This is a genomic window from Streptomyces sp. NPDC057694, assembly GCF_042799415.1.
Classification (GTDB): Bacteria; Actinomycetota; Actinomycetes; order Streptomycetales; family Streptomycetaceae; genus Streptomyces.
Genome location: NZ_JBHVIX010000042.1, coordinates 1 through 44703 on the forward strand (window position 1 = coordinate 1; position 44703 = coordinate 44703).

Here is a 44703-nt window from a genome sequence, read left to right on the forward strand (position 1 = left end):
CACTGGCCTCTGCTGCTCTCTTTTTTTCCCCCCCCCCAGCAGGAAAAACCAGGAAAAAAACAGGGGGGGAACAGAGGGGCGGGACCCGGCAGACCCCCCCCCCCTTCGCACGCAGCCTCTTACTTGCGCAGGACCAGTTCGGTGTTGCGGTCCCCCGGTGTGCCGGACAGCGCGGCCCGGGATCCCGGGGCGTTGAAGGCGAGTTCGCGGTAGAGGGCGGCCAGGCCGGTCTGGCTGAGGTCGGAGAAGTCGGTGCGGTGCGGGGCCGAGGACTCGATGAGCGTGGTGAACAGGGAGAGCGTGCCGTCGTGGTTGTCGGTGATCTCGATGATGCGGGCCAGTTGCGGGAAGTCGACGTGGGAGGCGGTGGAGATCTCCCAGAAGCCGGCCGCGCCGCCGGTGCCCTGGTGCGGGGTGATGGCGTTCTTGTGGCTGTGGCCGTTGACCCAGGCGAGGACGGGGCGGTGGGCGGCCAGCAGGGCGGCGAGTTCCTGGCCGTCGTGGCGCTTCTCGCCGCGGTGGCCCGGGTCCTCGTTCAGGTTCCGCATCGTCTTGCTGGTGTGGTGGGAGAAGACGACGACGTGGTCGCCGTCGGTCGCCGCGGCCTTCAGCTGACGGGTGAGCCAGTCGAGTTGCGTGGTGCCCACCGAGCCCTCGTAGTGGCCGCCGGGGTCGGTGGTGTCGAGGCTGATGCCGATGACGTCGTCCGAGACGCGGAACGTGTAGTACTGGGTCTTCGCGGCGAGGTTGGCCTGCGTGTAGCCGTGGCCGACCGGGCCCGGGCCGGCATGCGCCGGGTCGAGGTGTGCGGCGACGTACTCGGCGGGGGTGAAGGGGGCGCGGGACTCGTCCGGGGTGACCGGGCGCATGTGCCGGGCCTGCGAGCGCAGCAGTTCCTCGAACGCCTTTCCGCGCGGGTCGCCGCCGTTCTTGACGTTGTCCCAGATCGCTTTGCCCGAGGCCGCGGGGAGGTCCATCAGCTTGCGGCCGCCGACGGCGAGTTCGGCGAAGTAGGAGTCGCCGGGGGCGTAGCAGCCGCCGGGCAGCGCGTCGTGGTTGCCGACCGTGGAGTACCAGGGCAGCTTCAGGCCCGGGCTGCGCAGTTCGGAGATCGCGGCGGCCAGGAAACCGTCGAGGCGGGGGAAGTGGTGGTCCCGCTTGTCGGTGTCGCGCAGGGCCGATTCGGGGTGCCAGTAGAGCGGGATGCCGCTGTTCTGGACGCCTTCGTAGTGGCGCGGGTCGCCGGTGTTGGGGGTGATGCGGCCGCCGCTCATCGCGGTGAGGAACCAGTCGAGTTCGCAGCGGGCGTTGTTGTCGGTGTTGTCGCCGGTCGTCATCACGAAGTGCAGCGGCGCCGCGGTGACGGGCGCGCCGCGCAGGGCGTTGACCCGCTCGACGAGCGCCACGGCGCCCGCGACCGACAGCGACTCCTGCGGACGCCAGGCGCTCGACGTCTGGGAGCGCAGGTACTCGTAGCGCAGCGGGTGCTGCACGTCGACCAGGTGCAGGTCGGTGAACTGGACGAAGGCGGCGAGCGCGGTGCGGCGGGCGGCGCGGCCGGAGCGGGCGGCCCGGAGGTCGGAGCGGACCACGCGCGGCCAGGCCGGGCCGTCACCGAGGCGCCGGTAGCCGGAGCCGTGCCCGGTGGCGACCGAGGCGAGGGTGGTGCCGCGGGTGTAGGGGGCGAGGGGCACCTCGGAGGGCGCGGGGACCTTGCGGGTCAGCGCCTGCGCGGGTGCGGGACGGGCGGCGGCCTCGTGCCCGCCCGGGCCGAGGACGTAGCCGAGGCCGGCCACCGCCGCCGTCCCGGTGAGCGCGCCGGTCGCGGCCAGCACGGTACGGCGGTCGATGTCTGCGGCGGCCTTGGTGACAGAGCGTGTGCGCGGCATGGCGCGGTCTCCCCGAGTGCGAACGCGTCGACAGTGGCGGCCGGGCAGTACCGCGAGGCACTGCCCTTCCGTACTGGATCGTTGGCATCGGGGATGACCTGCGCGTGAACGGCGACGCAACGCGCAACACCGATCACCGTACGTGGATCACCGCACTCCGCGCCGGGGCGCGCGTCAGGTCCGTGTTGTCATGCACGGGAGGGCGACGCGCTCTCTCGCGGTCACTCTGTGTTCACCTCGCGGGGAAGCGTGGGCCCGCCGCCGGGTTTCTCCGGCAGGTGCCCGGCGCGCGGGCGCTCGCGCCACAGGGCGAGGCCGACGTCGACGAGTTCGACCCGGGTCAGGTCGGGGACGGCGTCCAGGTCGTGCCAGGCGGCCATGTCCGTGGAGCCGTTCTCCTCGTGCCGCAGGGTGCCGCCGGTGATCGTGCCCTCGTAGACGATCCGCAGGCCGTGGAAGTCGGCGATCTTGCCGAGCTTGCGGGGGTAGCGGCGCAGCACCGAGTGGACGCCGAGCAGGGCGCCGGGCGCGAGGATGTAGCCCGTCTCCTCGTCGACCTCGCGGATCACCGTGTCGTACGGGTCCTCGCCGTGGTCCATGCCGCCGCCGGGCAGCGTCCAGCGCCGGCTGCCGTCGCCCGCGACCCAGCGGGCGAGGAGCACCTGTCCGTCCCGCACGCACACCGCGTACGCGGCCACCCTCAGCTCTTTGTGCATTCCCGAACGCTAGAGGCATCCGGGCCGATGCGCAGGGGGATGGGCGGGTTTCGCCCGGTGCCGGGGCCGGGCTCTACGCCCGTAGCGGGGAGAGCTGAACCACGAGGAATTCAAAAGCGTTCAAGGGACTGGCCAATTAAGTCCGTATGAGGGGGGTTTGGGCGCTGTGGCGTATGGCGGAATGCCGCCATGGCCGCTACCCGTCTCGGGCAACTCTCCCCAAACTGTGGTCACTTACGTAAAGCTGAGCGGTCATCCGGCACCGAAATCCGGAGTCGTTCCGATCATCTCGATCGTCCGTCTTCACCTTTACGTAGCAGGGATGCTGATGACCCCCGATCCCCAGCGCGCACCCATATCCGGTGCGAGACGCGCGGCCCGCCTCGCGGCCGCCGCGGGCCTGGTGGCCGCGCTCACCGCGGCCGGGCCGATACCCATGGCCGCCGCGGCCGGCTCGGACTCCGCGCCGACCGCCGACCCCGCCGTCAAGTCCGCCAGCGACAAACTCGGCGCGCACGACGCCGAGCTGCTCGCCGCCGCCAAGGCGGACCGCGACAAGAACGTGACCGTCATGGTCGCCACCGCCCCCGGGAAGACCGAGGCCGTGGCGAAGCAGTTCGACTCGGTCAAGGGCGGCTCCGTCGGCCGCACCTACGACAAGCTCGGCTATGTCCGGGCGACGCTGCCCACCGGCAGGGCCGAGGCGGCCATCAAGTCCGCCGAGAAGCTCGACTCCGTGCTCGGCATCGATCTGCGCCAGGAGATCGCGCTCGACGACCCGACGCCGTCCGCCGACACCACCAAGGACGCGGCCAAGAGCGCTTCGCACAAGGGCGGCACGAGTTCGTACAGCGGCCCGGGGAAGAACACCCCCGCCAAGAACCCGTACAACCCGTCGTTCGAGACGGGCGCCGTCGACTTCGTGAAGGACAACCCGAAGGCCGACGGGCGCGGTGTCACCATCGGCATCCTCGACTCCGGTGTCGATCTCGGTCACCCGGCGCTCCAGAAGACCACGACCGGCGAGCGCAAGATCGTCGACTGGGTCACCTCGACCGACCCGATCGTGGACGGCGACGCGACCTGGCGGCCGATGGTCACCCAGGTGTCGGGACCGACGTTCACGTACGGCGGCCGCACCTGGAAGGCGAAGGCCGGTTCGTACGGCGTCTCCACCTTCGCGGAGTCGGTGACCGCCGGCGGCGACGCCAAGGGCGACGCGAACCGTGACGGCGACACCACCGACAAGTGGGGCGTGCTGTACGACGCCGCCGCGGGCACGGTGACCGTCGACCTGAACGACAACGGCGACTTCACCGACGACACCCCGATGAAGCCGTACAAGGACGGGTACCAGATCGGCTACTTCGGCAAGGACGACCCGTCCACCGACGTCGTCGAGCGCCAGCCGTTCGTCGTGGAGATCCGCAAGGACGTCCCGATGGACCCCTACGGCGGTGACTGGGTCGGCCAGAAGCGCGACTTCGTCAACATCGGCGTCATCGAGTCCGAGCACGGCACGCACGTCGCCGGCATCACCTCGGCCAACTCGCTGTTCGGCAACAAGAACATGAACGGTGCCGCGCCCGGCGCGAAGATCGTCTCCTCGCGTGCCTGCACGTGGAGCGGCGGCTGCACCAACGTCGCGCTCACCGAGGGCATGATCGACCTCGTCGCCAACCGCGGCGTCGACATCGTGAACATGTCGATCGGCGGTCTGCCGGCGCTGAACGACGGCAACAACGCGCGCTCGCTGCTGTACACCCGCCTCATCGACCAGTACGGCGTGCAGCTGGTGATCTCGGCGGGCAACTCCGGCCCCGGCGCGAACACCATCGGCGACCCCGGCCTGGCCGACAAGGTCCTCTCGGTCGGCGCCTCGATCTCCAAGGAGACCTGGGCCTCCAACTACGGCTCGCAGGTGAGCAAGTCGTACGCGATGATGCCCTTCTCCTCGCGCGGCCCGCGTGAGGACGGCGGCTTCACGCCGGCCATCACCGCGCCCGGCGCGTCGATCAACACCACCCAGACCTGGCTGCCCGGTTCGCCGGTCGCCGAGGCGGGCTACTCGCTGCCGGCCGGCTACTCGATGCTCCAGGGCACCTCGATGGCCTCGCCGCAGGCCGCGGGCGCGAGCGCGCTGCTGCTCAGCGCCGCCAAGCAGAAGCACATCGGGCTGGCCCCGGCGGAGCTGCGCACCGCGCTCACCTCGACCGCGGACCACATCAAGGGCGAGCAGGCGTACGCCGAGGGCTCCGGCCTCATCGACATCGAGGACGCCTGGAAGTCGATCCGCCGCGGGGCGAGCGCGCACACGTACACCGTGAAGGCGCCCGTCGACACCGCGATCGACTACGCGCTGGCGACGCCGGGCTTCGGCACCGGCATCTACGACCGCGAGGGCGGCCTGAAGGCCGGGCAGAAGAAGACCTACGACGTCACGGTCACCCGTACGTCCGGTTCGTCGAAGCCGGTGCGCCACAAGCTGTCGCTGAAGAACAACTCCGGTGACACCTTCCGGATCGCCGGTTCCAGCTCGGTGTACCTGCCGCTGAACAAGCCGGTCACCGTGAAGGTGCAGGCCAAGGCGAAGTCGGCCGGGCTGCGCAGCGCCATCCTCCAGGTCGACGACACGAAGACCGAGGGCGTGGACCAGCAGATCATGGCGACCGTCGTCGTCTCGACGCCGGTGGCCAAGCCGTCGTACACCTTCACCGGCAAGGGCTCGGTGCAGCGCAACAGCACCACGTCGTACTTCCTGACGGTCCCCGAGGGCGCCAAGTCGCTCCAGGTGCGCATGAGCGGGCTGAAGGACAAGAGCCAGACCCGGTTCATCTCCATCCACCCGTACGGCGTCCCGGTCGACGACACCTCGACGCCGAGCTGCTACCCGAACTACGGCGACGGATCGGGCAACGGCTGCCGCCCCGACCTGCGTTCGTACGCGGACCCGCAGGCCGGTGTCTGGGAGGTCGAGGTCGAGGCGCGCCGCACCTCGCCGCTGCTCGACAACCCGTACCAGCTCGACGTCGCCGTCCTCGGCGCCGCGTTCGACCCGGCCGTGCAGACGGTGACCGAGGCGAAGGTCGGCGTTCCGGCCGACGTGTCGTGGAAGGTCACGAACAACTTCGCGGCCATCAACGGCGGCAAGCTCCAGGGCGGTTCGCTCGGTTCGTCGAAGACGGACCGGCCCACCATCGCCAACGGTGACACCGCGACCTCCGAGGTCGTCGTGCCCGAGGGCGCGGAGAAGCTCACGGTCGCCATCGGCAACACGTCCGACAAGTCCGCCGACCTGGACCTGACGGTCTACGACGCGGCCGGCAACCAGGTCGCGCAGTCCGCGGACGGCGACTCCGAGGAGGCGGTGACGATCACCAAGCCGGCCGCCGGCACGTACACGGTGGAGGTCGCCGGGTACTCGGTGCCCGCGGGGACGACCGAGTACGACTACTCGGACGTCTTCTTCTCGTCGGCGCTCGGCACGGTCACGGTGGACGGCTCGAAGCCGGTCACGCTGGCCAACGGCGCGTCCACCTCGGTGGCCGCGCAGGTCACGGCCGCCGCCCCGGCTCCGGAAGGACGCGAGTTCTTCGGGCAGGTGCAGCTCCTGAACGAGCGCGGTGTCGTCACCGGCACCGGCAGCGTGCAGATCGAGAAGGTCACCCAGTAACCCCGCGGTGATCCACGAGGGGCGGACGCCGACGGTGTCCGCCCCTTCTCGCTGTCAGTACCCGGGCCCCGGGCACTGAGTCCCGCGGGCCCGCGGCAGCGCGTCGAGGATGTCGCCGCGCGCGTCCTTCACCCCGGGGCCGGTCTCCCAGTCCTGGCGGTCCTCGGGGAAGACGGGGGTCCTGATCAGGGTGTACGTGCCCGGCTTCAGGTCCGCCCTCGCCGATCCGTCCAGGGTCACGGTGAGCGTCGGATGGTCCTCGACCGAGCGCTCGGGGCGGTAGTAGCGGGCGACGTCGATCACGACGCGTACGTCTCCGTCCTTGCGCGGGGTGATGCTGACGACCCGGCCCTCGACGAGGATCTTGGAGCAGGCGATGTGCAGGCCGGGCGAGTGGCCGTCCTCGTCGCCCTGCCCCCGTTTCGCGCCGGCCGCGGACTTGTTGCTCGCGTCGGAGTCGCTGCTGATCCCCGCGGGCGCGTTCGCGCCGAGCCACACCAGGCCGCCCATGACCCCGGCCGCGCAGGCGACCACGAGCGCGCCGAACGCGATCCGCACGGGACGGCGACGGCGACGGACCGGTACGGGCGTGGGCGCGGGCTTCGGGGCGGGGCGGGCCGCCAGGGCGTCACCGAGGCCGCGCACCTGTTCCCGCAGCAGCGCGACGTCGGCCGCGACGTCCGCCGCGTCCGGGTCGTCGTCCGGCAGCGGTTCGCCGCAGACCGCCAGCATCAGGAGCCGGTCCTCACGGTTCAGGCCGTCCGCAGCGTCGATGTCCTCCATGTCACACCACCTCCCCTTCGCGCAGGCGCGCCCGCAGGATCCGTACCGCCGTGTGCAGCCGGCTCTTGACGGTGCCCTCGGGCACCCCCAGCTCCGCCGCGATGTCGCGCACCGGCAGATCCGCGTAGAACCGCAGCACGACCACCTGCCGCTGCTGGTCGGGCAGCTGGTCCAGGCCCTCGGCGACGGCGAGGGAGAGCACCCGCGACTCGGCGGCGTCCCGGGCGTCCTCCTGACGCAGGGCGGCAAGCCGCTCGCCGAGCCGCTCCTGGCGGCGCTTGGCCCGGTGCCAGTCCATGGCGAGGTTGGAGGCGACGACCGCCGCCCAGGCGGAGACGTCGCGCGGCGCCTCCTCCCCCTTGGCGGTCCGCTCCAGGAGCCGCAGCCGCACCTGCTGCACCCCGTCCGGCAGCTCCGCGTACGGCATCCCGCCCAGTGACAGGACGGCCCGCACCCGGTCCTCGACGGCCGCGTCCAGGGGGTCGTCCGGGCGACCCCCCGCTCTTCTCGGCTTGCCGCGCAGCAATGCCCCTCCCCTCCCCGCGTGTGCCCTACGACGCCACGGGCGCGCGAAACGTTCACGACAGCCGCGAAAAGGCTGTGTCGAACCCCACGCGTCCCGTACCTCGGACAATGGATTGGACAAGGCGGGCCAGGACAGACGCATCATGGATCGCATCCGCCAGGCCGTCACGGCCGCAGCAAGCACGGAGGAACCCTGTGAAGGTCGGAATCGTCGGAGCCACCGGTCAGGTCGGCACGGTCATGCGCAAGATCCTGGTCGAGCGGGACTTCCCGGTCGACGAGCTGCGGCTGTTCGCCTCGGCGCGCAGCGCGGGCAAGACCCTGGACGGCGTGACGATCGAGGACGCCTCGACGGCCGACTACACCGGCCTGGACATCGTGCTGTTCTCGGCGGGCGGCGCGACGTCGAAGGCGCTGGCCGAGAAGGTCGCCGCCCAGGGCCCCGTCGTCATCGACAACTCGTCCGCCTGGCGCAAGGACCCCGAGGTGCCGCTCGTGGTCTCCGAGGTGAACCCGCACGCGATCACGGACCGCCCCAAGGGCATCATCGCCAACCCGAACTGCACGACGATGGCCGCGATGCCGGTCCTTCGCCCCCTGCACGACGAGGCGGGCCTCGAAGCGCTGGTCGTCGCCACCTACCAGGCGGTCTCCGGTTCGGGTCTCGCGGGCGTCGCCGAGCTGCACGGCCAGGCGCAGAAGGTCGTCGCGGAGGCCGACAAGCTGACCCACGACGGCGAGGCGGTCGACTTCCCCGAGCCGGACGTCTACAAGCGGCCCATCGCCTTCAACGTGCTGCCGTACGCCGGCGCCCTCGTCGACGACGGCCTGCACGAGACGGACGAGGAGCAGAAGCTCCGCAACGAGTCCCGCAAGATCCTGGAGATCCCGGCGCTCAAGGTCTCCGGCACCTGCGTGCGCGTCCCGGTCTTCTCCGGCCACTCCCTCCAGATCAACGCCCGATTCGCGCGCCCGCTCTCGGTGGAGCGCGCCACGGAGCTGCTGGCCGGCGCCCCGGGCGTCGTGCTCTCCGAGATCCCGACGCCGCTGGAGGCCGCGGGCAAGGACGCGTCCTTCGTGGGCCGCATCCGCCCGGACGAGACGGCCGAGAACGGCCTGGCGCTGTTCGTCTCCAACGACAACCTCCGCAAGGGCGCCGCGCTGAACGCGGTGCAGATCGCGGAGCTGGTGGCGGCCGAGCTCAAGAGCTGACCCCGAGCCGGCCCCGTTTCGCGCTGTTGTGCGAAACCGGCCACACAATCGTGGAGCTTGTGTGAAGATCCCGCCATGACCGAGATGGCCAAGGGCGGAAACCTTCCTGTTCCCTCAGCAGCTCTGCATGTGGCGGTGGTCTGGCAGCAGGGCCCCGGGATTCCCGACGTGGATGTCTCGGCCCTGCTGCTCGACGCGGCGGGCAAGGTCCGCTCGGACGCCGACCTCGTCTTCTACAACCAGCCCGAGCACCACTCGAAGTCCGTCCGGCACCTGGGCAAGGGGCAGGACGCCGGACCCTCGGGCACCGACTGGATCGGCCTCGACCTGAGCGCCGTGGAACCCGCGGTGGACCGGATCGTGGTCGCCGCCTCCGCCGACGACGAGGCGTTCGGCCGGATACCCGGCCTCGCCGTCCACGTCGCCACCCCCGAGGGCGCGCAGGTCGCCTCCTTCGCCATCGGCGACGCGAGCACGGAGACCGCCTTCGTCTTCGGGGAGTTCTACCGCAGGAACGGCGGCTGGAAGTTCCGCGCCGTCGGCCAGGGCTACGCCTCCGGGCTCGCCGGGCTCGCGGCGGACTTCGGGATCAGCGTCCAGGACACCGCGCCCGCGGCCCCCGTCCCCGCGGCGCCCGTCCCCGTCGAGTCCGGATGGGCGGGCCCCGGCGGTCCGGACGAACTCACCGTCGACTTCCCGCCCTTCGTCCACCAGGGCCGGGCCAAGCAGCGGGTCACCTGCCCGCCGAACCTGCCCGCCGGGCGCCGGGTCGTCGTCGAGATCGAGTGCCGCGACAGCATCTCGGTCACCCTCTACACGTGCGACGTGTACGGCCGCAGCGACGAACTGCTGCTGGACGCCTACGAGGACGAGGTGCTCGGCCGGACCGTCGCCACCGTCCCCGACGACCGGCCGCTGGCCCTGCTGGTCGAGGCCGACTCCCCGTGGACGCTCCGGGTGCTGCCGCTCGGCCGGGCCCGGCGCCTCGACGTCCCCGTGCACGGCGCCGGTCCCGACCTGCTGGTGTACGAAGGCGGCCCCGGCGTCCTGTCCTTCGCACACCAGGGCGAGAGCAACTTCGCGGTCTGGCACTACTACCGCTCCACCGATCCCGAGTGGCCTTACGAGGATCAGGACCTGCTGGTCAACGAGGTGGGCCGGCTCGATGTGCTGGCCCCGGTCCAGGGCCCGGGGCTGCTGCGGATCGGCGCGGACGGCCCGTGGCAGATCTCGGTGGGCGGCTGACGCGGCCCGCGCTCAGGCCGGCCGTCGCACCGCGAAGTGCAGACAGCCGTACTCCACGGCCCTGACGTGCACGAGGACGACGGCCGGGTCGGCGAACGCCTCGTCGAGGGCCGCGTCGAACCCGGCCGTGGCGTCGGCCGGGATCTCCAGGAGCCGGCCGCCCGCGATGTGCCCGCGGGCGTCGTAGCGGCGCAGGGTGCGCAGGGCGCCGGGCCGGTCGAAGGGGTAGCGCTCCGGGTCCGGGTCCGGGCCGGGGCAGTCGTCGGCGAAGGCGTGCAGGAAGACCGGGCCCTGTTCGTCGTACGCGCCCGGGGCCGCTCCGGTCTCCGCGGCCCAGCGGCGCAGGGGCGCGTAGCTGACCAGCGCGATGCGGTCGCACTCCCGGACCGGGCGCAGACAGCAGCGCAGCGGGGAGCCCGCGTCGTCCGCGCTCGCGGTGTATGGGACGCAGGCGCGGCCCGCGTCGTCGACGTCGCGCAGTTCCTTCAGGGCGGTGGGGTCGATGGGCTGTGCGGTGTACCTCGTCATGCCGTCCACGGTCGCGCGGGACGGCCGTGTTCACCGGCGGAAAACGGACATCGCGTTCGCGTACCCCGCGTGGAAGGATGGCCTGAATCGTCACGAACGTAGACCGCTATAGGAGATGACCGCGTGCCTGGCACCAATCTGACCCGAGAAGAGGCGCAGCAGCGGGCGAAGCTGCTCACCGTTGACTCGTACGAGATCGATCTCGACCTCTCCGGCGCGCAGGAGGGCGGCACGTTCCGGTCCGCGACCACCGTGCGCTTCGACAGCGCGGAGGCGGGCGCCGAGTCCTTCATCGACCTGATCGCGGACGCGGTGCACGAGGTGGTGCTCAACGGGCGCTCGCTCGACGTCGCCGCCGTCTTCCGTGACTCGCGGATCGCGCTCGCGCACCTGGAGCAGGGGCAGAACGAGCTGCGGATCGTCGCCGACTGCGCGTACACGAACACCGGTGAGGGCCTGCACCGCTTCGTCGACCCCGTCGACCAGCAGGCGTACCTGTACACGCAGTTCGAGGTGCCGGACGCGCGGCGCGTGTTCGCGAACTTCGAGCAGCCCGACCTCAAGGGCACGTTCCGGTTCACGGTGAAGGCGCCGACGGGGTGGACGGTCATCTCGAACTCCGCCACCCCGGAGCCCAAGGACGACGTCTGGCACTTCGAGCCGACGCCGCGCATCTCCTCGTACATCACGGCCCTGATCGTCGGCCCGTACCACTCGGTGCACTCCTCGTACGAGGGTCCGGGCGGGCAGAGCGTGCCGCTGGGCATCTACTGCCGTCCTTCGCTCGCCGAGTTCCTCGACTCGGACGCGATCTTCGAGGTGACGCGGCAGGGCTTCGCCTGGTTCCAGGAGAAGTTCGACTACGCGTACCCCTTCGCCAAGTACGACCAGCTCTTCGTGCCGGAGTTCAACGCGGGCGCGATGGAGAACGCGGGCGCGGTGACCATCCGCGACCAGTACGTCTTCCGGTCCAAGGTGACGGACGCGGCGTACGAGGTGCGGGCCGAGACGATCCTGCACGAGCTGGCCCACATGTGGTTCGGCGACCTCGTCACCATGGAGTGGTGGAACGACCTGTGGCTGAACGAGTCGTTCGCCACCTACACCTCGATCGCCTGCCAGGCGTACGCGCCGGACTCGAAGTGGCCGCACTCGTGGACGACGTTCGCCAACTCCATGAAGACGTGGGCGTACCGGCAGGACCAGCTGCCGTCCACGCACCCGATCATGGCGGAGATCAACGACCTCGACGACGTGCTCGTCAACTTCGACGGCATCACGTACGCGAAGGGCGCCTCCGTCCTCAAGCAGCTCGTCGCCTACGTCGGCATGGACGAGTTCTTCCAGGGCGTGCAGGCGTACTTCAAGCGGCACGCGTTCGGGAACACGCGGCTCAGCGATCTGCTGGGCGCCCTGGAGGAGACCAGCGGGCGTGACCTGAAGGCCTGGTCGAAGGCGTGGCTGGAGACGGCCGGCATCAACATCCTGCGCCCCGAGATCGAGACCGACGAGCATGGTGTCATCACCGCGTTCGCCATCCGGCAGGAGGCCCCGGCGCTGCCCGCCGGCGCGAAGGGCGAGCCGACGCTGCGCCCGCACCGGATCGCGGTGGGCTTCTACGACCTCGACGACGACAGCGGCAAGCTGCTGCGCGGCGAGCGTGTCGAACTCGACGTCACCGCCGGGGAGTCGACTCAGGTGCCGCAGTTGGTCGGCAAGCGCCGCCCGGCCGTCGTGCTGCTCAACGACGACGACCTGTCGTACGCGAAGGTGCGGCTCGACGAGGAGTCGCTGGCCTTCGTCACGCAGCACCTCGGCGACTTCGAGGCGTCCCTGCCGCGCGCCCTGTGCTGGGCGTCCGCGTGGGACATGACCCGCGACGCCGAGCTGTCCGCCAGCGCCTATCTCGACCTGGTGCTCAGCGGAGTGGCCAAGGAGTCCGACATCGGCGTGGTCCAGTCGCTCCAGCGGCAGGTGAAGCTGGCCCTCGACCTGTACGCGGCCCCGGCGCACCGGGACGCGCTGCTGACCCGCTGGACCGAGGCGGCCCTGACCCATCTGCGGACCTCGGAGGCGGGCAGCGACCACCAGCTGGCGTGGGCCCGCGCCTTCGCGGCGACGGCCCGCACGCCCGAGCAGCTCGATGTGCTCGACTCCCTGCTCGAAGGCACGCAGACCATCGAGGGTCTGGCCGTCGACACCGAGCTGCGCTGGGCGTTCGTGCAGCGGCTCGCCGCCGTGGGGCGGTTCGACGAGACGGAGATCGCCGCCGAGTACGAGCTGGACAAGACCGCCGCCGGTGAGCGGCACGCGGCCACGGCGCGGGCCGCCCGGCCGACTCCCGAGGCCAAGGAGGAGGCCTGGGCCTCGGTCGTGGAGTCGGATCAGCTGCCGAACTCCTTGCAGGAAGCGGTGATCGGCGGGTTCGTCCAGACCGATCAGCGGGAGCTGCTGGCTCCGTACACCGAGAAGTACTTCTCGGCGCTGAAGAGTGTCTGGGACTCCCGGTCCCACGAGATGGCGCAGCAGATCGCGATCGGGCTGTACCCGTCGATCCAGGTGTCCGCCGAGACCCTGGCCACGACGGACTCCTGGCTGGAGTCGGCCGAGCCCGGCGCCGCGCTGCGGCGCCTCGTCTCCGAGTCCCGCGCCGGTGTGGACCGCGCCTTGAAGGCCCAGTCGGCCGACGTGTAGCCCTTTCCCGGGGCCGCGGGGCACTGCCGATCGCGCAGTTCCCCGCGCCCCTGGGTCGTCGCCCGGGTGCCGGCCGGTGGCCGCTTCTCGCGCAGTTCCCCGCGCCCCTGAGATGCGCACTTCGTGCGCCATCTCATCGGGAGGCTGCGCGAAGCGCATGCCTCAGGGGCGCGGGGAACTGCGCGACCAGCCCCCACCGGGCCGCACTCGGAGACGAGACCCGTCAGGACCGGGCGGAGCGGGTCTCCAGGGTCGAGCGGCCCGCGTCCGTCAGGACGCCGTGTACGCGCATCCGGGCCACACCCCCGTCAGGGAACGCGTCCAGCCGGACATGCGTGGCGACGACCCGCTCCCCCAGCGGGAACCGGTGCAGCGTGTCGGGCTGCAGCTTCGTGCGCGGGATGATCTCGAACCACTCGCCGGTCTCCCCGTCGCGCCCGCTGAGCGCGATCCACCCGGCGGAGTTCCCCTTGAGGTACGCGGTGTCGATCTCCACGGCCCGGATCTCCCCCTGCGCGGCGAGCCGGAAGCGGACCCAGTCGTTGGTGCCGTGGACGCGGCGCCGCCGGTTCTCCCAGCCGTCGTCCATCTTCCGCGACGTGCCCGGCAGGATGATCTGTGTCGGCGACGAGTAGAACTTGTCGGACGCGTCCTCGTACACACCCCCGTTGAGTACGGAGACCAGATCGAAGGTCCCGAGCAGACCGAGCCACTCGGGGTCGGGCACCACCTCGCCGTGCACCCGCAGCCGCGCTATCCCGCCGTCGGGGTGCTGGCAGACGCGGACGTGCGTGAAGCGGCGTTCCGAGGTGACGGTGAAGTGGTTCGCGGCGTGCCCGCGCACCTGGCTGACGGGCACGATCTCCTCCCACTTCACGTCGTCGGCGAGGAGTTCGTCGGGGCCGGGCGCACCGGCGACGCTGGTGGCCTGGACGCTGACGCGCTGCGGGTAGTTGCCGCGGAAGTGGGCGGTGTCGACGACGATGCCGCGTACGACGCCGGGCGCGCCGAGCCGGACGATCGCCCAGTCGTGGTCCTCGGGCTCCGGGAACGGCGAGTCCGAGGTGCCGCGACGACGGCGCGTCTCCCAGCCGTCCATGACCTTGCCCTTGTGCCCGAAGTGCTCGGGGTCGAAGACGGCGCGCTCGCGCACCAGGAGGTTCTCTCGCTGGGCGAAGAACTCGTCGTTGGCGGCGATGACTCCGGCGCCGAGCCGCCGGTCGGCGAGGTCGACGAGCTCGGCGAAGGCGGCGGGGTCACCGAAGGTGCGGTAGTCGGCGTACGGGTCACCGCCCGCGTAGGGGGCGGCGTCGTTGGCGTGCGGGTCCTGTGCGGGCGTTGTCGTCATGGACCCACTGTCGCGGGCGCCGAGCCGACAGGTCCATCGAAAGTTTTCGGGGTGGTCGTTCAGTTCTGCTGAACGGTCAGGGCGTCGAGGACCCGCCGCACGGCCGCCCCCTCCTCCGCGCCCCTGCGCACGGCCGCCACCACGTGCCGTACGGGACGGTCGGCGCCCAGCGCGCACATGACGACGCCGTCGCGGCGCGCGGCGGCCATGCGCGGGACGAGGGCGACGCCCATGCCCGCCTCGACCATGGCGAGGATGGCGGTCCAGCCGGCGGCGCTGTGTGCCTGCTCGGGCACGAACCCGGCGGCCTCGCAGGCGGCGGTGGTGATCTCGGACCAGGGGCCCGAGCCGCCGAAGATCCAGGGCTCGCCCGCGAGATCGGCGAGCCTGAGGTCCGGCTCACCGGCGAGAGCGTGCCCGGCCGGCAGGGCGACGTCCAGCGGGTCGGCGAGCAGCTGGACCCGGGTGAACTTGGGGTCGCGGGCGGTCGGTGCGTGCGCTGCCAGCGAGAGGGCCAGGTCGACCTCGCCGGCCGCGAGCAGTTCGTAGGCCTGCGCGGCCTCGGCCTCGCGCACGCGGACGGTGATGCCGGGGCGGTCGGCGCGCAGCGCCCGCACGGCGGGCACGACGAGCGCGGGCACGGCCGTGGAGAAGGCGGCGACCCGCACGACGCCCGACTCCCCGCGCAGATAGGCGGACAACTCCGCGTCAGCGCGCTCCAGTTGGGCGAAGACGGCCTCGCCGTGCCGGAGCACGAGGTGGGCGGCGTCGGTGAGCCGCACCCGGCGCCCCTGCGCCTCCAGGAGCGGCACCCCGAGCTGCTTGGCGAAGTTGGTGAGCTGCTGCGAGACCGCCGACGGGGTCATCAGCAGGGCCTGCGCGGCGGCGGTGACGGTGCCGCGCTCGCGCAGGGTGCGCAGGATCACCAGCTTCTTGACGTCCCAGCGGTCGGGGTGCGGGGTGCGCGGCGCGTCGTCGGTCATGGCGTCAAGGTACGGGCCGTCCTCCTCGGCGCTCCAGCAGCGCGCACCCCCGGTCCGGCCCCCTCCACGAAAAACCTTGACATCAAGAATCTTGATGACGAGACTCTTGCCGGTGGGCGGAGATCACCGTCCGGTGAACGGGGAGGCGGGGCTCGGTGCGGCAACGGCGGTGCGGGGACGGGCTGTTGGCGGGGCTGCGGCGGCCACCGGGCGGACGCGACGCCCGGCTGATGCTGTGCGGGCAGTTCCTCGACCGGGCCGGGACGGGCGTGTGGGCGGCCGCCGCGGTGCTGTACTTCACCTTCGTCACCGGCCTGGACGGCGGGCAGGTGGGGCTGCTGCTCGGCGTGGCCGGGGTCGCGGGTATCGCCGGTTCACCGGTGGGCGGACGGCTCGCCCAGCGGTTCCCGGTCCGGACGCTGCTGATCTGGTGCCACGCGCTGCGGCTCGGGGCGGTCCTCGCCCTGCTGGCGCTGCACAGCTTCTGGGCGCTGCTGCCCGCCGTCGCGGTGATCTGCGCCGGGGACCGGACGGCGAAGACCCTGGAGATGATCTTCGCGACGGAGGCGGCCGGGGACCGCCGGGCCGTCTACCAGGCGCTGTCGCGCAGTGTCGCCAACGCCGCGTACGGGGCCGGTGCCGGGGTCGCCGCGATCGGGCTCGCCGTGGGCACGCTCGGCGCCTACCACGCGCTGATCCTGGCGGACGCCGCGTCGTTCGTCGCCGCGGCGGCGCTCGTGGCCCGCACCTCGGCGCGCCGCCCGCCCGCCGCCCGCGCCCACCGGCAAGCACCCACGGGCGGCCCCTGGCGCGACCGGGGCTATCTGCTCTTCGTGCTGCTCGACATCCCGCTGACCCTGGACGGCGCCGTCCTCGACGTGGGGCTGCCGCTGTGGCTGGTCCACCGCACCGACGCGCCGCACGCCCTCGTCCCCGCGTTCCTCGTGCTCAACACAGCGCTGGTCGTGCTGCTCCAGCTCCGCGTCACCGCGCGCCACCCGGGCCCGGACGGCGCCCTGCGCGCGCTGCCCCGGTACGGCCTGCTGATCGCGCTCGCCTGCGTCCTGCTCCCTCTGTCCGGCGCGGTCGGCGCCTGGCCGGCGTCCGTGCTGCTTCTCGCCTGTACGGCGCTGATCACGCTGGCCGAACTGATGCGCTCCGTCAGCTCCTGGGAACTGGCCGTCTGCCTGGCCCCGGAGCGGGAGCGTCCCGCCTATCTGGGCGTGGCCGGGATGTCGCAGTCCATCGAGAAGTCGGTCGGCCCGCCCGTACTGACGTCGGGGGTGATGGCGGCGGGCCCGGCCGGCTGGCTCGTCCTCGGCGCGGGCATCCTGGGCCTCTCGCTGCTCCAACGCCGTTGGTGCGCGGACCGGTTGGCGTCCCTGCCCGCGCCCGGCGCCGCACCTGTGCCGGCGGCCTCCTGACCGCTCCCCGTCAGGACGGGCGCCGGCGCACCGCCGTGGTGAGGCCCACGATGAAGAGGGTGGCGAACATCCAGGCGGTGACCTGGGCGACCCAGGTCGCGAGGATGAAGGCCAGGCCCGCCGTGCCGTCGTCGGCCGAGCAGCCTTCGAGCTGCTGCACGCGGATCAGCGGCAGGCTCGCCTCCACGGCGCGGCCGATCCGCTGCACCGCGTGGCAGTCGGCGCCGGTCAGCCCACCGGCCCACAGGGCCAGCATGCCCATGACGACGAAGATCGCGACGAGCCCGAACACCGCCCGCCAGGGCTGGTGCCCGAAGCCGATGGTCAGGCCCGCGGTCTTCTGCCAGGCGCGCACGAAGAAGCCCTGCCCGTCGGAGCGGGTCAGCTGGTCCCGGTACTGCGCCATGAGGACCTGCCGCGCGTCGCGCTCGTCGCCCTGGTCCCGGTACAGGCCCGCGAGGTGCTGATAGGGCTGCGAGGTGTACGCGGGGGTGTCGTGGGCCAGGACGTGGATCCAGTCCTTCACGGAGATCCGCGGGTCCAGGACGCCGAAGACCATGTCGTCGAGGGCGATGAGCTTGCGCCGGACGGCGGCCCGGTTGTCGGCGATGGTCTGCGGTGACATCGCGAGCCGCCCGCGGACGCTGGTGTCGCGCAGGTCGATCATGGGCGGCAGCGCGGTCGCCCCGGCCGCGCCCCGCGATCTGACGGTGACGGCGTCGGCCCTCAGGTCGGCGAGGACCTCCATCGACCGGGCGGACAGGGCCGGCCCCCGGGTCGCGGTGAGCCGGGCCGTCCGGATGTCGAGGACGCCGCCGATCCGGGACGCGTGCAGCCGCACCGCGCCGTCGGTGCCGCCTCCCGCCGCCCTGAACCCCTGATCGAGCCGCAGGTCGCCGGAGACCTTGAGCTGGACGGCGAACAGGGCGGTCCCCAGCTGGTTGACGATCCGGGCCCTGGACAGGGACATGTAGCCGCCGACCTGGGCGTTGAACACGTTGACGGCGGCGGCCCGGTCGGTGCGGCTCCTGAACCGGGACCTGTCGAGCCGTACGTCGCCGTCGACGACGGCCCGCTGGGCGTTGAGCGCGCAGCCGCTGCTGTTGGTGTGGCGGGCGCCCGTCATGGACAGCGTGCCCGCCACAAAGGTGTTGAACAGGTTCACAGTGGGCCGCTCGCCGGTGCCGGTGACGCGGCTCTCGTCGAGGTTCAGGTCGCCCTCGACCTTCAGCCTGCTCGCGACGAGGGCCGGGCCCGCGGTGTTGTCGATCCTGGTCTGGCGCAGGTCGACCTTGCCGCCGACGACCGCGTCGACCAGCGACACGATGGCGTACTTGTCGTCGGTCCCGGTCGCGATGGCGCCGCGCATGCGCAGCCCGGTGGTGACCCGCATCCGGTCGGCCTGGACGGCCGGGCCCCGGTCGTTGCGCAGGACGGTCCCCGCGAGCTGCACCCGGCCGCCGACGCTGGCCCCGCGCAGGGTCAGCGCGGCGGTGCGGTGGTGCCCGGCGATCGTGCCCCGGTTGAGGTGCAGATCGCCCTTGACCACGAGGTTGGTGGCGTCCACGGCCGGGCCCCGCGCATGGCCGATGACGATGCCGGTGGCGAACAGGCAGCCGGATATGTGCGCCCCGTGCAGGGACAGGGCGACATCGTGGGCGTTGCCGAGCACGTGGGCGCGCTCCATCCGCAGGTCGAAGCGGAGGACGAGGTTGTCGGCCCAGACGCACGGCCCGGCCCCGTCCTCGAAGAGGCTGCCGCTGAGGTCGAGCGACGACAGGCGCGCGTTGCGCAGCGAGAGGCCGTCGCGGAAGTGGCAGTCGACCAGGCGCACGTTGGCCTCGGTGGTCAGGCAGTCGAGGTCGAGGTGCCCGTCGATCACCAGACCTTGCAGGTGCACGCCGTGCGAGCCGTCCCGCCCGGCGACCCGGCGGCGCAGCGCGTCCCGGACGACCGTCGCGGCGACGACGCGCTCGGCACCCCAGGACCGCATCGCCTCGGGCAGCTTGGACTCGGAGCGCAGCACGACGGCGGCGCCTTCGTCGCAGATGTGCGTCTGAACCCTTTCCTCCAGGCTCAGGGCATCGTCTCCCGTTTCCCCCGTCATCTCCTCACCATACGAACCCGGCCGCGCGCGGCACAGAGTCGTGCACATGACGCGTCAACTACCTTGCTGCGACGCCCTGTTGATGCTCCGATCGGCTGCGCTCACGGTCAGCCGGACCGGGCGGTCGCGCGGGGCGCTGCCCCAGCACCGTCGCCCCCAGCGCCAGCACCATTCCCACCAGTTGGAGCGCCGTGAGCTGCTGCCCGAGAGCCGCCCAGCCGATCACCGCCGCCGTCAGCGGCGACAGCGGGCCGAGCAGCGTGACCTGGGTGGCGGTGAGCCGGCCGATGCCGCGGAACCAGAGCCAGTACGCGACCGCCGTGTTGGCCAGGGCCAGGTAGGCGTAGCCGGTCAGCGCCCGGCCGTCGAGCGCGGGCGGCGGGCCCTCGACGAGCAGGGCGAGCGGGGCGATCAGCAGACCGCCGGCCGTCAGCTGCCAGCCGGTGAGCGCCAGCGGACCGACACCCTCCGGGCGCCCCCACCGCTTCGTCAGGACCGTGCCGGCCGACATCGAGGCGGTGGACGCCACGGCCGCCGCCACCCCGAGCGCGTCGAGGGCGCCCGCCGCCCGCAGCACGACCAGACCCACCCCGAGCGCCGCCGTCACCCCCGCCACCAGGTGTCGCCGGGTGGGGAGTTGCCCGAGCAGCGGCACCGCGAGTCCCGCCACGAACAGCGGCCCCGTCGCGCCGACCACCGCCGCGAGCCCGCCCGGCAGCCGGTACGCGGCGAGGAACAGCAGCGGGAAGAACGCCCCGATGTTCAGCGCCCCGAGCACGGCGGAGCGCCACCACCACTCCCCCTTCGGCAGGCGCCGCGCCAGCAGCAGGAGCAGCAGCCCGGCGGGCAGCGCGCGCATCGCCGCGGTGAACAACGGGCGGTCCGGGGGCAGGAGTTCGGTCGTCACCGCGTACGTGGATCCCCAGGAGACCGGGGCGAGCGCGGTCAGCAGGACCGTCGGCGCGCGCCTCATGCCGCCCTCACCACGGCGGCGGCCTGCGGGGACCGGGCCACGACCACCGAGTCCACCGGGAGCCGCCGTTCGACCCGCAGCAGCATCCCGGCCGCGAGCAGCGACGTACCGATCAGGAACAGCCACGGCACCCGGCCGTCGACCGCGAGCAGCGTGGTGAACAGGGACGGCGCGAGCGCCTTCGCCAGTGACCAGGAGAGCTGGTACGTCGCCATGTACCGGCCGCGCACCGCCTCCGGCGCCGCCGAGACGGCGAGGACCTCGGCGGCCGGGCTGTGGATCAGCTCGCCGAGCGTGTAGAGGACGACCAGCGCGACCAGGAGCGCCCCGATCAGCCATCCGGAGGCCGACCGGGCGGAGCCGACCACGGCGAGGCCCGCGAACGACGCCGCGAACAGCGTCCCGCCGAGCGCCGCCGCCCGCGTCCGCCGCGCGCCCGCGCCGCGCACCCGGCCGGCGACGAGCACCCCGACGGCCCCGCACAGCACCGTGTTGACCGTGAAGGCGGTGCCGGTGAGGACACCCGGGGCGTGCAGCCACTGCACGACGAAGAGCGGGAAGAGCACCGAAAGGGCCGAGTAGGACAGGGCGTTGAGGAAGTTCGCCGAGGTCAGGATGAGGAAGGGCCGGTCGGCGGCGACCAGTCGGTAGCCCGCTCTGCGGCGGGCGCCCGGCGCGGCGCGGACCGGACGCAGGGGGCGCAGCAGCAGGGCCGCCACCGCGAAGCTCAGCGCGTTCCCCCAGGCCGCGTACGTGTAGGCGCCGCTGCCCGCGACCCCGATCACCAGCGTCGCGAGGAGCGAGCCCGCGCCGAGGCCGCCGTTGGTCAGCGCGCGCAGCGCCGCCTGGAGCCGGTCCCGGTCGGCGCCCCGCGCCACTTCACCGATCAGCGCGGACTGCACCGCGGGGAACGCCCGGTCGGCGGCCGCCGTCACCAGGACCACCGCCGCGAAGGCGGGCAGCGCGTGGGCGGCCGGGTAGAGGACGAAGCCGAGCGCGCGGGCCGCGTAGAGGACGTACTGGACGGGGCGCGCCCCGAACCGGTCCACCGCCGCGCCCGCGACCGGCAGCGCGCCCATCCCGATCAGGCCCGTGACGGTGAGGACCGCGCCGACGACCGGGAAGGACAGGCCCGTCACGTGGTGGAAGAAGACCAGCGTGAACGGGATGTACATGCCGTTGCCGACGCCGTTCACCGCGGCGGCGAAGGTCATCGATCTTTCGCCGGGTACGCGTCGCACTTCCCGCTTGTTCCGCACAGGACCCCACCCCTCAAGTAGCTCGATGGAAAGTAGCTTAGTCGTAAGCTACTTTCCGTCAAGCTACTTTCTTGCCGGGAAGCGACCGGGTGCCGATACTGGGGAGATGACCGACAAGGACGCCGTCGACGCGATCATCGAGCAGTGGGCGGCGGTCCGCCCCGACCTGGACACCACCGCCATGGAGGTCTTCGGCCGCGTCTACCGGCTGTCCCGCGCCATGGGCGGCCGCGTCGAGGCGGCGTACGCGCGTTTCGGCATCGCGCGCGGCGAGTTCGACGTGCTCGCGACGCTGCGCCGCGCGGACGCCCCGTTCAGCCTCTCGCCGCGCCGGCTGTCGGAGACGCTGATGCTGACGACGGGCGGGATGACGGGGCGGCTCGACAAGCTGGAGCGGCGCGGCCTGGTGCGCCGCTCACCGGATCCGCACGACCGGCGCGGCCTCCAGGTCACCCTCACCGAGGAGGGCCTCGCACTCGTGGACGAGGCGGTGGGCGCCGGGCTCGCCGTGCAGAAGCAGGCACTGGAAGGCGCGCTCGACGCGGACCAGGCCGAGCAACTCACCTCGTTGCTCCGCCAGTTGCTCACCACAGCGGCGTCGGTCGACTAGCCCTCCAGGTAGGCGAGGACGGCGAGCACGCGCCGGTTGTCGCTCTCACCCGGGTACAGGCCGAGCTTGGTGAAGATGTTGCCGATGTGCTTGGCGACGGCCTTCTCGGTGACGAACAGGGACTCCGCGACGCCCGCGTTGGACCGGCCCTGTGCCAGCAGTCCCAGCACCTCGCGCTCGCGCGCCGTCAGGGAGCCGAGGCGCCGGTCGCGCACCTTGCGGGCGAGCAGCTTGGAGACGACCTCGGGGTCCATCACCGTGCCGCCGTCGGCGACCTGGCCGATGGTGGCCAGGAACGCGGCGCCGTCCGTCACCCGGTCCTTCAGCACATAGCCGACGGCGCCCGCGCCGTCGGCCAGCAACTCCCGCGCGTACAGGGGCTCCACGTACTGGGAGAGCAGCAGCACCGGCAGGCCCGGCACACGTGCGCGGGCCGCGAGCGCCGCGCGCAGGCCCTCGTCGCCGAAGTCCGGCGGCAGGCGTACGTCGACGATCGCGACGTCCGGTTTCTCGGCGACGAGGGCGCCCAGCAGGTCGGGCCCGTTGTCCACGGCAGCGGCGACCTCGTGGCCGTACGCCGCCAGGAGCCGGATGAGACCGTCCCTCAGCAGGAAGTGGTCTTCGGCGACGACAACGCGCACGGCACCTCCATCGAGATCTGGGTCGGCCCGCCCGCCGGGCTGTGGACGGCGAGGATCCCGTCGAAGGTGGCCAGGCGCCGCTCGATGCCCGCGAGGCCGCTGCCGCGCGCCGGGTCGGCGCCGCCGCGGCCGTCGTCGGTGACCCCGACCCGCAGCAGCCCGCCCACCGCGTCGTAGGAGATGTCGATCCACAGGCGGGCGGCGTCCGCGTGCTTGGCGGCGTTGGTGACCGTCTCGGCGACCGCGAAGTACACGGCGGACTCCACGGGCGGCTCCGGGCGGGCCGGCAGCTCGACCGTGACCTCCGTCTCCAGCGGGCTGAGCAGCGCCAACGACCGTACGGCGTCGGCGAGTCCGCGGTCGGCGAGGACCGGCGGGTGGATGCCGCGGACCAGGTCGCGCAGTTCCTTCAGCGCGGCCGACGACGACGCCCTGGCCTCGGCGAGCAGCACACCCGCGGCCTCCGGGTCGTCCTTGAGGCGGTGCTCGGCGGCGTCCAGGGTCATGCCCATCGCCACCAGGCGGGCCTGCGCGCCGTCGTGCAGGTCGCGCTCGATGCGGCGCAGTTCGGCCGCCGAGGTGTCCACGGCGTCGGAGCGGGTCGCGGCGAGGTGGGCGATGCGGGCGGTCATCATCTCCTGCGAGCTGGGGGTCAGGGTGGCGCGGACGAAGCGGCTGTGCAGGGCGACGGCGGCGGGCGCCGTCGCCAGGCCCGTCAGCACGAGGACCGCCCCGCAGACGGCCGCCAGCGCGGCGGCCGTACCGTCCGTCACCTCGAACCCCGTGTACCAGAGGCTGCCCCTCAGGTTCGCGTTGCGCGCCGTGAGCGACGGCCCGAACGCGGCCAGGAAGAAGCCGTAGAGGCCGTACAGGACGAGCGAGAGGGGGGCGCAGACCAGCAGGCCGGCGGGGCAGGAGTGCAGCGCGGTCCACCGCCAGCCGCGCACGTCGCGCGGGTCGCTCATCAGCCACTTCCAGCGGGCCGCGAGTTCCAGGGGCGGCCTGCCGCGCGGCGCCGGGGGCCGGGGCGGCGATGCGACGGGGGTGCCGGACCAGGCACCGGCGAGGGAGCGCTGCCGGTCGGTGAGGCGGTGCATGCCCGCGACGGACCAGCGCAGCAGCCCCGGCAGCGGGAGGAGCGCGGCCGTCACGGCCGTGGTCGTCCAGTGCATGGCCGCCACCCAGAGCCACGCCTGCTGATGGCAGCGCCTGATCCCCGTGAACGCCTTCATGATCCCCAACTCCCCGTCTCGTTCCGGCTAGCGCAACGAGTATCCGGCGAACTCCCCGGGGAAGTCGGTGGACTTAACTCCCCCTTCCGCCAGCGCGTCCGTCGCCCAGGCCGCGTATCCGTCGGGCCGCACGAGCAGTGCCGTGCGCCGCCCGCTCGCCCAGTGCGCGACCCGCACGGCGCCGCTCTTGTACGTCTCCCCCTGGGGCAGGATCAGCACGAACTCGCCTGCGCGCAAGGCCTCGTAGAGCCTGGTGCCGCCGTCGAGCGCGATGTCGGGGACCCGCCTGCCGACCAGCGCGTGGGCCCCCCTGGGCGCCGGATAGCGGACGCCGATGCCGGTGACCTGGCCGACGGCGCGGGTACGGGCCGGGCCGATCCGGCCGATGACCCCCGTGAGCACGGCGCGGCCGGCGCGCGTCCACGGGCGCTTGGCCATCGCCATCCGTACGATGCCGCCGCTGCTGCGCAGCACGGCCCGGCCGACGGGGTGGCGCTCGGCCTCGTAGGTGTCCAACAGGGTTTCCGAAGCGCGGCCGTTGAGGACGGCGGCCAGCTTCCAGCCCAGGTTCGCCGCGTCCTGGAGCCCGGTGTTCATGCCCTGGCCGCCGGCCGGTGTGTGCACGTGCGCGGCGTCCCCGGCGAGCAGGACCCGGCCCACCCGGTAGTGCGGTGCCTGGCGTTCGTCGCTGTGGAAGCGGGACATCCAGCGGGCGTCGTGCATGCCGAAGTCGCGGCCGAGGGCGAGCCGGACGATCTCCCTGATCTCGTCGAGGCCGAGGGGTTCGTCGTCGGGGACGTCGTGGGCGCGGTTCCAGCCGATGACGCGGTGGTAGCCGTCGCCGAAGGGCGCGATGAAGGCGAAGGCGTCGCCGACGGTGTTCACCGTGAGCAGGTCCTGCGGCTGCTCGGCGAGCCGTACGTCGGCGAGGACGACCGAGCGGATGACGGACCGGCCGGGGAAGGGCAGCCCCACGGCCCCGCGCACGGAGCTGCGCATGCCGTCGGCGCCGACGACGTACGCGGCGCTCAGCTCGCCGGGTTCGCCGTCGCCGCGCCGGACCTGGAGGGTGACGCCGTCCGCGCCCTGGACCAGGCCCGTCACCTCGGTCTCGTACGCGAAGGAGACCCCGGCCTCGACGGCCCGCCGCTCCAGGGCCTTCTCGACCTCGTACTGGGGCAGGACGAGCAGGTGGTTGAAGCGGGAGGGCAGGACGGTGAGGTCGATGGTGAGCCCGCCGAAGAGGCGGAGCCGGCCGAGCGGCTTGCCGAGGGACTCGATCTCGTCGGCGAGGCCGCGCGCGTCGAGCTGTTCCAGGGTGCGGGCGTGCACGACGAAGGCGCGGGAGAGGTTGCTGATCCCGTGCGGGCGCTTCTCTACGAGGGTCACGTGGACGCCGGCGGCTGCCAGGTCCCCGGCGAGCAGCAGGCCCGTGGGGCCGGAGCCGACGACGATCACGGAGTGCGCGGTGCCGTTCATGGGGCCTCCCAGGGCCGGAGTCAGCACAGGTGGGTCGACGCTTGTCGGCACCGTAGAACCGCCGTGCCGTCGCGCGCGACGCACGGATCGGTCCGCCCATGATGATGCGCCACTTCGGCGGCGAGGAGGGCCCGCTCCCCAAAAGGTCTGCCCATGGAACGCGTCGAGGGCACCCGCCGCGGCTGAGCCGTGGCGGGCGCCCTCGTCGGGAGTGTGCGGGTCAGCCCTGCTTGGGCTGCTTGCGGGACTTGTCGCCGAGGATCACCAGACCGGCGATGATCGCGAAGATGGCGAGCGGAGCCACGACGAACAGGCCGATCGTGTCGATCGCGCTCAGGCCGGGTCCCGGGTCGTCACCGTCGTCGCGCGTGAGCGCGAGCGCGGGGGACGACATGAGCAGCATCATCAGCGTCGTACCGGAAGCCAGGGCGCCGGCGCGCAGGGCGTTCTTCTTGTCCACGGTGCCAACGTAGCGAACGCCTAAACGGTCCGCGCGTCCGGGGGGCCTGTAAGAGGCACATCGGGCGCCCGGAACACGCTGAGCAGGGCGTGTGCGCGCGGGGAAGCGGCGATGTCCTCCAGGGTGACGGGGCGGCCGTCGGCGTCGGCGACGGGAAGCCGCCAGTTGGGGTACTCGTCCCACGTCCCGGGCAGATTCTGCGGGCGCCGGTCGCCGACCAGGTCGGGCAGCCAGATCCCCGTCATCCGGGCCGGGGTGCGCAGCAGGAAGCGGTGGACGGCGCGGACCGACTCCTCCTCGTCGCCGGGCGCGCCCGCGAGGAGGCCGAGCCGGGCGAACAGGCCGAGCCATTCGGCGACCTCCGCCGCCGCCTCGGCCGGGGTGGCCGTGGAGAGGCCGAGTCGTTCACGCAGGCGCACGTCGTCGCCGGTGAGCCGGGCCGCGGTGGACGGCAGGTCGTGGGTGGTGGCGGTGGCCACGCAGTCCGTGCGCCACCGCTCGGCGGGCACGGGCGGCGCCCCCGGGGCGTCCCAGTCCCGCTCGAACCAGAGCACGGAGGTGCCGAGCACCCCGCGCGCGTGCAGCGTCTCGCGGACGCCGGGCTCGACCGTGCCGAGGTCCTCCCCGATGACGTACGTGCCCGTGCGCGACGCCTCCAGGAGCAGCACCGCGAGCATGGCCTCGGCGTCGTAGTGGACGTAACAGCCCCCGGTGGGCGCCTCGCCCTCGGGGATCCACCAGAGCCGGAACAGGCCCATGACGTGGTCGATGCGGACGGCGCCCGCGTGCCGCATCAGGTCGTGCAGGAGGGCGCGGAAGGGGGCGTAGCCGGTCTCGGCGAGGCGGTCGGGGCGCCAGGGCGGCAGGCCCCAGTCCTGGCCCCGCGCGTTGAACGCGTCGGGCGGGGCGCCCACGCTCATGCCCTGCGCGAAGACGTCGCGCTGCGCCCAGGCGTCGGCGCCGCCGGGGTGCACGCCGACGGCGAGGTCGTGCACGAGCCCGATCGGCATGCCCGCCTCGCGGGCGGTGTGCTGGGCGGCGGCGAGCTGGGTGTCGGTGAGCCAGGCGAGCCGGCTGTGGAAGTCGACGCGGTCCATGGCGTCCCGCCGGGCGCGGGCGGTCTCCGGCGAGCGCGGGTCCCGGAGCGCGGCGGGCCAGGTGTGCCAGTCGGGGCCGTGCCGCTCGGCGAGCGCCTGATAAGTGGCGTGGTCCTCCAGGGCGGTGCCCTGCTCGGCGAGGTAGTCGCAGTAGGCGGCGCGGCGGCCGGGGGTGAGCGGGACGTCCCGGACGAGCGTCTCAAGGACCGCGCGCTTCAGCGCCCAGACCGCGTCCCGGTCGATCAACTCCCCCTTGCGGAGGACCGCTTCGCGCAGGGCCGCGGCCTCGCGGTCCCGGCCGGGCACGTGCGCGTACTCGGGGATGTCCTCGATCCGCAGGTGCACGGGGTCGGGGAAGCGGCGGGAGGAGGGTCGGTACGGGGAGGGGTCCATGGCGCCGTCGGGCGCGGCGGGGACGGCCGCGTGCAGCGGGTTGACCTGGAGGAAGCCGACGCCGTGGGTGCGGGCCGACCAGGACGCCAGATCGGCGAGGTCGGCGAGGTCGCCCATGCCCCAGGAGCGGGTGGAGAGCAGGGAGTACAGCTGGACCAGCAGGCCGTGGCTGCGGCCCGCCGGGAGCGGGGCGGCGGGCGGGGCCACGACGAGGTGGGCCTCGGTGCCGCTGCCGTCGGGGTCCTCGACCCGTAACCGGTGCACGCCGGGCGGTGGCGGCACCGCCGGGTCCCAGGCGGTGAACTCCCGCGCGCCTTCGGGGCGGAGGGCGAGCCGGGCCCGGTCGGGCAGTGCCCGCAGCCAGTCGGGGGTGGAGCCGTCGGACCAGAGCACGACGGTCGGCGGCACCGGGCGGGCGGCGAGTTCGGCCTCCCGGGCGGCGAGCGCGCCCGGGGCGTCCGCGGCCACGCCGAGGGCGGCGAGGGCGGCGGTCAGCGCCGCGTCGGAGGCCCGGACGGTGCTGTCCGGTGACGGGGAGTAGGAGGTGGCCACGCCGTACAGCTCGGCGAGCCGGGCCAGGCTCACCCCGCGGCCAGGCCGCTCGGAGTGGGCTCGGAGGTCAGCGGCAGCTCGTCGGAGAGCGGCGGCTCGGAGGTCAGCGGCGCGTAGTCGGCAAAGGCCGGTTCGCTGGTCAGTGGCAGTTCGGAGGACGACGTCGTCGTGTTGTCGGTGCCGTAGAGGGTGTCGATCCCGGTCAGCGGGTCCGTCACGGACAGCACGGGGTCCGCGTGTTTGGACAGGGCCGAGAGCAGAAGCTGAGCCGATGCGGCCACGGGGGCCTCCTTCATCAAAGGGGGTCGTGAGTCGGAAGGCCTACCCAGAGATCCCCGGCCCAGACCTGTTCGACCGGGCAACGTGTTGTTGGTCACATTGTGAATGACAAGAGGAAATTGACCAAAGGGCATCAGAGACAGGAAGAACTCCTTCCAGCCGCGGGCTTTGACACCCGACCCCGTTGAGTGGTGGGGTCGGTACCCACTGTGACCCCCTTTGCAGGAGAGGTATGCCGTGCAGCTGCGGCGCAGGAGGACGGCGGCCGCCGTCGCGGTCGCCGTCATCGCGGGGACACTGGGCGGCGCGGCCGGTGCGGTGGCCGTGCCCGAGGTGCCGGGCACCTCGGCGGACGACACGGCGGCGGAGTCGGGCCTGCCGTCGGTGTGGCCGCGGCCCCGGTCGATGCGGGCCTCGGAGCACGGGGTGACGGTGCCGGACTCCCCCGGCGCCGTGGCCCTGGCCGTCTCCCCGGGCAGCGACCCGTACGCGGTGGACGCGCTGCGCACGCTGCTGCGCGGGGCGGGCGCGCGGGCCGTCCGCGAGGTCCACGCAGCCGACGAAACCGACGAAGCCCACCGGGCGCCCGGCGCCGGGCTCGTCGTCACGGTCGGCCACCGCCGGGATCTGCCCGCGGGCGGCTACCGGCTCGCGGTGGGGTCCGTGGCCGGGCGGCCGACGGTCGCGCTGGAGGGCGTCGGCGGCGACGGACTGTTCCACGCGGTGCAGACGCTGCGGCAGCTGACCGAGGGGCGCGTGATCGCCGGAGTGGTCGTACGCGACTGGCCGGGCACGGCGGTACGCGGTCTGACCGAGGGTTTCTACGGCACACCGTGGACGACCGAACAGCGTCTGGCGCAGCTCGACTTCATGGGCCGCACCAAGCAGAACCACTATCTCTACGCGCCGGGCGACGATCTGTACCGGCAGGCGCGCTGGCGCGAGCCCTACCCGGCGGCGCAGCGCGCCGCCTTCCGCGAACTGGCCGCACGGGCCCGCGCCAACCACGTCACGCTCGGCTGGGCGGTGGCCCCCGGTCAGGCGATGTGCCTGTCGTCGGCGGCCGACATCAAGGCGTTGAGCCGCAAGCTGGACGCGATGTGGGCGCTCGGCGTGCGCGCCTTCCAGCTCCAGTTCCAGGACGTGTCGTACAGCGAGTGGCACTGCGCGGCGGACGCCGAGGAGTTCGGCTCGGGGCCGGAGGCGGCGGCGCGGGCACAGGCGCGGGTCGCGAACGCGGTGGCGGAGCAGCTGGCGGCCCGCCACCCGGACGCCGGGCCGCTGTCGCTGATGCCCACCGAGTACTACCAGGACGGCGCGACGCGGTACCGCACGGCGCTGGCGCACGCGCTCGACGGCACGGTGCAGGTGGCGTGGACCGGGGTGGGCGTCGTGCCGCGCACCATCACCGGCGGCGAACTGGCCGACGCACGAAGGGCGTTCGGCTCGTCGGGCGCGGCGCATCCGCTGCTCACGATGGACAACTACCCGGTCAACGACTACGCGGTGGGCCGGATCTTCCTCGGCCCGTACGCCGGCCGCGATCCGGCGGTGGCCACCGGCTCGGCCGCCCTGCTGGCCAACGCGATGCAGCAGCCTGCCGCCTCCCGCGTCGCGCTCTTCACGGCGGCGGACTACGCCTGGAACCCCCGCGACTACCGCCCCGAGCAGTCGTGGAAGGCGGCGGTCGACGATCTCGCGGGCGGCGACGGGACGAGGGCGGCGGCCCTGACGGCGCTGGCGGGCAACGACGCCTCCTCGGTCCTGGGCGCGCGGGAGTCCGCCTACCTGAGGCCGCTCGTCGCCGCGTTCTGGCAGGCCCGTACGGAGACGGACGCGGCCCGCGCCGAAACGGCCCGCGCCCTGCGCGCAGCGTTCGGCGCGATGCGCACCGTCCCGGAGGCGCTGGCGGGCACAGAACTCGGCGCCGAGGTGCGCCCCTGGAGCGACAAGCTGGGCGACTACGGGCGGGCGGGCGAGGCCGCCGTCGACATGCTGGACGCGGCGGCGCGCGGCGACGGCACGGCGGCCTGGGCGGCGGCCCGCCGTCTGGAGCGGCTGCGTACGCGGCTCGCCGGGCACCGCGTCACGGTCGGGGAGGGCGTGCTGGCCCCGTTCCTGAAGAAGGCCGAGGCGGCGTTCGCGGCGTGGGCGGGGACCGGCCGGGCGGATGCGGCGGCGGGCGCGCGGGCCGGACTCCCGCGCGTGCGGGCCCTGTCCACGGTCACGGTGCTGAGCAGCCCCGGCACGCGCGGCACGGTCGAGGCGCACGTCCCCGGCGCGGGCTGGCGGCAACTCGGCGCTCTCGCGGACGGCGGCTTCACGGAACTGGACGCCGGAGGCGTCCGCGCGGACGCGGTCCGGGTGCCGGGCGCGCCCGGCACCGCCGTCGACCACGTCGTCCCCTGGTACGCGGACGCCCCCGCCGCCACCCTCTCGCTCGCCCGCGCCGAGACGGACGCCGAGATCGGCGGCAGCCCCCAGCGGGTGACGGCGCACCTGACTGCTCAGCGCCCGGCGGACACGCGGGGCAGCGTGACGGCGACGGCCCCGTACGGCATCAGGGCGCAGGCCCCGGCGGAGTGCGAACTCCCGCGCGGCACGCGGGTGGACGTCCCCGTGGAGATCACGGTCCCCGGGGACACGCCGGCCGGGGTGTACGAGGTCCCGGTCGCCTTCGGCGGCCAGACCCGCACGGTGACGGTCCGCGCCTACCCGCGCACCGCGGGCCCCGACCTGGCCCGCACCGCCACCGCGTCGTCCTCGGCCGACGAGACCCCGGACTTCCCGGCGAAGGACGCCAACGACGGCCGCGCCGCGACCCGTTGGTCGTCCCCGGCGCGGGACGGCGAGTGGTGGCAGGCCGGGTTCACCGGGCCGGTCCGGCTCGGCCGGGTGGTCCTGCGCTGGCAGGACGCGTACGCGACCCGGTACCGCGTCCAGACCTCCGCCGACGGCCGCACCTGGCGCACGGCGGCGACCGTGCGGGACGGGCAGGGCGGCCGGGAGTCGGTGCGGATGGACGCCGGGGGCGTGCGGTTCGTGCGGATCGTCGGGGACGCGCGGGCGACGGAGTACGGGATCTCGCTGTGGTCGGTGGAGGCGTACGCCGTGGCGAGCCCGCGAGGCTGAGTGTGGCGGCCGCGAACCGGTCGCCGGGGGCCGGTCGATAGACGGGGTGTGAGACTGTTCCGCCCCATGGGGGCCGACCGAGACGACCGGGCGCTGCTGCGGGCCGTCGCCCGGGGCGACGCGGATGCGCTGGCCGCCCTCTACGACCGGCATTCCGGCTGGCTGCACGTCCGGCTGAGCCGGCGCTGCGACGACCCGGAGACGGTGCGCGAGGTGCTCCAGGACACGTTCCTCGCGGTGTGGCGTTCGGCGCGGGCGCACCAGGGCGGTGAGGCCGGCGGCTGGCTGTGGACGATCGCCGCGCGCCGCCTCGTCGACGCGCAGCGCGTCCGGGCGCGGGCCGACCGGGTCGAGCCGCCCGAGGCCGGGTCGGCGCCGTCCGCCGAGGACCATGTGCTGGCCGGGCTCCAGTACGGCGACGTGGGCACCGCCCTCGACCGGATCTCGCCCGAACTGCGCGACGTGCTGCGGGCCACCGTCGTCGACGGCCTGACCACCCGGGAGGCCGCCCGGCTGCTCGGCATACCGGAGGGCACCGTGAAGACCCGCGCGCAGCGCGCCCGCCGCGAACTGCGCGCCGCACTGGCCGCGTTGGCGGCCTCCGGACCGCTGGAACCCTCGGGAGGCATCGCATGAGCGGCCACGATCTGAACGGGTTCGCCGCCTGGCACGTGCCGGACGGCGTCGCGGCCCGGTACGTGGACGGCGTGCTCCCCGAGCCGGACTGCTGGTCCGTGGAGCGCCATGTGGAGGACTGCGCGTCCTGTGCCGTACGGGTGTCGGGCGCGGCCCGCGCCGGGGCGGCGGGGCCGGTCCTGGCGGACGTACGGGCCGTGCTCCTCGCCGAGGTGCGCGCACCGGAGCCCGTGCGGGTCCCGGGCGCCCGGCGGCTCGGGCGGCTGTGGTGGAGCGTGGGCCCGGCGCTGCGCGGCCCGTGGCTGATCGCCCTGTTCGTGGTGGCGGCGGGCGCGGTGGCCCTCGCGTACGGCACCGGGTCCGGGGCGGCCGGGCCGCTGCTGCTGGCGCTCGCGCCGCTGGTGCCGCTCGCCGGGGTCGCGCTGTCGTTCGGGCGGCACGCCGACCCGCTGCACGAGATCGCCGCGTCGACCCCGGCGGGCGGTCTGCGGCTGCTGCTGGTCCGAACGCTCGGCGTCCTCGCGGTGAGCCTGCCGTTGCTTACGGCGGCGGGGCTGCTGCTGCCCGGACCACACGGCCCGGGCCCGGGTCCTGCCGCCTGGCTGCTGCCGGGCCTCGCGCTGACCCTGGCCGCGCTCGCGCTCGGCGGCTACGTGGGCTGCCGGGCGGCCACCGGCACGGTCGGCGCGGGCTGGGCGGCCGCGGTGGCGGTGCCCACGGCCACCACGCCCCGGGGCCTCTCGGTCCGCCTCGCGGAACAGCTCTCCCTCTACTTCGACGGCCCCGCGGCACAGGCGAGTTGGGCGGCGGCGCTGGTCGCGTGCGCCGCGCTGATCGCCGTACGCCGGTCCGCGTACGACCACTTGGAGACGATGTGAGCACGACGACCCTCACGACGGGAACGGCGCCGGTACGGGTGTCCGGCCTGACCGTCCGGCACCGCAGGACCACGGCCCTCGACGCCGTCGACCTGGACTTCGGCACCGGGGTGCACGGGCTGCTCGGGCCCAACGGAGCGGGCAAGACCTCCCTCATCCGCGTCCTCGCCACCGTGGCCCGGCCCACCTCGGGCCGCGTGGAACTGTTCGGCGGCGACCTGGGGAACGCCCGCGAGCGGCGCGCGGCCCGGCGTCAACTCGGCTACCTGCCGCAGGACTTCGGCTACTACCCGGGGTTCACGGTGCGCGAGTTCGTGGCGTACGTGGCCTGGCTGAAGGAGATACCGGCCGCGGAGACGGGGGCGGCTGTGGAGCGGGCCGTCGAGCGGGTCGGCCTCGGCGACCGTATCGACGCGAAGCTCAAGACGCTGTCCGGCGGCATGGTGCGGCGCGTCGGCATCGCGCAGGCCGTCGTGAACAGCCCGCGGCTGCTGCTGCTCGACGAGCCGACGGCCGGACTGGACCCCGAGCAGCGCGTCGAATTCCGTTCGCTGCTGCGGGAGTTGGGCGAGGAGTCCACCGTCGTCGTCTCCACGCACCTGGTGGAGGACGTGGCGGCGGCCTGCACCGGGGTCACCCTGATCGAGCGCGGCACGATCGCCTACCGCGGCACCCCCGCGTCCCTGGCCGCCCTCGGCCGCGACGGCGACGAGGCCGACGGCAACGCCATCGAGCGCGGCTACACGACGGCGCTGCGCGTCCACCGGGGCACGGAGGCGGGCCGATGAACGCGCCGCTCCTCCTGGCGGACCGTCCGGCCACGAAGGCGGCCCCGCGCCGCCCGGCGCCGCACCCGCTGCGGGCCGAGCTGCTGCGCGGCCTGGCACCCTGGGCGGGGCTCGCCCTGGCGGTGGCGCTCGGGGCGTACCTGTACAACACCTCGGAGACGTGGCAGGGCAGTTGGACCGACACGCTGAGCGTCCTGCGCGCGGGCGGTGTCATCCTCGGCGGTCCGCTCGCCCTCGCGGCGGGCTGCTGGCAGGGCGGCCGGGAGCGGCGGCGCGGCACGGACGTGCTGCGCGCGACGGCGGTGCGCGGGCCGCTCGCCCAACTACTGATGGCCGCGCTGCCGTTGGCGTGCTGGCTGGTCGCGGCGTACGTGCTGACGTTCGTCGGCGGGGTGCTCGCCAGCCGCCCGTACGCGACGCCGGGCGGCTTCACCCCGACGGCGTTCGCCGGTTCGGCCGCCGTGCTGGTGGCCTGCGCCCTGACCGGGCACGTCGTCGGCGCGCTCGTGCCGTGGCGGCTGGCGGCGCCGCTGCTGGGGGTCGTGGGGTACGGGCTGTTCGGTGCGGCCGGCACCACCGAGAGCGTGCTGCGCTTCCTCGGCCCGGCACCCGAGGGGTTCCGGCGCAGCGTGGTGCTCGAGTGGTGGCATCCGTTCCTGACCGCCGGGTGGTTCCTCGCCCTCGCGGCGGCCGCGGTGCTGGCCTGCGCGGCCCGCCGCCGGACCGCGCTGGTCCCGCTGGTTGCGGCAGCCGTCGCGGGCACGCTGCTCGTGCAGGTCGGGGACGGTCTGTCCCGCCCCGACCCGCGCGCGCACCGGCAGGTGTGCACGACGGACACGGCCCCGCAGATCTGCGTGAACGGGACCCGCGCCCGACAACTCCCCGAGGTCACCGAGGCCCTGCGGCCCCTCATCGACCGGCTGAAGGGTGTGGAGAACCTGCCCGTGCGCTTCGAGGACCTGCCGGGCCGCCCGGACGCGGACGAGGCGTCGCTGCCGATGCTCTCGCCGCTGGGCTGGTATCTGGTGCGCGGACGGATCGTCGAGGCCGAACAGTTCCGGTGGGAGGCGGCGACGATCCTGATCGGCGGCTCCGACTGCCCGTTCGTCCGGAGAGAACCGGCAAAGGTCGCACTCGTGGACGACGCCGTGACTCGCTGGCTCGCGCCGAGCCACATAAGCGACGAGATCCGCAGGCAGAGACTCAAGATCGCCCGCGCCAACGGCGACAAGGCAGACCTGCGTCGCCTCAAGACTGAACAGCGCGCCTACGACCACCTGCGCACCATGTCCCCCGCCGAACGCCGCGCCTGGCTGTCCCGCTACTTCGCACAGGACCGCTGCGGCCGCACCGACAGCGAGGTGCCGTCCCTGTGAACGCCACCGCCCTGCACCCCTTCGCCCTGTACGCCCGCTCCCGGGCCGTGCCGATGACGGTGGCCGCCCTCGCCGCCACGGCGCTGTTCACCCTGTGGGCGGCGACGCGCCCCGACACGTACATGGACCCGTACCGGCGGGTCCCGCTGCTCGCCCTGGCCCCGCTGTTCGCCTCGGCGGCGATCGGAGTCAGCACCCACGAGTACGCGCGGGAACTGGACCGCACCGCCGTGCGCCGCTGGTGGCCGCCGCGGCTGGCCCATCTGCTCGCGCTGACCGCACTGGCCGCGGCGCTCCTCGCACTCGCCCTGCCCGGCAACGTCCAGGAGTTCGGCGCGGCCGCCATGGTCCGCAACACGTTCGGCGCCACCGGGCTCACGGCCGTCGCCGTGGTGCTCATCGGCGCCCGCCTGAGCTGGCTGCCGACGATGCTGTACATCGGCGCCGTCTATCTGTCGTACTCCAACCCGCGCCTGCACGGCGCGACGATGCTGACCTGGCCGATGCAGCCGGGGCCGCAGCGCGGGGCGTGGGCGGTGGCGCTGGCCGCGTTCGTCGTGGGGGCGGCCCTGTACGCGCGGATGGGGGCGCGCGGCGACCGGAGTTAGGACTCCCGTCACGTACGAGGAGGGGGCGGCCGGAATGATCTCCGGCCGCCCCCTCCTCGTGACGGTGCCTACTTCTGCAGCGGCGACGCGGCCAGCGACTGCGGTGAGGTGGCGGAGGCGTACGCCGACGGCGCGGCCATCCCGGCCGTCGGGTCGGCGGCCGGTTCGTCGACCGCGACCGGGGCGCCGCCCACGATCCGGATGCCCGCCTCGTCGAAGGCGCGCTTGATGCGCCAGCGCAGCTCGCGCTCGACAGTCAGGGCCTTGCCGGGCATGGTCTTGGCGGAGACCCGCACCACCATCGAGTCCAGGAGGACGCTGTCGAGGCCGAGGACCTCGATGGGGCCCCACAGCATCTCGTTCCACGGCTCGGCCTTGCTCATGGCCTCGCCCGCCTCGGAGAGCACCGTCTTCACCTTGTCGAGGTCCTCGTCGGCGCGGACGGTGACATCGACACCGGCGGTGGCCCAGCCCTGGGAGAGGTTCCCTATCCGCTTGACCTCGCCGTTGCGCACGTACCAGATCTCGCCCTCGGCGCCGCGCAGCTTGGTGACGCGCAGGCCGACCTCGATCACCTCACCGGAGGCGACCCCGGCGTCGATGGTGTCCCCGACCCCGTACTGGTCCTCCAGGATCATGAAGACGCCCGAGAGGAAGTCGGTCACGAGGTTGCGGGCGCCGAAACCGATGGCGACACCGGCGACTCCGGCCGAGGCGAGCAGCGGGGCCAGGTTGATGTCGAAGGTGCTGAGGATCATCAGGGCGGCGGTGCCCAGGATCACGAACGACGCGACGGAGCGCAGCACGCTGCCTATGGCGTGCGAGCGCTGGCGGCGCCGCTCCACGTTCACCAGCAGGCCGCCGAAGGCGGTGCCGTCCACGGCCTGCACCGTGCGGTTCATGCGCTCGATCAGCTTGGTGATGGCCCGGCGTATCACCACGCGCAGCACGGCGGCGATGACGACGATCAGCAGGACCCGCAGGCCGACGGCCAGCCAGTCGGACCAGTTCTCCTCGACCCAGCTGGCGGCCTGGCCGGCCTGCTCCTGGGCGTCCTTGAGCGTGGGCTGCTGCTGGCTGCCCGTGTCATTGGCGGCCGACAGGACGGACAAGATCACGGCAGGTACCTCCAGGCGTTGCCTCTGCCCGCCACAGGGCGGCACGGCTCGGGGACAGGAGCGGGCAGGCCCACCACACTAACGGGGCATTGTGTGCGGATCATCGAGATGTTCGGCGGAGAGACGGTGCTCACCCGCGTCCGCCCCGGTCGCGCCCCGGACGGCGGTGAGATGTGGTCGAAAACACTTCAAGGCCGTTACGCGGACATGGTGGCGCCATGACCAGCGATGAGGGGAGACTGACTACCAGATCGTCCCGGCGCGAGCCACGCGCCGCCGGCGTACAAGGAGGCATTCCGTGCCGCATGTCCTGGTCCTCAACGCGTCGTACGAGCCCCTCGGCGTCGTACCGCTCCGCCGCGCGCTCGTACTCGTCCTGGAGAACAAGGCCACTTGTCTCGAGGAGTCCGGCGCCTTCATGCACAGCGCGACACGCACCGTCCCCGCACCCAGCGTGGTCCGGCTCAAGCGGTTCGTCCGGGTTCCCTACCGGGGCCCCGTTCCTCTGACCCGGCGTGCGCTGTTCGCCCGTGACGGCGGCCGGTGCATGTACTGCGGTGGCGTCGCAACCAGCGTCGACCACGTCATCCCGCGCAGCCGCGGGGGCCAGCACGTCTGGGACAACGTGGTGGCGTCGTGCCGCCGCTGCAACCACACCAAGGCCGACCGCCATCTGGTGGAGATCGGCTGGCGCCTGCGCAGCAAGCCCGCTCCGCCGACGGGCCTGGCCTGGCGCATCATCGGGACCGGACATAGGGACCCGCGCTGGCTGCCGTACTTGCAGCCATTCGGCGCGGACGAGGCCCTGGCCCGGATCGAAGGCGTTTCCGCCTGACAATCGATCCGGGTCTTTGTGTTGACGGGCCGGTACGGGTCCGTCCGGTCAGGGCGGCCGCCCGAGCCGGACGGACCCATGCCCCAGGGCCTGCCATCCCCACCCCATGATCCTCATTCACCCCCGGCCGGGCCGCGTGCGGTGAGCCTCGAAGTAACGAGTTGGCCAACCAGGGGGCGTCGCCTATTGACGCCCCCTTCACCTGCGTCTTAGGTTCCTCGCACCCAATAGGAAACTTTCCTAACAGTGGATGCGACACCACGAGGAGGCAGCACGACGATGGCCGCTACCCCGGGCACCCCCAGCGTGCTGCGTGCGATGAACGACCGTTCCGCCCTCGATCTCCTCGTCGCCCACGGCCCCCTCACCCGCACCCGGATCGGCGAACTCACCGGCCTGTCCAAGCCGACGACCTCGCAGATCCTCGGGCGGCTCGAAGCCGCGGGCCTGGTGCGCACCACCGGCAGCCAGAGCGGCCGCCCCGGGCCCAACGCCCTGCTCTACGAGATCGCCCCCGGCGCCGCGCACGTCGCCGCCCTGTCCGCCGACCCGACCGGCATCACCGCGGTCGTCGCCGACATCACCGGCGCCGAGCGCGGCCGGGCCCGGATCGAGGCCGTCGCCGTCGCGGAGGACGTGCGCCACCGCACCGCGCAGCTCGTCAGCGAGGCCGTCGACGGCGCCCTGGACCGGGCCGGGCTCGGCCACGACGACCTGACCGCGACGGTCATCGGCACCCCGGGCGCCATCGACCCGCACACCGGCCAGCTGCGCTACGCCCCGCACCTGCCCGGCTGGCACTCGCGCACCCTGCGCGCCGAGCTGGCCGAGGTGCTCGGCACCCCCGTCTCCATCGAGAACGACGTCAACCTCGCGGCCCTCGCCGAGCAGCACGAGGGCGCCGCCCAGGACCACGACGACTTCGTCCTCGCCTACGTCGACGAGGGCGTCGGCGCCGCGATCGTGCTCGGCGGCGTCCTGCTGCGCGGCGCGACCGGCGGCGCGGGCGAGATCGGCTACATGCCGCTGCCCGGCGCCCCGCTCGCCCGCGGCGGCGACTCCGTGCACGCCCGCAACGACGCGGGCGGCGGCTTCCAGTCGCTGGTCGCGGCCCCCGCGATCCGCCGGCTCGCGGGCGGTGTCGAGGACCTGGCCGAGGCGCTCGGCGACGTCGAGGTCCTCGACGAGGTGGCCCGGCGCATCGCCACCGGCCTCGCCGCCGTCGTCGCCGTCGTCGACCCCGAACTCGTCGTGCTGTCCGGGCAGGTCGCCCAGGCGGGCGGCGACGCGCTGCGCGAGCGCGTGGAGCGGGAACTCACCGGACTCGCCCTGCCCCGGCCCCAGTTGCGCACCAGCGACCTGGCCGACGACCCCATCCTCACCGGCGCCCTGCGCATCGCCCTCACCCAGGCCCGCGACACCGTCTTCGACACCAGCGGCGCCTGACCCCCGTACCCCCGCACCGCCCCTCCCCCGTCCCCATCCACGTAAAGGACGTTCGCCATGCCGCGATGGCGCATACCCCTGCGCGCACCCGTGGTGCTCGCCGCGACCGGACTGCTGCTCGCCGGCTGTGCCAATCCCAGTACCGGGAGCGCCGACGACGATCCGACGAAGCCGGTCACCATCAAGTTCTGGCACGGCTGGTCGGCGTCCGGCGAGGTCAAGGCGATCAACGACTCGATCGCCCGCTTCGAGAAGCTCCACCCGAACATCCATGTACAGGCCACCGGCAACGTCTCGGACGCCACCGTCAACCAGGCCCTGCGCGCGGGCGGCGACGAAGCCCCCGACGTCGTCTCGTCCTTCACCACCAACAACGTCGGCCAGTACTGCGACTCCGGCATGTGGGCCGACCTCGACCCGTTCATGAAGAAGACCGGGCTCGACAAGAACAAGGTCTTCCCGAAGTCCCTTCTGAACTACACGAGTTACAACGGCAATCAGTGCGCCCTGCCGCTGCTCGCGGACGCCTTCGGCATGTACTACAACAAGGACGCCTTCAAGGAGGCGGGCATCACGCACCCGCCGAAGACGATGTCCGAGTTCATCGCCGACTCCAAGAAGCTGACGAAGAAGAAGGGCACCTCGTACGAGCGGGTCGGCTTCATGCCGAACTTCCGGCTCTACCAGAACAGCCCCGACCGGCTGTTCGCCCAGTGGGGGCCCACCTACTTCGACAAGGACGGCACGTCCCGCCTGTCCAAGGAACCGGCGTCGTACGACTACTTCAAGACGACGAAGAAGCTGATGGACGCGCAGGGCGGCTACAACGCCCTGGAGCGGTTCCGCACGTCGTTCGGCGACGAGATGTCGAACCAGAACGCCTTCCTCAGCGGCAAGCTCGCCATGCACCTCGACGGTGAGTGGCGCGGTCTGATGCTGAACGACTCCAAGGCGAAGTTCGACTGGGGCGTGGCCCCGCTGCCCGTCCCCGACGACCAGGCCGACGCGTACGGGCGCGGCTATCTCACCGGCACCGTCGCCGGCATCGCGCACAGCAGCAAGCACCAGAACGCGGCCTGGGAGCTGGTCAAGTTCCTGACCGCGGACACCGACCAGGTCGTGAAGTTCGCGAACGCGATCCACAACGTGCCCTCGACGAAGGCGGCCCTCAAGTCGCCGAAGCTGGACGCCGACCCGGCGTTCCGCACGTTCCTGGACATCGCGAAGAACAAGTACAGCCAGGTCATGCCCCCGTCGACGAACGGCGGCATGTACGTCGTGCAGCTCCAGGACTTCTCGTACACCGAGGAGGCGGGCAAGGTCCCGAACCTGAAGAAGGGGCTCCAGCGCCTCGACAAGCTCATCGACGCCGACACCCTGCAGTCGCAGAACTGAGGACCCGCGCATGGCAATCGCACTCTCCCGGCCCGCGCGGCGCAGACTGCGCACCCTGGGCTTCCTGTCCCCCTGGCTGATCGGGTTCAGCGCCTTCTTCGCGTACCCGCTGCTGGCCACCGTCTACTTCTCGTTCATGCACTACAACCAGATCAAGGCGCCCACGTTCGTGGGGCTGCGGAACTGGAAGTACGTGTTCCAGGACATGCCGCTGTTCGGCCCGGCCCTGTGGAACACGCTGTGGCTGGTCGTGATCATGGTGGCGCTGCGGGTGGTCTTCGGGCTCTCGCTCGGCCTGCTCGTCACGAAGATCAAGAGCGGCGTCGGCTTCTTCCGGACCGCCTTCTACCTGCCCTACCTGGCCCCGCCGGTGGCCGCCACCGTCGCCTTCGTCTTCCTGCTCAACCCCGCGACCGGTCCGGTCAACGAGGTGCTGAGCAAGATCGGCATCGAGGGCCCGAACTGGTTCAACGACCCGACCTGGGCCAAGCCGTCCCTCGTCCTGCTGTCCCTGTGGGGCATCGGCGACCTCATGGTCATCTTCATGGCCGCGCTGCTCGACGTACCGAAGGAGCAGTACGAGGCCGCCGAGCTGGACGGAGCGGGCGCGTTCTCGAAGTTCCGGTACGTGACCTGGCCGTCCATCACCCCGATCGTGATGTTCGCGGTCGTGACGGGTGTCGTGCAGACCATGCAGTACTACACGCAGGCCCTGGTCGCCGGGAAGATCGCCTCCGGCGTCTCCATCGGCCCCGGCTCGGTCATCCAGCCCGGCTACCCGGACCACTCGACCCTCACGGTCCCCCAGCTCGTCTACTCGATGGGCTTCCAGAACTTCAACACCGGCGCGGCGTGCGTGCTCTCGCTCGTCCTGTTCGTCATCGCGATGGCCGTGACCATGCTGCTCATGCGCAAGCGCTCGGGCCTGCTCTCGGCGGAGGACTGATCCATGACCACCACCACCCTGCGCCCGGCGGCGCGCCCCGACGCCACCGCCACGAGAGACGACGGGCCGGGCCGCCCGCGCCGCAAGGAGATCCTCAACTGGATCGCCGTGCACAGCATCGCGATCGCCGTCGCGCTGCTGTTCGTCCTCCCCTTCGTGTTCGTCTTCCTCACCTCGGTGATGGCCGACGACCAGGCGATGAGCGGCGACCTGTGGCCCAACTCCTGGCACTGGGAGAACTACAAGACCGTCTTCGAGACCGACGGGTTCCTCCTCTGGTGGCGGAACTCGATCTTCTACGCGGTCGTGGGCACCCTGTTCACGGTGTGCTCGGCGGTCCCCGTGGCCTACGCGCTCGCCAAGTTCCGGTTCCGCGGGCGCCGCACGGCGATGATCCTCGTCATCTCGACGATGATGCTGCCGCCGCAGGTCATCGTGATCCCGATGTACCTGGTGTGGGCCCAGCAGTTCCACCTCTCCGGCACGCTGTGGCCGCTGATCATCCCGATGGCGTTCGGCGACGCGTACTCGATCTTCCTGCTCCGTCAGTTCCTGCTGACGATCCCGAAGGAGTACATCGAGTCGGCGAAGGTCGACGGCTGCGGTGAGCTGCGGACCCTGCTGAAGATCGTGGTGCCGATGGCCAAGCCGGGCATCGCCGCGATCGCCCTGTTCCAGTTCTTCTACTGCTGGAACGACTACTTCGGGCCGCAGATCTACGCGGCCCAGAACCCGGCTTCCTGGACGCTGAGTTACGGTCTCGAATCCTTCAAGTCCGCGCACAGCGTCAACTGGAACCTGACGATGGCCGCGACACTTCTGGTGATGGCGCCGGTCTGCATCGTCTTCTTCTTCGCACAAAAGGCCTTCGTCGAGGGTGTCACCCTCACCGGAGTAAAGGGCTAAGGACGGTTATTCGGTAATGAAGCTCGCAGTGGTCGGCGGAGGGTCGACCTACACTCCCGAACTCATCGACGGCTTCGCCCGGTTGAGGGACACCCTGCCCATCGAGGAACTGGTCCTGGTCGACCCGGCGGCCGACCGCCTGGAGCTGGTCGGCGGCCTCGCCCGCCGGATCTTCGCCAAGCAGGGCCACCCGGGCGTCATCCGCACGACGTCCGACGTGGACGCGGGCGTCGCCGACGCCGACGCGGTCCTGCTCCAGCTGCGCGTCGGCGGCCAGGCCGCCCGCAACCAGGACGAGACGTGGCCGCTGGACTGCGGCTGCGTCGGCCAGGAGACGACCGGCGCCGGCGGCCTCGCGAAGGCGCTGCGCACGGTCCCGGTCGTGCTCGACATCGCCGAGCGCGTACGCCGCGCCAACCCGAACGCCTGGATCATCGACTTCACCAACCCGGTCGGCATCGTGACCCGGGCCCTGCTCCAGGCCGGGCACAAGGCCGTCGGCCTGTGCAACGTCGCGATCGGCTTCCAGCGCAAGTTCGCCAAGCTGCTCGACGTGACGCCCTCGCAGGTCCACCTCGACCACGTCGGCCTCAACCACCTCACCTGGGAGCTGGGCGTGCGCCTGGGCGGCCCGGAGGGGGAGAACGTGCTGCCGGGGCTGCTGGCCGAGCACGGCGACGCGGTCGCCGACGACCTGCACATGCCGCGCGAGGTCGTCGACCGGCTCGGTGTCGTGCCGTCGTACTACCTGCGCTACTACTACCAGCACGACAAGGTCGTCGAAGAGCTGCGCACGAAGCCGTCGCGGGCCTCCCAGGTCGCCGAGATGGAGCGGCAGCTCCTGGAGATGTACGGCGACCCGGCGCTCGACGAGAAGCCGGAACTGCTCGCCAAGCGCGGCGGCGCCTTCTACAGCGAGGCGGCCGTGGATCTGGCGGCGTCGCTCCTCGGCGGTGGCGGCTCCCCCTACCAGGTCGTCAACACCTACAACAACGGCACGCTGCCCTTCCTCCCCGACGACGCCGTCATCGAGGTGCAGGCCGCCGTCGACGGCAAGGGCGCCCGCCCGCTGCCGGTGCCGACCCTCGACCCGCTGTACGCGGGCCTCATCGCCAACGTCACCGCCTACGAGGACCTGGCCCTCGACGCCGCGCTGCGCGGCGGCCGCGACCGCGTCTTCAAGGCGCTGCTCGCACACCCGCTCGTCGGCCAGCTGACGTACGCGGAGCAGCTCACCGACCAGCTGATCGCGCACAACCGGGAGCACCTCGCGTGGGCATGACCGTCCTTGCCGTGGACGCGGGGAACAGCAAGACCGACGTCGCGGTGGTCGCGGCCGACGGCCAGGTCGTCGGCGCGGCCCGCGGCGGCGGGTTCCAGCCGCCCCGCGTGGGTGTCGAGGCCGCCGTGGACGTCCTCGCGGACGCGGTCGGCCGCGCGCTCGCCGAGGCGGGGCTCGACGCGGTGGGCCATGTGTCCGCCTGTCTGGCCAACGCCGATCTCCCGGTGGAGGAGCGGGAGCTGGCCGCGGCGCTGCGGGCGCGGGGCTGGTCGTCCAGCGTTGACGTGCGCAACGACACCTTCGCCGTGCTGCGCGCCGGACTCCTTGAGGACGCCGAGCCGCGCGGGGTCGCCGTCGTCTGCGGCGCGGGCGTCAACTGCGCCGGGATGCTGCCCGACGGCCGTACGGCACGTTTCCCCGCCATCGGCAAGATCTCCGGTGACTGGGGCGGGGGTGGCGGCCTCGCCGAGGAGGCCCTGTGGTTCGCGGCCCGCGCCGAGGACGGCCGCGGTGAGCCGACGGCCCTGATGCACGATCTCCCGGCGCACTTCGGGCTCGGCTCCATGTACGCGCTGATCGAGGCGCTGCACCTGGGGCGGATTCCGGTGCAGCGGCGGCACGAGTGCGCTCCGGTGCTGTTCGCCACGGCGGCGGGCGGGGATCCGGTGGCCCGGGGCCTGGTGGACCGGATGGCCGACGAGGTGGTGGCCATGTCCACGGTGGCGCTGCGCCGGCTTGACCTGCTGGATGCTGAGGTACCGGTGCTCCTTGGCGGCAGCGTCCTGGCTGCCCGCCACCCGCAACTGGACACCCGGATCCGCGATCTGCTGGCCGCCCGCGCCCCGAAGGCCGACCCCCGAGTGGTCACGGAACGCCCGGTGCTGGGTGCCGCCTTGCTGGGCCTGGACACAGTGGGAGCACCCCCGACGGTGCACGCGAAGGTCCGGGCCCACTACACCCTCTAGCCCCGCGGCTCTCGTCGTGGCTGCTCGCGCAGTTCCCCGCGCCCCTGATCGGGTTGTCGGTCCTGCGCGCGCCGGTGGCCGCTTCTCGCGCAGTTCCCCGCGCCCCTGAGGCAGGCGCTACGCGCCGCCTCCCCCTGAGGCTGCGCTCCGCGCGCCTCTCCTCAAGGGCCGGTGGCGCGCCTCTGACGAGGGGCGGGTGGCGCGCCCCTGATGAGATGGCGCACGAAGTGCGCATCTCAGGGGCGCGGGGAACTGCGCGAGAAGCGGCCACCGGGCCGCAGATGAAGAAC

At 72.8% G+C, this 44703-nt stretch carries 36 protein-coding genes; 19 read left to right on the forward strand and 17 right to left on the reverse strand.

The window, feature by feature from the left end; all coding sequences use genetic code 11:
- Positions 1 to 119: 119 nt before the first annotated feature.
- Positions 120 to 1889, reverse strand: coding sequence for a TIGR03767 family metallophosphoesterase (locus ACFVDP_RS42280; RefSeq protein WP_383502728.1), 1770 nt, complete (start codon positions 1887 to 1889; stop codon positions 120 to 122).
- Between the two features lie 221 nt (positions 1890 to 2110).
- Positions 2111 to 2605, reverse strand: coding sequence for an NUDIX hydrolase (locus tag ACFVDP_RS42285; protein WP_383502730.1), 495 nt, complete (start codon positions 2603 to 2605; stop codon positions 2111 to 2113).
- Between the two features lie 328 nt (positions 2606 to 2933).
- Here ACFVDP_RS42285 and ACFVDP_RS42290 point away from each other — a divergent pair, with 328 nt between their 5' ends.
- Complete coding sequence (locus ACFVDP_RS42290; protein ID WP_383502733.1) at positions 2934 to 6278, forward strand: S8 family serine peptidase; 3345 nt, start codon at positions 2934 to 2936, stop codon at positions 6276 to 6278.
- Positions 6279 to 6332: 54 nt separating this feature from the next.
- Here ACFVDP_RS42290 and ACFVDP_RS42295 read toward each other — a convergent pair whose 3' ends face one another.
- Positions 6333 to 7061, reverse strand: coding sequence for a hypothetical protein (locus ACFVDP_RS42295; RefSeq protein ID WP_383502736.1), 729 nt, complete (start codon positions 7059 to 7061; stop codon positions 6333 to 6335).
- Position 7062: 1 nt separating this feature from the next.
- Positions 7063 to 7587 carry a sigma-70 family RNA polymerase sigma factor gene (locus tag ACFVDP_RS42300; protein WP_383502739.1) on the reverse strand — a complete coding sequence of 175 codons (525 nt, stop codon included), beginning with the start codon at positions 7585 to 7587 and terminating at the stop codon, positions 7063 to 7065.
- A 194-nt stretch (positions 7588 to 7781) separates the two neighbouring features.
- Here ACFVDP_RS42300 and ACFVDP_RS42305 point away from each other — a divergent pair, with 194 nt between their 5' ends.
- Both ACFVDP_RS42305 and ACFVDP_RS42310 read left to right on the forward strand, forming a co-directional pair.
- Positions 7782 to 8798: an aspartate-semialdehyde dehydrogenase gene (locus ACFVDP_RS42305; RefSeq protein WP_383502742.1), complete on the forward strand. Its 1017-nt coding sequence runs from the start codon at positions 7782 to 7784 to the stop codon at positions 8796 to 8798.
- A 75-nt stretch (positions 8799 to 8873) separates the two neighbouring features.
- Entirely contained in the window at positions 8874 to 10043 is a 1170-nt protein-coding gene (locus ACFVDP_RS42310; protein WP_383502745.1) for a TerD family protein, read from the forward strand.
- A 12-nt stretch (positions 10044 to 10055) separates the two neighbouring features.
- On the opposite strand, the gene ACFVDP_RS42315 is transcribed toward ACFVDP_RS42310, so the two are convergent.
- A complete protein-coding gene (locus ACFVDP_RS42315; protein ID WP_383502748.1) occupies positions 10056 to 10571 on the reverse strand; it encodes a DUF1203 domain-containing protein in 516 nt (171 codons plus the stop codon).
- 123 nt (positions 10572 to 10694) lie between these two features.
- On the opposite strand from ACFVDP_RS42315, the gene pepN reads away from it, so the two are divergent.
- Positions 10695 to 13265, forward strand: coding sequence for an aminopeptidase N (gene pepN, locus ACFVDP_RS42320; RefSeq protein WP_383502751.1), 2571 nt, complete (start codon positions 10695 to 10697; stop codon positions 13263 to 13265).
- 223 nt (positions 13266 to 13488) lie between these two features.
- Here the strand turns inward: pepN and alc are convergent, their stop codons facing one another.
- Together alc and ACFVDP_RS42330 are read right to left on the reverse strand one after the other, a co-directional pair.
- Positions 13489 to 14613 carry an allantoicase gene (alc, locus tag ACFVDP_RS42325; RefSeq protein ID WP_383502754.1) on the reverse strand — a complete coding sequence of 375 codons (1125 nt, stop codon included), beginning with the start codon at positions 14611 to 14613 and terminating at the stop codon, positions 13489 to 13491.
- Positions 14614 to 14672: 59 nt separating this feature from the next.
- Positions 14673 to 15596, reverse strand: a complete 924-nt coding sequence (locus ACFVDP_RS42330; RefSeq protein WP_383502757.1) for a LysR family transcriptional regulator — start codon at positions 15594 to 15596, stop codon at positions 14673 to 14675.
- A gap of 155 nt (positions 15597 to 15751) precedes the next feature.
- Between ACFVDP_RS42330 and ACFVDP_RS42335 the strand changes: the two genes are divergently transcribed.
- Positions 15752 to 17020, forward strand: coding sequence for an MFS transporter (locus tag ACFVDP_RS42335; RefSeq protein ID WP_383502760.1), 1269 nt, complete (start codon positions 15752 to 15754; stop codon positions 17018 to 17020).
- Between the two features lie 10 nt (positions 17021 to 17030).
- On the opposite strand, the gene ACFVDP_RS42340 is transcribed toward ACFVDP_RS42335, so the two are convergent.
- Genes ACFVDP_RS42340 through ACFVDP_RS42350 form a run of 3 tightly spaced genes read right to left on the reverse strand, consistent with a single transcriptional unit; the run spans position 17031 to position 21314 of the window.
- The gene (locus ACFVDP_RS42340; protein WP_383502763.1) at positions 17031 to 19127 is read right to left on the reverse strand and encodes a hypothetical protein; all 2097 of its coding nucleotides are present in this window, start codon (positions 19125 to 19127) and stop codon (positions 17031 to 17033) included.
- A 58-nt stretch (positions 19128 to 19185) separates the two neighbouring features.
- Positions 19186 to 20100, reverse strand: coding sequence for an EamA family transporter (locus ACFVDP_RS42345; RefSeq protein WP_383502765.1), 915 nt, complete (start codon positions 20098 to 20100; stop codon positions 19186 to 19188).
- Positions 20097 to 21314 carry an MFS transporter gene (locus ACFVDP_RS42350; RefSeq protein WP_383502768.1) on the reverse strand — a complete coding sequence of 406 codons (1218 nt, stop codon included), beginning with the start codon at positions 21312 to 21314 and terminating at the stop codon, positions 20097 to 20099. Before ACFVDP_RS42350 ends, ACFVDP_RS42345 begins: the two co-directional genes overlap by 4 nt.
- 151 nt (positions 21315 to 21465) lie before the next feature.
- On the opposite strand from ACFVDP_RS42350, the gene ACFVDP_RS42355 reads away from it, so the two are divergent.
- On the forward strand, positions 21466 to 21969 hold the full coding sequence (locus ACFVDP_RS42355) for a MarR family winged helix-turn-helix transcriptional regulator (RefSeq protein WP_383502771.1): 504 nt from the start codon (positions 21466 to 21468) through the stop codon (positions 21967 to 21969).
- Here the strand turns inward: ACFVDP_RS42355 and ACFVDP_RS42360 are convergent.
- The 6 genes from ACFVDP_RS42360 to ACFVDP_RS42385 form a co-directional block, all read right to left on the reverse strand.
- Entirely contained in the window at positions 21966 to 22610 is a 645-nt protein-coding gene (locus ACFVDP_RS42360; RefSeq protein ID WP_383502773.1) for a LuxR C-terminal-related transcriptional regulator, read from the reverse strand. The genes ACFVDP_RS42355 and ACFVDP_RS42360 overlap by 4 nt on opposite strands.
- Positions 22574 to 23842 (reverse strand): sensor histidine kinase, encoded by a 1269-nt coding sequence (locus ACFVDP_RS42365; RefSeq protein ID WP_383502775.1) that lies wholly within the window; start codon positions 23840 to 23842, stop codon positions 22574 to 22576. Before ACFVDP_RS42365 ends, ACFVDP_RS42360 begins: the two co-directional genes overlap by 37 nt.
- A gap of 27 nt (positions 23843 to 23869) precedes the next feature.
- A complete protein-coding gene (locus tag ACFVDP_RS42370) occupies positions 23870 to 25321 on the reverse strand; it encodes an FAD-dependent monooxygenase (RefSeq protein WP_383502778.1) in 1452 nt (483 codons plus the stop codon).
- Between the two features lie 220 nt (positions 25322 to 25541).
- Positions 25542 to 25781, reverse strand: a complete 240-nt coding sequence (locus ACFVDP_RS42375; protein WP_383502781.1) for a hypothetical protein — start codon at positions 25779 to 25781, stop codon at positions 25542 to 25544.
- Between the two features lie 20 nt (positions 25782 to 25801).
- Entirely contained in the window at positions 25802 to 27856 is a 2055-nt protein-coding gene (malQ, locus tag ACFVDP_RS42380; RefSeq protein WP_383502784.1) for a 4-alpha-glucanotransferase, read from the reverse strand.
- Entirely contained in the window at positions 27853 to 28104 is a 252-nt protein-coding gene (locus ACFVDP_RS42385; RefSeq protein WP_383502787.1) for a hypothetical protein, read from the reverse strand. Before ACFVDP_RS42385 ends, malQ begins: the two co-directional genes overlap by 4 nt.
- A gap of 235 nt (positions 28105 to 28339) precedes the next feature.
- On the opposite strand from ACFVDP_RS42385, the gene ACFVDP_RS42390 reads away from it, so the two are divergent.
- The 6 genes from ACFVDP_RS42390 to ACFVDP_RS42415 all read left to right on the forward strand — a co-directional run bounded on the left by ACFVDP_RS42390 (position 28340) and on the right by ACFVDP_RS42415 (position 35520).
- Positions 28340 to 31234, forward strand: coding sequence for a beta-N-acetylglucosaminidase domain-containing protein (locus ACFVDP_RS42390; RefSeq protein ID WP_383502790.1), 2895 nt, complete (start codon positions 28340 to 28342; stop codon positions 31232 to 31234).
- Positions 31235 to 31300: 66 nt separating this feature from the next.
- Positions 31301 to 31870, forward strand: a complete 570-nt coding sequence (locus tag ACFVDP_RS42395; RefSeq protein WP_383502793.1) for an RNA polymerase sigma factor — start codon at positions 31301 to 31303, stop codon at positions 31868 to 31870.
- A complete protein-coding gene (locus tag ACFVDP_RS42400) occupies positions 31867 to 32748 on the forward strand; it encodes a zf-HC2 domain-containing protein (protein WP_383502796.1) in 882 nt (293 codons plus the stop codon). The genes ACFVDP_RS42395 and ACFVDP_RS42400 overlap by 4 nt, the downstream gene beginning before the upstream one ends.
- The gene (locus tag ACFVDP_RS42405) at positions 32745 to 33536 is read left to right on the forward strand and encodes an ABC transporter ATP-binding protein (protein WP_383502798.1); all 792 of its coding nucleotides are present in this window, start codon (positions 32745 to 32747) and stop codon (positions 33534 to 33536) included. Before ACFVDP_RS42400 ends, ACFVDP_RS42405 begins: the two co-directional genes overlap by 4 nt.
- Positions 33533 to 34912 carry a hypothetical protein gene (locus tag ACFVDP_RS42410; RefSeq protein ID WP_383502801.1) on the forward strand — a complete coding sequence of 460 codons (1380 nt, stop codon included), beginning with the start codon at positions 33533 to 33535 and terminating at the stop codon, positions 34910 to 34912. Before ACFVDP_RS42405 ends, ACFVDP_RS42410 begins: the two co-directional genes overlap by 4 nt.
- Positions 34909 to 35520, forward strand: coding sequence for a hypothetical protein (locus tag ACFVDP_RS42415; RefSeq protein WP_383502804.1), 612 nt, complete (start codon positions 34909 to 34911; stop codon positions 35518 to 35520). The genes ACFVDP_RS42410 and ACFVDP_RS42415 overlap by 4 nt, the downstream gene beginning before the upstream one ends.
- 68 nt (positions 35521 to 35588) lie before the next feature.
- Here the strand turns inward: ACFVDP_RS42415 and ACFVDP_RS42420 are convergent, their stop codons facing one another.
- Complete coding sequence (locus tag ACFVDP_RS42420) at positions 35589 to 36638, reverse strand: mechanosensitive ion channel family protein (RefSeq protein WP_383502807.1); 1050 nt, start codon at positions 36636 to 36638, stop codon at positions 35589 to 35591.
- Between the two features lie 298 nt (positions 36639 to 36936).
- Here ACFVDP_RS42420 and ACFVDP_RS42425 point away from each other — a divergent pair, with 298 nt between their 5' ends.
- The 7 genes from ACFVDP_RS42425 (at position 36937) to ACFVDP_RS42455 (ending at position 44413) form a co-directional block, all read left to right on the forward strand.
- Positions 36937 to 37473 (forward strand): HNH endonuclease, encoded by a 537-nt coding sequence (locus tag ACFVDP_RS42425; RefSeq protein ID WP_383502810.1) that lies wholly within the window; start codon positions 36937 to 36939, stop codon positions 37471 to 37473.
- A 279-nt stretch (positions 37474 to 37752) separates the two neighbouring features.
- The gene (locus ACFVDP_RS42430) at positions 37753 to 38919 is read left to right on the forward strand and encodes an ROK family protein (RefSeq protein WP_383502813.1); all 1167 of its coding nucleotides are present in this window, start codon (positions 37753 to 37755) and stop codon (positions 38917 to 38919) included.
- Positions 38920 to 38976: 57 nt separating this feature from the next.
- Positions 38977 to 40314, forward strand: coding sequence for an ABC transporter substrate-binding protein (locus tag ACFVDP_RS42435; RefSeq protein ID WP_383502816.1), 1338 nt, complete (start codon positions 38977 to 38979; stop codon positions 40312 to 40314).
- 10 nt (positions 40315 to 40324) lie between these two features.
- Positions 40325 to 41260: a carbohydrate ABC transporter permease gene (locus ACFVDP_RS42440; protein ID WP_383502819.1), complete on the forward strand. Its 936-nt coding sequence runs from the start codon at positions 40325 to 40327 to the stop codon at positions 41258 to 41260.
- A 3-nt stretch (positions 41261 to 41263) separates the two neighbouring features.
- Entirely contained in the window at positions 41264 to 42166 is a 903-nt protein-coding gene (locus tag ACFVDP_RS42445; RefSeq protein WP_383502822.1) for a carbohydrate ABC transporter permease, read from the forward strand.
- A gap of 16 nt (positions 42167 to 42182) precedes the next feature.
- A complete protein-coding gene (locus tag ACFVDP_RS42450) occupies positions 42183 to 43448 on the forward strand; it encodes a 6-phospho-beta-glucosidase (protein ID WP_383502825.1) in 1266 nt (421 codons plus the stop codon).
- On the forward strand, positions 43445 to 44413 hold the full coding sequence (locus ACFVDP_RS42455) for an N-acetylglucosamine kinase (RefSeq protein WP_383502828.1): 969 nt from the start codon (positions 43445 to 43447) through the stop codon (positions 44411 to 44413). Before ACFVDP_RS42450 ends, ACFVDP_RS42455 begins: the two co-directional genes overlap by 4 nt.
- The last annotated feature ends 290 nt before the right edge of the window (positions 44414 to 44703 follow it).

Coding starts and splice junctions, on each gene's coding strand:
- ACFVDP_RS42280 (WP_383502728.1), bottom strand. CDS start 1,889: ATGCCGCGCACACGCTCTGTCACCAAGGCCGCCGCAGACATCGACCGC.
- ACFVDP_RS42285 (WP_383502730.1), bottom strand. CDS start 2,605: ATGCACAAAGAGCTGAGGGTGGCCGCGTACGCGGTGTGCGTGCGGGAC.
- ACFVDP_RS42290 (WP_383502733.1), top strand. CDS start 2,934: ATGACCCCCGATCCCCAGCGCGCACCCATATCCGGTGCGAGACGCGCG.
- ACFVDP_RS42295 (WP_383502736.1), bottom strand. CDS start 7,061: ATGGAGGACATCGACGCTGCGGACGGCCTGAACCGTGAGGACCGGCTC.
- ACFVDP_RS42310 (WP_383502745.1), top strand. CDS start 8,874: ATGACCGAGATGGCCAAGGGCGGAAACCTTCCTGTTCCCTCAGCAGCT.
- ACFVDP_RS42315 (WP_383502748.1), bottom strand. CDS start 10,571: ATGACGAGGTACACCGCACAGCCCATCGACCCCACCGCCCTGAAGGAA.
- alc (WP_383502754.1), bottom strand. CDS start 14,613: ATGACGACAACGCCCGCACAGGACCCGCACGCCAACGACGCCGCCCCC.
- ACFVDP_RS42330 (WP_383502757.1), bottom strand. CDS start 15,596: ATGACCGACGACGCGCCGCGCACCCCGCACCCCGACCGCTGGGACGTC.
- ACFVDP_RS42340 (WP_383502763.1), bottom strand. CDS start 19,127: ATGACGGGGGAAACGGGAGACGATGCCCTGAGCCTGGAGGAAAGGGTT.
- ACFVDP_RS42345 (WP_383502765.1), bottom strand. CDS start 20,100: ATGAGGCGCGCGCCGACGGTCCTGCTGACCGCGCTCGCCCCGGTCTCC.
- ACFVDP_RS42350 (WP_383502768.1), bottom strand. CDS start 21,314: ATGACCTTCGCCGCCGCGGTGAACGGCGTCGGCAACGGCATGTACATC.
- ACFVDP_RS42355 (WP_383502771.1), top strand. CDS start 21,466: ATGACCGACAAGGACGCCGTCGACGCGATCATCGAGCAGTGGGCGGCG.
- ACFVDP_RS42365 (WP_383502775.1), bottom strand. CDS start 23,842: ATGAAGGCGTTCACGGGGATCAGGCGCTGCCATCAGCAGGCGTGGCTC.
- ACFVDP_RS42370 (WP_383502778.1), bottom strand. CDS start 25,321: ATGAACGGCACCGCGCACTCCGTGATCGTCGTCGGCTCCGGCCCCACG.
- ACFVDP_RS42395 (WP_383502793.1), top strand. CDS start 31,301: ATGGGGGCCGACCGAGACGACCGGGCGCTGCTGCGGGCCGTCGCCCGG.
- ACFVDP_RS42400 (WP_383502796.1), top strand. CDS start 31,867: ATGAGCGGCCACGATCTGAACGGGTTCGCCGCCTGGCACGTGCCGGAC.
- ACFVDP_RS42410 (WP_383502801.1), top strand. CDS start 33,533: ATGAACGCGCCGCTCCTCCTGGCGGACCGTCCGGCCACGAAGGCGGCC.
- ACFVDP_RS42430 (WP_383502813.1), top strand. CDS start 37,753: ATGGCCGCTACCCCGGGCACCCCCAGCGTGCTGCGTGCGATGAACGAC.
- ACFVDP_RS42435 (WP_383502816.1), top strand. CDS start 38,977: ATGCCGCGATGGCGCATACCCCTGCGCGCACCCGTGGTGCTCGCCGCG.
- ACFVDP_RS42440 (WP_383502819.1), top strand. CDS start 40,325: ATGGCAATCGCACTCTCCCGGCCCGCGCGGCGCAGACTGCGCACCCTG.
- ACFVDP_RS42445 (WP_383502822.1), top strand. CDS start 41,264: ATGACCACCACCACCCTGCGCCCGGCGGCGCGCCCCGACGCCACCGCC.
- ACFVDP_RS42450 (WP_383502825.1), top strand. CDS start 42,183: ATGAAGCTCGCAGTGGTCGGCGGAGGGTCGACCTACACTCCCGAACTC.
- ACFVDP_RS42455 (WP_383502828.1), top strand. CDS start 43,445: ATGACCGTCCTTGCCGTGGACGCGGGGAACAGCAAGACCGACGTCGCG.